Origin of the sequence: Marinomonas pontica (genome assembly GCF_026191375.1) — a bacterium.
GTDB classification, from domain to species: Bacteria; Pseudomonadota; Gammaproteobacteria; order Pseudomonadales; family Marinomonadaceae; genus Marinomonas; species Marinomonas pontica.
The window spans coordinates 230,687-288,357 of the sequence record NZ_JAODTL010000022.1 but is presented as its reverse complement, the minus strand read 5'-3'; the positions used below and the strand labels follow the sequence as shown (position 1 = coordinate 288,357).

The window sequence follows — 57,671 nt, the reverse complement described above, 5'->3', positions numbered from 1 at the left end:
CAGGCTGGAAATATTACCGCCAAAAAGGTTTTTTCTTATCTTTATCTTATGTTCTAGGGATGTCATTTTCTTATAGTTTGGCAGGCGTATTAGTAGGGATTTTTGGCGCTCAGCTTAATCTTCAAGCATTGTTTCAAGCACCCGGTGTCTTGATCGGGTTTAGTGCCTTATTTGTTCTCTTATCTTTGTCTATGTTTGGCTTCTACGAATTACAGCTCCCCATGTTTCTGCGCGACCGTTTGGATAAATTAAGCCAACGAAGTGTCGGTGGACCTTATTTGGGTGTCGGTATTATGGGGGCTGTTTCGGCATTGATAGTTTCGCCTTGCGTTTCCGCGCCATTGGCTGGTGCGTTAATTTATATTAGTACAACGGGTGATGCTGTTCTTGGCGGCAGTGTGTTGTTTGTCATGAGTTTGGGGATGGGGGTCCCACTGTTATTGGTTGGGTTAGGGGGCGGCAAGTTTCTTCCAAAAGCCGGTATGTGGATGATGCAGGTAAAAGCGGCATTTGGTGTGATTCTGCTGGGTGTGGCGGTAGTTCTTGTCTCTCGCATCGTGTCTGAAACTGTGAGTGTGTATTTATGGGCCTTGCTGATTATTGTCTACGCTATTCATTTGGCTCCTTTCGAATCTAGCAGTAATGGTTGGGGAAAAACCAGACAGGGGATCGCTTTTGCTCTATTACTTTATGGCGTAGCGGTTTTCAGCTCTGGATTAGCGGGTAAGCCTAGTCTAGAAAAGCCGTTAGGATATGTTTCTTCAGGATCGAATGCAGGTATGGTGACTGAAGAACAGCCTTTATTTGATCGAATCAAAGATGTTGAAACGCTTAAAAGTGCCATGCAGCAAGCAAAATTGAATGGCAAAGTCGTTGTTTTAGATATGTATGCTGATTGGTGTACCGCCTGTTTAGAAATGGAAAAAAACGTTTTCAGCAATCAAGATTTAAAAGCCTATACAAATAAGGTGTCATTTCTTCAATTGGATCTCACGGATAATACGTCGCAGCAACAAGAATTCTTATCTAAATATGGCGTATTTGGGCCTCCAACTCTGTTATTCTTTTCCTCAAATGGTGACTTGAAAGATGTTCGCCAAGGGGAAATGGATTTTATGCAATTTGATAGCATATTGAAATCCACCTTGGCAAACTTATGAAAGAAGGAATAGGTTTGCGAATATTGGTAGTAGAGGATGACCTTTCATTGGCAGATGGCCTTGTTACGGCCATGAAACGAGAAGGTTATACAGTGGATTTACTTCATGATGGAATTCATGCTCTTGAAGCGTTAGCAAATGAAGTATTTGACTTAGTAATATTGGACTTAGGTTTACCAAGACTTGATGGCTTAGCCGTTTTGAAACAGCTACGGGCGAATAGCAATAGTGTCCCAGTTTTGATTCTTACCGCACGAGATGCTTTAGAAGATAGAGTGTCGGGGTTAGATTTAGGGGCTGATGATTATTTGGTCAAACCGTTTGATGTAACTGAGTTAAAAGCCAGAGCCAGAGCGTTATTACGCCGTAGTTATGGTCGAGCAATAAGTGAGATACATTACAAGGGCTTAACATTGTTTCCAGCGAGCCAGAAGGTTACTTATCAAGGAAAAGATGTCAATTTGACTCGACGTGAATATTCTTTGCTTCATGAGTTGGTTAGTCAGCCGGGTCATGTATTTACTCGTGACGTGCTACAGCAACTAATGTATGGCTGGGGAGATGATGTCGAAAGCAATGCTTTGGAAGTACATATCCATCATTTGCGTAAAAAGTTGTTTCCAGAGCTCGTTCGAACGATTCGAGGGATTGGTTATGTGGTCGATCAAGAAGTGGGCTAACCAGAAATTATTAAGCTCTATTCGTCGCAGAACGCTGTTTTTTGTGATGTGTATTTTTACCATGACAAGTGTACTTATCATGGTGATCGGCTTGTTATTTGCCAATCATGAAGTTGAAGAGTTATTTGATGCTAGATTGGCTCAGCAGGCTCGTTTGCTACTTATCTTATCTGAAAGCATTGAGCGACTTGGTTCCAGTAATGATGCAATTTTGCCGTTATTAATCGATCAGGCAAATACTGACCCTAATGTTGGGCACAAATATGAAAGCAAGATTTTTTATCAAATTTGGCGCGATGATGAATTAAAAATAGCTTCAGATTCCATGTTATTAACTCTTCAGAAAGAAGATTCTCTTGGTTATGGTGATGCCATGGCCGACCATCATCATTGGCGTACATTTACTTTACATAAGACAACTGGAAATATTAAAGTCATTGTTGCAGAACGAGCTGATGTAAGAGGGGAAATTTCAGATCAAATTGTCTTTCAAACACTTTTTCCAGAAGTTCTAGCTTGGCCAATCTTGGCCGTCCTTGTATGGGCAGCCGTAGGGTTTGGTCTTGAGCCACTTCAACAGCTTGCTCAGCGTATTAAGAAGATTACCCCGACTAAGTTAGAACCAATTGAAATGGCTTATGTGCCAGAAGAATTGGCACCTGTAAAAACAGCTTTAAACGGTCTTCTAGTGGAAATAGATGTGCTCATGGAGAGGGAAAAACGCTGGATTGCTGATGCTGCTCATGAGTTAAGGACTCCACTTAGTATTTTAAGAGTGCATGCACAAAATGTCGCCAGTGCAGAAAATGACCTTGAACGAGAGCATTCGCTGAATCAGCTTGTTGTAGGGGTGGACCGTTCAACTCGAATTGTGTCTCAATTATTGGCTTTGGCCCGATTGGAGCATCAGAAGGAAGTCTCTAAAGAAACGGTGGATGTTTTATCTATTTCACGGGCAATGATTGCTGAAATTTTGCCTTTGGCATGGAAGAAAAACATCGAAATTTCGCTAGATGTTAATGATGCTTTAAACTGGTGTTGCTTAGTTGAGGCAAGTCATGTGGAAATTTTGCTGCAAAACTTAATAAGCAATGCGATTAAGTTTTCTCCAAATGGCTCAACAATACAGATTTATTGGAAACAAAATTTAGGTTGCATTGAGTTAACTGTGGTTGACTCTGGTAAAGGGGTAACCCAAGGGGACAAACAGAGGCTAAGTGAGCGCTTCTTTCGATCTGGTGAAGCGGAAGGGGCTGGGCTAGGATTGTCGATTGTTAAGAATATTATTGATAAGTACAAAGGTCATATGTCCTTTCAAGACTCTCGTCCACACGGGCTAACCGTAAACATTTCATTGCCGATTTCAATGAATACGTCGTCTGATCAACCTGTATAGTTTGCTTTTATTAGACGGTTAGTTATTCAGTATTTCCGCAGTCAGCGTATTTTATCTACTCTAGACTGATAACGTGAATGATGTGGAGAGAAAATGTGAAAGCATGGATAAATGTTTTGTATAAGGCCGCAAGATTGTCAGATAAGTACACTATTCAAGACAATAATGCTCACGAAGAATGGCATGGTTGGGACGCGTGGGTCACTATAGACAAACATTCTGAATAATAATCAGCATTTCATATAAAGCCAGTCAATCAGTGACTCCTATGCTAGAGGATTCACTGATTGACTGGTTTTTTTGCCTTTTAAGTGTGCGAATTTTCTTTTATGTCTGCTTGGGATTGGTGTGAAATTGATTACAGATCTAAATATTTCTTGATCATTATCTAAATATTCTTTAGGGTAAACAGACTTTTTTTGGCAATGATGGCCATTTTACTAACGAACATGAGGTTTATTATGAAAAAGATATTTGGAAAATTTATTATATCTCTAATGAGTTTTTCTGCTGCATTACTTACATTTTCTGTATCAGCAAACACCCTAGATAAAATTCAAAGCGAAGGCGCTGTGACGATTGGTGTGGCCAACGAAGTGCCTTATGGTTACACCACACCAGATGGAAAACCAGCAGGTGAAGCACCGAGCATTGCGGTCCATGTTCTAAATGACTTGGGTGTAGACAATGTAAATGTTGTTGTCACTGAGTTTGGGTCTTTAATTCCTGGTTTAAGAGCAGGGCGTTTTGATGTGATCGCCGCAGGTATGTACATTACGCCAAAACGTTGTAAGCAGATTCTATTTTCGAACCCTACATACAGTATTGGCGAAGGGTTTCTTGTTAAGAACGGCAATCCTCAAGCACTAAATGGTTACGATAGCATTGATGTTAACGATGTGAAGCTGGGCGTTATGTCTGGTTCAGTTGAGTACGGTTATGCACGAGATTTTGGTATTGCAATGAATAAAATCGTCACTTTACCAGATTACCCGTCTGGTGTGGCTGCGCTTAAATCTGGTCGTATCGATGCGCTTGCTGGAACAAGTCTAACCATGGCGTCATTGGCTCAGAAAGACGATCGTGTTGAACTGGCACAGCCTTTTACTCCTCTTATGATCAAAGGCGAATCTGTTAAAGGTTATGGTGGCTTTGGTTTCCGTCCTGCCGATACAGCGCTGCGCGATGCGTTCAACGAAAATTTAACGGTTTTCATCGATACCAAAGAGCATATCGCTATGGTTGAACCATACGGTTTTGGTAAACATACCTCTCCAGGCGGTATGACTGCTAAAGAATTGTGTCAATAACTCCGGAGAATTAGACTCATGGATTTTGGAGAAATTGTCTCCGTATTATTCCAGGGAGCCATTGTCACAGTAGAAATTGTGGCAATGGCGTTGCCTTTAGCCGTGTTGATGGCGTTTGGTTTTGGCTTAATTCGCTTATATGCTCCCGCTCCTTTCAAACAAATTGCGATTGTTTACATTGAATTTTTCGAGGCACTTCAGCCCTTATTCAATTGTATTGGATTTACTTCGTATTGCCCTTTTTTGGAATCACCATTGATGCTATGACGGCCGCTGTTGTCGCTCTGGGTTTAAATATCGGAGCCTATGGTACGGAAGTAGTACGAGGTGCCATTCAATCTGTTCCTAAGGGGCAATATGAAGCATCTATAGCGTTGAACTTCACCTCTTCCCAGCGTCTGTGGCGAATTATCATGCCACAAGCTTTGGTCAATATGATTCCTCCATTTGGGAATTTAGCCATCGAACTAGTCAAAGCTACGTCACTAGTGTCTTTGATCACAATTGGCGACTTAACTTTTCGGGCAAAATCATTAGCGGATACCACATTACAGGTGGGAGAAATATTCGGCGTAGTCTTGTTGTTTTATTTTGTTATTGCTCAATGCTTAGTGTTTGTTATCCGACGCTTAGAACGTCACCTTAGTACTGGATTAGGACGTGGAGGGATTGGTTAATGAATGGATTTGAATGGGACTGGGCGTTTACGTGGGAAGTGCTTCCTATGATACTGTCCGCCGCAAAAGTGACCTTATTAGCCACCTTATTGGGCAGTCTGTTTGCTATTTTTATGGGTCTGGTGTTTGCATTATTACGCCGCCACAAAAGTCGTACGCTACGAACGACCGTCTATTGGGTTGTGGAGTTTATAAGAAGCACGCCATTATTGGTACAGATATTCTTTTTGTACTACGTGATGCCGGAATTTGGTGTGAGTATGTCCCCACTGGCAACCGGTGTGTTTGCTTTGGGTCTTCACTATGGAGCGTACTTATCTGAGGTGTTTCGTAGCGGTATTGATGGTATAGAAAAAGGCCAATGGGAAGCTGCAAGAGCATTGAATCTGTCGTTAGCTGATACCTATAAAGACATTGTTTTGCCTCAGGCTATTCGACCTATGATACCTGCAACAGGCAATTACATTATTGCCATGTTTAAAGAAACTCCGCAATTGTCTGCTATTACATTGTTGGAGATGCTACAGATTGCAAAGATTATTGGTTCTGAGAATTTCCGGTATTTGGAGCCTTTTACATTAGTGGGGATTTTGTATCTCGTGTTTAGTATTGTCGCGGCCTACGGTATTCATCAGGTCGAACGACGCTTTCCAAAAGAAGGATTTAGTTTGAAATGAGTGCGCCCATTATTGAATTTAAAAATGTAAAAAAATGCTTCGGTGAGACGATTATTTTTAGTGACTTTAATTTCAAAGTAGAAGAAAACGAAATCGTCTCAATTATTGGACCAAGTGGCTCTGGAAAAAGTACTTTACTACGAATTTTGATGACATTAGAAAATATTGATGGTGGCTACATTAACGTGGCTGGTGAGTCCTTATGGCATATGCCTTGGCAAGGGCAATATGTTCCTGCAAATAATAAACATTTGCACAAGATGCGTAACCATCTTGGGATGGTATTTCAGCATTTCAATTTGTTCCCCCATATGACAGTAAAACGAAATATTACTGAGGCGCCCATGCGGGTAAAGGGCGTGCCGCGAGCCGAGGCTGAAGCTTTCGCAGAAAAGCTATTGCAATTGGTTGGTCTGGAAGACAAAGCAGACAGTTACCCTAACGATTTATCCGGTGGGCAAAAACAGCGGGTGGGCATAGCTCGAGCGTTGGCGATGAAGCCATCAATTCTATTGCTTGATGAAATTACTTCGGCGCTTGACCCAGAGCTAGTTGATGAAGTGTTGGATGTAATACGCAATCTTGTAAAAGAAGAAAGTTTTACTATGTTATTGGTAACCCATGAAATGTACTTTGCTCGCGAAATCAGTGATCGAGTGTGCTTTTTTGACAAAGGTGCAATAGTGGAAGAAGGGGAGCCAGAAGTGATTTTTACTCAACCAAAAGAAGAGCGGACAAAAGCGTTTCTGAATGCCTATTTAGGTCAGTGATCTCATTAGCTGTATCATAAAATTGGATTTTTAAGGCGCTAATAGGGCGCCTTTTTTATGTGAACTATGTTCGTGACAAGTTAATGCGTGGCATTAATAATGGGGAGATATCGACAAGAGAGCTAAATTATGACCCCTTTGTACAGTGTGATTTTACTTACGTTATTGGCCGGTTTGGCAATGCCAGTAGGAGCAATGATTGCCCATTATGAACGTATAAAGCCTATTTGGTTGGAAGCTGAATTGATGCATGGCATTACGGCATTTGGTGGCGGTGCCTTGTTATCGGCAATTGCATTGGTGCTTGTGCCTGAGGGTATTGAGTATTTTTCCGCAGGGGCGGCTGCCATTTTGTTCTTAACTGGCGGGTTTGCCTTTATGGTTTTGGATATTCAGTTATCAAAAAGCGACACCTCAATGAGTCAACTGGTGGCAATGCTGTCTGATTTTATTCCTGAATCGTTGGCTTTAGGGGCTGCATTTGCATTGGGTAATATTAATGGTGTGTTATTGGCCGCACTGATTGCTATGCAAAACGTGCCTGAAGGGTTTAATGCCTTTCGAGAATTAAAGGCATCCTCGCATTATCGTCCATGCATTATCATTCTATGGTTTGTATTACTGGCTCTAACAGGGCCCATTGCGGGCGTGCTTGCTCTTCTTTGGTTAGTAGAGTGGCCTTCTGTTATTTCGGGCATTATGTTGTTTGCTTCGGGTGGGATTTTGTATGCGGTATTTCAGGACATCGCGCCTCAGGTTGTATTGGAAAAGCACTGGGCTCCACCAATGGGAGCGGTAATGGGGTTTGCTTTTGGGTTGATGGGGTACATGCTGACGTGATGCTAAGAAAAAATGTATACAAAAATACACTAATTGAAATATAGTTAGCACTCTTTAAAAAGCTCTAGAAGGGAGTTGAGCCGTGCTACGAATTGTTAATGATGTGAGTTTGAGTGCAATTGTTGCTGGTTTTGTCGCTGTGCTCATCGGTTTTGCGAGTTCTGTTGCTATTGTTTTTCAAGCTGCCCAAGCGGCAGGGGCTGACTCCAATGTTATTGTGTCTTGGATAATGGCACTTGGTTTGGGTATGGGGGCAACCTGTTTCTTCCTGTCTTTATGGTATAGATCTCCAGTCATTACGGCGTGGTCAACACCTGGTGCGGCTTTGCTGGCAACCAGCTTAGGGACAATCAATTACTCTGAAGCCATTGGTGTGTTTGTTTTTGCTGGCGCATTGACCTTGTTGACGGGTGTATCCGGCTTGTTTGATAAAGTAATGCGTTTGGTTCCTTTGCCATTGGCTTGCGCTATGTTGGCGGGAGTGTTGTTTAAATTCGGATTGTCTATTTTTGACTCTATGATGAGCGATGTCTTCCTTGTTGGCATTATGCTAATCACTTATTTGATCAGTAAGCGATTTGTACCACGATATTCGGTCTTGTTTGTGTTGGTTTCTGGTGTTGCCTTCGTTTTAGCGAATTCTGGCAGTCAAATTATGTCAAACATTCCATTTGAATTAGGGGCTTTTGTGTGGGTATGGCCAGAATGGAATCTGGGGGCTTTGATTGGTATCGGAGTGCCTTTGTATATTGTCACCATGACATCTCAAAATATTCCGGGGGTGGCTGTAATGCGCAGCAGTGGTTATCAAACTCCGGTTTCTCCGTTGATTAGTTGGACTGGATTAACCTCAATTATGTTGGCTCCGTTGGGCGGTTTTGCTTTTAATCTTGCAGCCATTACTGCGGCTATTTGCTCCGGCGATGAATGTCATAAAGATCCAAAACGGCGTTACATTGCTGGTTTGTCTGCGGGTGTGTTTTATTGGTGCGCAGGCTTGGCTGGCACCTCTGTAGTGGCATTATTTTCCATTTTTCCTTCGACAATGATCGCGGCATTGGCTGGGATAGCGTTGCTAGGAACCATTGGTATGAATCTGAAAAATGCCATGGCCGAGGACAACAATAGAGAGGCGGCATTAGTAACATTTTTGGTGACTGTCTCTGGGGTGTCGTTTGGCGGAATCGCTTCGGCCTTTTGGGGGATTCTGTTTGGGGTGATTTGTCTGTTGATTTCGAACTTGAAGCGTAAGTGAGTAAGATGCGATGGAGATTGTTCAGAAAATCAAAGAAGATATTTTGACCAACCAGTTACCTCGTGGTATTCCTCTTCGTCAGGTAACTTTGTCATACCGATATGGAGTAAGCAGAATTCCAATTCGGGATGCGTTAGTTGCTTTAAAAGCGGAAGGCTGGTTGGTACCAAATGGTAAAGCAGGCGTTATGATTCCAGACCTAAACTGGAAGGAAGCTGAAGATCTTTCTTTAATGAGAGCGGAGCTAGAGAGCCTCTTATTCTCCATGGCATTTGATAGCATCTGTGAAGAAAACATCGAACAGGCAAGACTATTTTTGGCAGAGTTAGATCAAGAAAACATGTCCCTTGTAACCCGTGGAGAATTGAATTGGCAGTTTCATAGCGCGTTGTATTTCGCCGCTAATCGACCGACATTGCAACGAGTCGTCGAAGGGTTAAATGCTCAGGCGACGCGGTATTTAGGTTTTCAATATGGGCCTTTAGCGTATCGAGAAACGAGCCAAGATCAACACCAAGAGTTGCTTGCCTTAATCGAATCCAAAGAAAAAGACGCGGCATTGGCTTTATTAAGACGGCATATAGAGCAAGCTGGGTATCTATTAACGCAGTATTTAAAAACCGTGACCGCAGGATGATTACACGTTGTAAAGTAAATCTATATTACTTGGTTGCGGTAAAAATACGGTTAAACTGGCTCCGCCCAAGGCCAGAGAGGACTCTTTCTTTATGAACCCTGTTCTTTCGTTAATCACGTGTGCGTTGGCCGATAATTCGGCAAAATAAAGCCCTAAACCTGTATTGCCTTCTAGGAACTCATCGCCGTCCTCTTCTGTATTTTTAAACCCCTGACCATCGTCCTCTATTGCAATGATTAAGAATTCGTTTTCTTTTTTTGCGCTGATTGTAATTTTCGATTTAGCGAATCGAAATGCATTATACACTGCAGTACTTACGACAGCTGTCATGAGTCGTTCATCAAAAATGCCCGTCAAACTTGCATCACAGCTGTATTCCAATTGCAAATTTTTTGCTAATGCAGAAGGGTGTAAAGCAAATACCTGATCGTCGAGAAATTCGTCTAATAAAAAGGTGTCGACATGCAAGTCATAACCATCTGAGGCTAGGCGATAGAGATAAAGGTATTCGACCCATTCGTCATTTAACTTTTTCAATGACTCTTCAATTAATATGATTTTCTTTTGGTTAGCGTCCTTGCTGCCGATGACATCTTTCAGGCTTTGTAGTTGGTACAGTAGTGTTCCTACTTGGTTTTTACTTTCGTGGATTGCACTGGCCAAAATAGTACTGATGTCGAGTTTTTTCATTATTGAATACCGCCAAAAGCCGCTGCGTATGAGGCGCTTTGTTGTTTCGTTGGAGCGGTTGAACTGCCACTTTTAACTTCGCTCAACCATGCTTCAAAAATTTGTTTCGCCGTTAATGTATCTTTGTCGGCAAGGTAGACGTCTATCTCGCAGCTGTATGCCTTTGCCTTGTTGTCTGGGTTATCAAAGAACGACTCGTGTATTTTTTTGAGTGTGCTGTCAAAATTGTCTTTTTGTCTTGGCAAGAGTGGGCCATTATCGGAAATTCTAGCGAGAGACTCTAAATGATTAAGATAGACATCCGCTGTGTTGTAACAGGAGTATTTGGCGAGAAAAACCGCGCGACGATAAGACATTTCAGCGGTCATACTGTCATTAAGATCTAAACTGATCTTACCTAATTCCATTTGGCGCAAGATGTTCTTTGGGGATCGGCCGATGGCTTCAATTAATGTAGATTGCGCTTCTTCTAGCTTTCCTTCGACAACTTGAATTTTAGCCAGCCAATCGTACGCGCTGACAAAGAATCGATTATCCAACATCAGCTGGCGAAAGCTTTGTTCTGCTTTTTCGAGCTCGCCCATCAAAAAGTAAGATTTTCCTTTGCCAAAAAGAGCCCATGGCATTTTTCGACTTTTCAGTGTTTTGTTAAATAGCGAGAGTGCTTTTTTATATTCTTTTAACTCTAATAAGCTTTCGCCAATGATGCGTTCGCATTTGCCTATCAATGATGGATACTTCTTCATGACAATTTTTGCAGCGGCAATGGCGCTCTCAAAATCGCCTTTATCAAGGGCAATGTTGACGTTATACAACCTTTCTTTGGTTTCTAATAGTTTGCTTAGACGTCTTTGTAAAACGGCTTGTGAGAACGGTTTGGTAATATAGCCATCAGGCTGATATTCAATGGCACCCATCACCATTTCGATGGATGTTTCAGCGGTCACCATTAAATAGGTAGCGGTATTGGGTATCAGTTTGGAATGCCTAACTTCTTCAAGGAGCTGTTGACCGTCTTTACCATTGCCAAGATTGTAATCCGATAAAATCACATCAAACGTTTGGTTTTTTAGTAATTCAATAGCGGTTTCCGCTTTCATGGCAATGTCTATGGAAGTAAAGCCAAAGTCGGTCAGCATTTTTCTCTGCATTATCCGAGCTTCAGCCATATCTTCTATGAGTAGCGCTTTCTTTTTCGAAAAGTCTTGTTGAGCCATAAAAAATTACGTTCCAGGTCTAGCAATTATAAAAAAGATTTATTTGGATCAATGACGAGATCCGCTGAGAAAATTTCGTCTTCTTCAGAGGTTTGCTGAGGTATGGAGTAGGATTCACTTGCCCACGCACCCAAATCAATCAATTTACATCTTGCACTACAGAAAGGACGATCTATATTTTCTTTCGTCCAAGGCGTTTTTGTTTGGCAGGTAGGGCAGGCGACTAAGGCTGCCGAATTACTATTTAACATGGTAGCGACTCTAAAATTTTTTGGTGCAATTTGAAGACTTTAGCATTCATTTCGTCAAGATTGCCAGCGTTTTCCAAGATGAAATTTGCCTTCTCTAGACGTTCTTTATTGCTCAATTGTGTTGCTATGATTTTTTCCGCACTTTCTTGGTTTACCTTGTCTCGGCTCATTACACGTTGACGCTGTATTTCAAGAGGTACATCAATGGCTATTACCCAGTTGCAGAGTATGTCTTGCTTTGTTTCAAACAATAAGGGGTGAACTAGCAAGGCGTATTCAGAAGTTGTTGACTTCAGTTGAGTGAGTATTTCTGATCGGATAGCGGGGTGCGTTAAAGCTTCCAGCCAACGTCTTTCCGCTGGATCATTGAAAATGATATCGCGTAGCGCGCGTCGATTTAAGGCCCCGTCTTCTAATAGTATTTCGTCACCAAAGTGGTGTTGAATTTCAGAAAGACAATAGGAATTCGGTTCAACAACAAGTCTGGCGACGTCATCGGCATCGACACTTTGAATGCCCAGTTGATTAAAACAGCGTGCGATAGTGCTTTTTCCTGAGCCAATGCCGCCAGCTAGGCCAACAATAATCGGTGTGTGGTCTGTCATAGTGATATATAAAAAATCAATAAGGCTGAAAAAATCAAAAAGGGGCCAAATGTGATGTGTTCGGAGCCCTTTTTCTTGAAAACAACAGTGTATAGGATTCCACCCAGACTTGCACAAAGTAACAAGTTCGTCATATTCGAAAGCCCGAGCCATGCACCAAGTGCCGCAAGGAGTTTGGCATCACCTAAACCAATGGCTTCACATTGTCGAAAAGTTAAATATGCCCAATGCAACGAGTACACCAGAGCGTAGCCCATTAACATGCCTAAGACACTGTCGGACAATGCCGATGAGAAAAGGTGTAGGAGCAGTCCGCAGGTTAATATAATGGCGCTGCATTCATCGGGAATCAGCTTATTTTCCAAATCAACTGTACCAGCAGTGATTAATGCGCTTATCAAGATGGTCAGTAATAGCAATTCGGAAATGTTGCTATTGCTGCTTAAAAGCGGGAGGCATAAAGCTAAATGAGCGAGTTCGATAATGGAATAACGGTAAGAAATAGCGTTTTTACAATAACGACACCGACCTTTTAAAGCGATAAAGCTCAATACTGGGATAAGATCTTTCCAAGACAAGAGGTGGCGGCAATGAACACAGAAGGAACGCTTGCTCTGGGCATCTTCGGGATTTGAAGTACGAAAGGGAATTGAAAGGATGTGGTGAGCTTCCTTCTCCCAAAGGTAAGTTTGTCTTATTGGCCAGCGCCTTGTGTAAGCCGCAGAATAACTGCCAATAGATAAAACAAGTGATGCATAAATAAGATAGATAAAAATCACTTCATACATTTATGGCATCTCGATCAAAGGAGCATACAAAGATACCAGCGCCGAGGCCACCACGCTGCCGGCTAGCAAAAGACACACCGCAGGGATAAGTTTTTCAAGCAGTATGATGTTCTTGTTCCAGCGCTTCTCATGTTCTTTGGTGGCGAGAGCGAGCGCTCTTTCAATGTCACCATCCTGCTCGGCAGAATGTAAAGCAATAGCAGACTCGTTTGGAAACCATGATAAAGGAAAGCTGGTGGCGTAATTTTGCCCAAGACGAAGGGTGTAATAGACGCGATAAATGTCCTGTTTTATGGGACGATATTGGAAATATTCAGGCATGCTTTTGAGGGCTTGCTGTAACGTCATGCCCGTTTTGCGTGTTGTGCTTAATAATGAGAACAGTTTTGTTAAGCGAAAATTTGCGCTGTATTTTTCAAGCCAATAGCAGGCGTGGCCTAGGTGTAAGCTTCTTACACACACTATTTGAACCATGGAACACAGTGCATAAATGGATAGGCTTAGTGACAAATCAAACAGGCTGTTTTCTGCAGAAGACGGCCGAAGTGTTTGGTTAAAGATCAAAATGATCAGGGCAATTTGCATGATACAGAATGGGTAAATCAGCGATTTTAAAAGTCTTTGTGACCAATTCAGTAGGGAGTCGAGTTGCAATATTGAAACACTCAGGCTTTTTTCACAGTCTTCACGAGAGCCATGCGAATTGAGTAATTGACAATAAGGGGCGGCTGAATCTTGTGTCAGCCTTTGCAGCGCATCATTAAAAGCAACGCCGGATTCTAGCTCACTTAAAATAGCTTTGCTTGTGTTTGCCATCATGGGATTGGGTGATGATGTGGCGAAATGAGAAATGGCTTGGTTTAGCTGGAGGCCAGATTGCAATGCGCTTTGAATTTCTTCGAAAAAGTTTGCAGTGATTTGTAATTGTGCTTTTTGGGCTTCCAAAGAAAAATAGAAATCTTCCATTCCCCTCGGCTAACATATTGAAATAGAAGCCTGTTTTTAGATTGCTCATACTTATAATCAATGTTGCCGTCTAGGTGTTTAATCTTAAACCATGGCATGTGATGTCTCGTGCTGTTGATGTGAAAACGCTTTCCATAAAGACGGTGTAGCAATAAGCGAATCATAATCTTGTGGTAGAAAGTCACGCCACTGTGGCTGAAGCCCATTAAAAATAGGATGTTGGGACGATGATTTGTACTGCATCGATTGGTGAATTATGAGCTTTAAGGAGCTTGCCAATGAGAAAAAATCCACTTGCCAGCCATGGCAACGATGCATGGCATCTAGCGCAGAGTTTGTATGGAGTGTTGCTAGTACAAGGTGTCCTGTTAGCGCGGCGTTGACGGCAAGATTTGCGGTCACCGCGTCTCTGACTTCTCCCACCATAATAACGTCAGGGTCTTGTCTTAAGAAAGATTTTAGTAGAGCCGCTGAGTCCAAGCCTATGGCAGGATTGGGTTCGCATTGGAATAAACCTTGAATTTCATACTCAACAGGATCTTCAATGGTAAAAATGGTTTTTTGTCCAGTATTCAATTCGTCGAGGCAGGAATAAAGCGTCGTACTTTTTCCCGCACCTGTCGCACCGCAGACTAAAATTAACCCACTAGGCTGGCGTAAAGTGTTTGCTAGTGTGGTTTGTAATGATGGTTGTATTCCGATTTTGTCCAGAGCGAGCCGATTTTTTTCAGGCAGTAGCCTTAGTGCGACTTTCTCACCTTTAACGGTTGAAATAATACTGACTCGGATGAAGGTGTTTCTGTGCCTCTCTTGGAATAGAAACTGTCCTTCTTGAGTTCTCCTTGTCTCAGATAAATCTAAATTCGCTCGCATTTTTATGCGATTGATCAAGTTTGCTCCAGGTGGCAAGTCTAAAGTTTTATTTAGCAATCCATAACTGCGTTGATAAATTTGAATGCCTTGATTAGAGACCTCAAAATGTATGTCTGTGGCGTGGTGATTTACGGCGTTGGAAATGATTTCTTCTAAAGTCACTCTTCATCTCCGGCAGTGCTATTACATTGTAGCGGTAGCAGTTTTGCTTCCAAATCAGATGTGCAAGACCATTGCCTATTTTCATCTCTTGAATACTTTAGGTATTGGTTTTCTGTAATGCCGGTGCTGTTATTTAGCTTGATGACAATACTGCCTGTCGTTGCATCAGAGCTTTCTATCGTTATGGATTTGGCAATAGAGTCTGATAATAGGGGCTGCTTTATCTGAGTGAATTCAGCATCAGTTGGAAACGTGCCTTCTAATAAGATGAATTCTTCCACCAATGATTGATGTTGGGTGATCAGGTTTTGTGCTTCTATCAGCTTTGCTTTGGCGATTTGCCGTGTGAAAGTGGGTGCTGATAAGCTGGCTAGTATAGAAATAATGGCAATAACAACCATTAGCTCTAATAACGTAAAACCTTGACTGGTTTGACGGGAAAGTCGCATTCTTCACTCCTTGAAGAGGGCTTGTATTGGCGTCCTGCTAATACTGTGTATGTGTTTATAGCCTAAACGATCTGATCTAGAAAGTCTCCTGTTGGTGTTTTTTCTTGGTAAGAGTGTGTTTTATTGTCTTTTGGGGAAGCCTGAACAATGGGTTCTAGGTAATCTTCGATAAATTCTTCTTCTATGAGTGAATCATCTTCGTTTTGTTCTTCTCTGATCTCATCTGCAACTTTATGGTTGCGTTGAGACAATGCTTGCCCCTGTTCGGAAATAGTCACGATTAGATCGCTGGAGGCTTTGGCATTGCGTGCATTTAATGCGGTCATATTGGTATCTTCATCTGAGCGAACGTCAAATGTTGTGTATCCAGGCGTGATATTAGTACTTAGCGTGTGGCCTGAAAGAGCAATGGAATGGGGAAGGCTACCAGACATAAGGATCACCCGATAAATGAAGATGAGTAAAGAGTAATAGGCTAAGCGAATTCTGTCCACTATTGCATAAAAAAAGCCATGCTGAGGCGATAACCTATATCGTGGCTCCAGCATGGCTTTTGTCATAACGGACATTTTAGAAACACTTAGGAATTGTTAATTTGTCCTGCTTGAATGGCGGTTATCGCAATGGTGTACACAATGTCATCCACTAAGGCGCCGCGAGATAAATCGTTTACGGGCTTGCGGATGCCTTGTAGCATTGGGCCAATACTTACCACATCAGCACTTCGTTGAACGGCTTTATAGGTTGTATTGCCAGTATTTAAATCTGGGAAAATAAACACGGTTGCTTTGCCGGCTACCTTGCTATTAGGCGCTTTTTGCTTGGCCACTTTTTCCATGATCGCAGCGTCATACTGTAACGGGCCATCAATAAGTAAATCTGGGCGCAGGTTTTGCGCTAAGGCTGTGGCCTCACGAACTTTATCAACATCATTGCCTGTGCCAGAGCCCCCTGTGCTGTAGCTGATCATCGCCACTTTAGGGGTAATGCCAAATGCGGCAGCAGAGTCTGCGCTTTGAATGGCTATTTCAGCAAGCTGCTCTGCCGTTGGATCAGGGTTGATAGCACAATCACCATAAACCAATACTTGATCTGGTAAACACATAAAGAAAACAGAAGACACAAGACTGGCATTTGCGGATGTTTTAATCAATTGTAAAGCCGGACGGATGGTGTTTGCTGTCGTATGAACGGCGCCTGATACTAGGCCGTCTACATCGCCGACTTGTAACATCATGGTGCCTAAAACCACATTGTCTTCCAGTTGTTCGCGAGCAACAATATCAGTCAGCCCTCGACCTTTTCTTAGTTCCACCATCGGAGCAACGTAGCGTTCACGAATGCTGGCTGGATCAAGTATTTCGACACCATGGCTGAGTTCTATGCCATTATTTTGAGCAATTCGCAGAATCTCTGTTTCGTTACCCAATAAAGTGCAACGGGCAATACCGCGTTCAGCGCAAATAGAGGCGGCTTGAATGGTACGAATCTCTTCGCCTTCTGGCAAAATGATGCGCTTGTTTAACGAGCGAGCAAGCTCAATCAAGCGAAATCGAAATGCCGGAGGGGAGAGCTTTCTTTCTTCTTGGTTCAAGGCAAAAGAGTTGATCCAGTCATGGTCGATGCATCGAGCAATGTGTTCTTTTACCATCAAAACACGTTCTTTATCATCAAGAGGAATCTCTTGGTTAAAGGACTGCATATTGATAACGGTTTCCCAGCTATTAGATTCAACGGAAAGAACCGGAAGGCCTTTTGCCATGGCTTTTCCGCACAATTCCATCAATGCTTCGCTTGGTTGATAACCGCCAGTTACTACCAAGGCGGCAATTTTTATGTCATTCAATGCTGCAATGGCGGTCGCCATGATGATGTCTGTACGATCACCGGGTGTGAAAACTAAGACTCCAGGTCGCAACGCTTCCAACATGTTTTCTACACCACGTGCGCACAGCGTATAGGATTGCACGCGGCGAGATTCAATTTCGCCAGCATTAATAATCCGAGCGCCAAGAAAATCTGCAACGTCTTTTACCCGTGGGTAAGTTAATTCATCCGCTTTTGGGATTTGCCCTAGCAGGCTAAAATTGCGTTTAAATATGCCTCGTTGAGCGAATAAGTCTCCGTAAGATTTCACCCCTAAAGAGCCTGGCGTTGTCTTATTAAGAATACAACCAATCACATCGTTGGCTTTGATGCCACCATAGGACCCCGCTGCGATCTCTACATGATGTTCTAGCTCATTAACTCGCATGTTATTCGGTGCTGTGACGAGCACCAGTCCCGCATCAAGGGTTCTGGCAATGGCTTTGTTGAGTCTCGTTGCGTAAGGGTGTCCTGCTATTTGCGCAAGACCTTCAACAATGACGGTGGAATCCGGTTCTACACTCGCTTGGAAGCGACCAACGATTTCTTCCATTAGTTCGTCGATGTTGTCGTTGTATAAATAACGCTCTGCTTCATGAAGAGGAATGGGTTCTGCAGGGGTCAGTGTGGAACCTTGGGCAACCATCGCAGTGGATTTATCTGGCCCTTTGTCTCCAGGTTGTGGTTGCGCAATAGGTTTAAAAAAGCTGGCTTTTAAACCTTGCTGTTCAAGCGCGCGTACAAGGCCAACCGAAACGGATGTTAAACCGACTCCAGGGCCTGTCGGGACGGTCATGAGAACATTTATTGACATAGTTGATGAATCCTAAAGTAGTCCATTATTGGGGGTGTGGTTTCAATCAATGCTTAATTAAACTGATGGTATCAAGCGCGATCATAAGCTCTTCGTTAGTCGGAATAATCCACACATCTGTACCGCTGTTTTCTGAATGTATGTTCAGTGTTTCGCCTCGAGGAGCTTGCTCATTTTTATTTGAGTCTATACGGATATTGAGCGCTTTCAAATGATCGCAAATACTCTGGCGCAAATAGCCCGAGTTTTCACCAATGCCGCCAGTAAAAACAAGGTGGTCTATGCTGTCTAGCGTGGTGGCAACGCTCGCTAAATGTTTTGCTGTGCGAGCTGCGAACATATCTAAAGCCAGTTTGGCTCTTTGGTCGCCAGACATCATGGCGTCTTCAAGCGTTCTGCAATCGTTGGATATTTCGGACACGCCCAATAAGCCGCTTTTTTTGTTCAGAATATCGAGCGCAGCATCAGCCGAAATGTTTTCAGCTTGGCTAATAAAAGAAAGCAGACTAGGGTCTAGGCTGCCTGAACGAGTCCCCATCATCAAACCTTCTAACGGCGTAATTCCCATGCTGGTATCTGAAGATTGTCCTTTGTTGATAGCGCAAGTGCTGGCGCCATTTCCTAGGTGAGCGACAAGAACACCTTGCTGATCACTGCCAGGTACTATTTGCGCTAAACGTTGGCTTATGTATCGGTAACTGGTGCCATGGAAGCCATATTTACGGAAGTGATGTTCTCGGTAGAAGTGCATTGGGATCGGGTAAAGGTATTGCTCTGGCGCCAATGTTTGGTGAAAGGCAGTATCAAATACAGCAGCTTGTGGAAGTCCTGGGAATAATTCAAACGCGACCTCTATGCCTTTTGCGTGCGCTGGATTGTGAAGCGGGGCGAATTGCGCGCACTCTTTAATGCCGTCTAATACTTCTTGGTTTATTAATACGGACGTGCCAAAGGTTTCGCCACCATGAACAACCCTATGCCCAATACCAACAAGCGTTTGCTCGATAGATGGGCGCTCATTTAGCCACTCTTTGATGTGCGTAACGGCGTTTTTGTGGCTGCCATCTTCGAGTGTAAGCGTATTCTTCGTCCCTTCAAATTTGAACGTGATGTTGCTCTCATCGGTTCCTAAACGATCAGCGATGCCTTCGACAAGCGTCTCTTGACCTGCGTTAGCTAAGATGGCGAACTTTAACGAAGAACTTCCGCAGTTAATAACTAAAATACTATCGTTCATGTTTATTCCTGTATTACGCGTAAGGATAAGTCTATTGCTTGAACATGTTTTGTTAATGCTCCAATAGAGACAAAATCAACCCCTGTTTGGGCGACTCTTAATAGGCGTTCTTTATCCATATTGCCGGATGCTTCGAACTTTACTTGGCCTTTGAAGCTTGACACCGCAGTGCTCATGTCTTCATAGGAAAAGTTATCGAGCATTATTATGTCGGCTCCTGCGTGTACCGCCATCGTTACTTCTTCAAGGTTTTCTGTCTCAACTTCGATGATTTTACCTGGTGCGATTTTCTGTGCCATTGTCACCGCATTGGCAATAGATCCGGCTGCCATAATGTGATTCTCTTTTATAAGAAACGCATCAAACAAACCCATTCGATGATTTTTCCCACCCCCACGGTCACAGCGTATTTTTGCGCTTGGCGCATGCCTGGTAGAGTTTTTCGTGTATCCAAGATAGTCAGTTGGGTATTTTGAACAATGTCGCTGTATTCTTTCGTGACGGTGGCGGTATAGGACAGCGTTTGTAAAAAATTTAAAGCGGTACGTTCGCCGGTTAAAATTGTTCTGGCATGACCTTCAATGGTTAGGAATGGCTGATTTATCGTTAATTCATCGCCATCTTGGTTGTGCCATTTTAAGGACACCTTATTACCTAATTGAGCGAAAACCTCATTAACCCAAGCCTGACCACACAAAATGGCAGGCTCTCGGCTGATAACGGTGGCTTTAATTGTTTGCTCATCAGGAATCAACTGAGCGGTAATGTCGCCCGAGTCGATGTCTTCTTCTAAGGCAAAAGCAACTTGAGATTGGATATGTTTAGTTAATGGGGCGCTCAAAAGAGTCATGTACTATCCTAAGTTTGTCGCATGAAATTAAATCACTATTGTAGCGTTATATTGGTAATGCGTCAGTGTTGATTTATCGATATTGATTGATTTAAGAGGTCTTTTACTGAGGCGGATCAAAATGTTGCATTGAGCTGATTGAATGGTTTGTCCAAGCGATGCAATGATGACTGTCATGAGGCTGCTGTTCGATACCCTTAGTGAGGGCTGTTATAACTAAAAGGCCGTCTTTGAGCTATGTGTTGCCTGTTGTTTATTGTCTTAGGTATTGAAAATGCGCAAGATTCACACAATTTATACACTTCATGTTGCTGGTGAATTTTGGTCTCTAAGTGGGGAGTTTAGGGGTTTTGACAAGATTTCTATCTGTTTTTTGTCTGTTTTTTGTTCGAAAACCCGGGGGCAAGGGTGGTTGAATTATTCAATCTTGATGTGAGTGGCTAGGCGATCTCTTGATTAGGTGTTAATCTTACGCCCGAATTAGACACTTCTGAAATAGAAGAAAGCCTATCGAAAGGTAAGGTTTTGGTAAAAGATCTGAAGTGCAGACGCATTTAAAGAATGTTCTCTTACTTATCTAAGTAAAAAGTTTTGAATTTTTATGTGCACTTAGTAAGGCTATTTGCATGTAGAAACTTAATGTTGGGTTTGATGAACCAAACCCAAAATGGAAGCGATCCGACTAGGTACACTAGTGGTCGATACAATGGAAATAAAATTAAAACAATAATAATTGCCATTGGAACGGATACAAACGACGCTTTAGCGCAATCAAATAGGGTGTCGTTTTATCCGAAGTCGGCTGGAACTTATTTATGGCTATTCATATAAGTTCCGATGGTTCGTTTAAGTAGCCTCCAAGGCTTACATACATAGATTGTCCTTGGAAGGTTAAGTATCTGTTCTAATAGCGGGAGTTATTAACACGATGACTGAGCAGCATATTCTCGAAGACATCGATCCAATTGAAACGAAAGAGTGGGTCGATGCGCTTGAGTCTGTCCTTCGCGAAGAAGGTCCTGATCGCGCGCAATACATTTTAAATCGTTTGACGAATGAAGCTTCAAAAGCGGGAACGTCATTGCCATCGTCTATCACGACGGCATACCGGAATACAATTGCTCCTGAAGATGAGAAGCCATTGCCGGGTGATGTTTTTATGGAACGTCGTATTCGTTCTATAATTCGTTGGAATGCATTAGCTATGGTAATGAAGGCAAACCGTGTTGACTCAACACTTGGTGGGCACATTACTAGCTTCTCTTCTGCGGCTACGCTTTATGATATCGGCTTTAACCACTTTTTCCGTGGTAATGACGGTAAACAACAAGCCGATATGGTCTTTTTCCAAGGTCATATCTCTCCTGGTATTTACGCACGTTCATACATTGAAGGGCGTTTGACTGATGAGCAGCTTGACAATTTCCGTCGTGAAGTTGACGGTAAAGGCATTTCTTCTTATCCGCACCCTTGGTTGATGCCGGATTACTGGCAGTTTCCTACTGTGTCTATGGGTCTTGGGCCATTACAGGCTATCTACCAAGCACACGTAATGAAGTACCAGCATAGTCGTGGTCTTATTGATCAAGGCGACCGTAAAGTATGGGCTTTCCTTGGTGATGGTGAATGTGATGAGCCAGAATCTTTGGGTGCAATCGCACTTGCGGGGCGTGAAAACCTAGACAACCTTATTTTCGTGATCAACTGTAACCTGCAGCGCCTTGACGGTCCTGTTCGTGGTAACAGCAAAATTGTTCAGGAGCTTGAAGGTGTATTCCGTGGCGCTGGCTGGAATGTCATTAAGTGTCTATGGGGTCGTCATTGGGATCCTCTTTTCGCAAAAGACCACAACGGTTTGCTTGTTAAACGTATGAATGAGGTTTGCGATGGTGAGCTTCAGAATTACAAGGCAAACGGTGGTGCTTACACTCGTGAACATTTCTTCGGCAAGTATCCAGAATTGCTAGAAATGGTTAAAGACATGACTGACGATGAGATTATGAATCTTAATCGTGGTGGGCATGATCCTTATAAAGTTTACGCAGCGTATTCCGAAGCGACTTCACACAAAGGTCAGCCGACCGTTATCTTGGCGCAAACCGTTAAAGGTTACGGCATGTTTAAAGCGGCTGAAGCGCAGAACACGGCGCACCAAACGAAGAAGCTTGATGAAGAATCGCTTGCACAGTTCCGTGACAAATTTGGCATTCCTATTAGCGATGAAGAGCTAAAAGACTTGCCTTATTACAAGCCTGCTGAAGACAGCCCTGAAATGCAATACATGCGTTCTCGTCGCAAAGAATTGCATGGTGCTTTCCCTATTCGTAACCATGATTGTGAAGCGCTTGAAGTGCCTTCTTTGGAAGCATTTAAAGCTCAAATCGCGGGAACAAATGGACGTGAAATTTCGACTACTATGGCGTTTGTGCGTGCACTAAACGTTATGGTTAAAGACAAGAAAATTGGCGAACGTGTGGTTCCAATTGTAGCGGACGAAGCTCGTACATTTGGTATGGAAGGCATGTTCCGTCAGCTGGGTATTTACTCTTCTGAAGGTCAGCGTTATACGCCTCACGACCATACTCAGATTATGTACTACAAAGAGTCTGCTGACGGTCAAATTTTGCAAGAAGGTATCAATGAGCCAGGTGCATTCTCAGCTTGGTTGGCATTGGCTACATCTTATGCAAACAGCGCTCTACCAATGATTCCTGTTTACATCTATTACTCCATGTTTGGTTTCCAACGTATTGGGGACTTGGCTTGGGCGGCAGGTGATTCACAGGCTCGTGGTTTCTTGATTGGTGCTACAGCAGGTCGTACGACGCTTAACGGTGAAGGTTTGCAACACGAAGATGGTCATTCTCACATTCAGGCGGGACTTATTCCTAACTGTGTGTCTTATGATCCAACTTATTCATACGAAGTTGCCGTCATCATGCAAGATGGCTTGCGTCGCATGTATAAAGAGAAAGAAAGTGTTTTCTATTACCTAACCGTAATGAACGAAAACTATACACACGAAGATATGCCAGAAGGTGTTGAAGACGGCATTATTAAGGGTATGTATAAGCTGAAATCTCACGCTAAGAAAACCAATAAAAAGCAAGTTCAACTGCTTGGTTCTGGTGTCATTCTTCGTGAAGTGGAAGCGGCTGCTGAAATGCTGTTTAACGACTATGGTGTTAACTCGGATGTTTGGAGTGTCACTTCTTTCAACGAATTGCGTCGTGAAGGTCTAGATGCAAGTCGTTGGAACATGCTACACCCTGAACAAGAAGCTCGCTTGTCTTATGTTGAGTCTTGCTTGAATGGAAATGGTCCAGTTATTGCGTCAACTGACCATATCAAGTTATTTGCAGATCAAATCCGACCGTTCGTGAATAGCACCTACAATGTGCTAGGTACTGATGGTTTTGGTCGCAGTGACACTCGCGCTCAATTGCGTCATTTCTTCGAGGTTAACCGTTACTGGATAGTGGTTTCTGCCTTGAGCGCACTGGCAAAAGACGGTGTGGTTGATGCATCTGTAGTTAGTGGGGCGATTGCTAAGTTTGGTTTAGATCCTGAAAAACCAAATCCGGTAACTTGCTAATTACCTGAGAAGCTAGGTATCTGACTTACGGAGTGAAAGCTCTTTAAGTCAGATAAGTTTTTAAGTTTGATGCGTCTATAAGACAAAGGAGATTTCTGTGAGTACTGAAATCATTCGAGTACCGGATATTGGTGGTGCGGCTGATGTCGAAATTATCGAGATCAGTGTAAAGGTTGGTGACATTATTGAAGTGGACCAATCTATTATTGTTTTAGAAACAGATAAAGCGTCCATGGATGTTCCATCCTCTATGGCAGGCAAAGTAACAAGCATTACTGTTAAAGAAGGCGATAAAGTTTCTGAAGGCGATGAACTTCTTGTTATTGAAGTTGAAAGTGCAGAAGTGTCTGCTCCGGCTTCTGAGCCTGCGAAAGCGGCTGAACCTGCATCAGCTAAAACAGAAAATTCATCTTCATCTGCTTCCGTTGCGGCGGAAGAGAAAGTGATTGTTCCAGACATTGGTGGCGCCGCTGACGTTGAAGTAATTGAAGTGTGCGTTTCCGAAGGTGACATGGTTGAAGAGGGTGACTCTTTAATCGTACTGGAAACAGATAAGGCGTCTATGGATATACCGTCTCCTTTCAGTGGTAAGATTGGAAAAATCTCGATCAAAGTAGGTGATACGGTATCCGAGGGTGCAGACATTCTTGTGATGGTGACCGAGGCAGCTGATTCTGCTGCGTCTTCTGAGACAGAAAAATCAGCATCTACTCCAGCAGCAGAGCAGACTCCAGCCGCAGTTGTTTCTGGTGGTGTTGAATCTGTTAATGTGCCGGATATTGGTGGTGCCGAAGGCGTTGAAGTGATTGAGGTCGCTGTGGCTGCTGGCGACACTGTAAAAGAAGGCGATTCCATTATCGTACTTGAAACTGACAAGGCTTCCATGGAGATTCCTGCACCGAAGTCAGGTACTGTGAAGTCTGTGTCTATCAGTGTTGGTGATAAGGTTTCCGAAGGGCACCTTATTCTTGAGCTTGAAGTTGAGGGTGGTTCAGCACCTGTTGCTGCTCCGGCTCCAGCGGAAGAAAAAGTGGCGTCGGCCAGTGCTCCAAAAGCGGCTCCAGCGAAAGCATCGGCGCCAGCGGCTGACCAATCTGCTGTTTTGACTGAGCCTTCAAAGAAAGTTCATGCAGGCCCTGCGGTTCGTATGCTTGCTCGTGAATTGGGTGTGGATTTGTCACTTGTTCGTCCTACTGGTCCACGTGGTCGTATTACGAAAGAAGACTTGCATGCCTACGTAAAAGCCGCTGTACAAAAAGCGACATCGGCTCCTGCGGCAGGCGTTGCTGTCGGTTCAGGCTTGCCAACGGTTCCAGATCAAGACTTTAGCAAGTTCGGCGATGTTGACGTTGTTAAGATGAGTAAAATTCAGCGTCTTACTGCTCAGAACATGGTGCGTAATGCGCTTGTTGTGCCTCAAGTTACTCAGTTCGATAAAGCGGATATTTCTGATCTTGAAGCATTCCGTAAGGGCTTGAAAGGCGAGATGGAAAAGCAAGGTGTTAAATTGACGCCACTTCCGTTCCTGATTAAAGCCGTTGCACAAGCTATGGTAGCGAATCCAAGCTTCAATGTGTCGCTAATGGCCGATGGCGAAAGCTACGTTCAGAAGCATTATGTTCACATTGGTATTGCTGTGGATTCTCCTGCTGGCTTGGTGGTTCCTGTTTTGCGTGATGCAGATAAAAAATCTGTTATCCAGATCGCAAAAGAAGCGGGTGAGTTGATCAAGAAAGCACTGGACAAGCAGCTTAAGCCGGCTGATATGCAAGGTGGTTGTTTCACTATCTCTAGCCTTGGTGCAATCGGCGGTACTGGATTCACTCCAATCGTTAACTGTCCTGAAGTTGGCATATTGGGTGTTTCTAAAGCGGATGTTGAACCGCGTTGGAACGGCAAAGAGTTTGAGCCTCGTACAATGTTACCATTGTGCTTGTCTTATGATCACAGAGCCGTTAATGGCGGTGATGCGGGTCGCTTTATGACCTATTTGAACGCTTTGTTAAGTGATGTTAGACGCTTATCACTTTGATAAACATGTAACAGCATAGTGTTAATAAAAAGCCGCTTTTAAAGCGGCTTTTTTTGGTCTATTGGAAATGGGTATTCATACGGTTGGCAAGTTTTTAACAGCAAGGGCCAAGGCAGATTTTCGAGAATCGCAGAACGCATCATGAGGCAATCGATTTGCAACACCTAATTTCTCAAGCCGCTCACTTGTTTGTCCGTTAGGGCTAAAGATATAAACGGCACAATCTGCTTCTATTGCGTCTTTTATTGCGTTTTCTAATGCAAGGCCAATGGTCAAGTCCATCATTGGAACGGCGCTCAAATCAAGCACTACAGCCTTGTAGTTGTGTATGCGGTTGTGATGTTTTGCAATGGCTTTGCTGGCGCCAAAAATCATAGGTCCTGATAAATAGAAAAGTAATACTTTTCCGTCCGCCTGATCCAACAGTGCTTTTTCTTCTTCGGATAGCGGAATATCGTCGTCGGCATCACTTATTGCTTTTACATTGCCTGATTGCAATCGGCTAAGTTTTTCAATTGTCATGATGTTGGCGATAAAAACGCCAATACCTACCGCGACCATTAAATCAACAAATACTGTTAAAGTCATAACGCCATACATAATGATTGTTGGCGAAAGGGCGACTTTATGAGCGCGCTTCAAAAAGCTCCAATCTAGAATATTAATTCCCACATACAATGCGATACCAGCAAGAACAGCCATAGGAATAGGGCTTATCAATTCTGATGCTCCAAGCACAACCAACAACAGAATGAATGCTCTTGTTATGCCGGCCAGTGGTGATTTTCCACCAGACTGTATATTGACGACGGTTCCCATTGTGGCTCCGGCACCGGGTAAGCCGCCAAGTAGGCCAGAAAAAAGTTAGCAAGACCTTGGCCAATTAACTCTCTGTTTGAATCGTGTTCTTTGCGGGTGAGGCTGTCAGCAATAACGGCAGTGAGTAATGTGTCAATACAACCTAATGTACCTAATACTAATCCATTAATAATCATTTCAATAAACGCGCTTTGATTGAAATGGGGCCAATGAATGGAAGGTAAGCCAGAGGGGATAACGCCAATGCGTCTCACATCTGAATCGTTAAATAAAATGACAGACAGTAATGTAATGGCAACTAAGGCAACAAGTTGAGGTGGCACAAAGCGGCGCCACTCTTTAGGCAGGTAAAAAAGTACCGCTAAGGTTAGTAGGCCTAAAAATAATTCAGAAAACTTAAGATCAAGAATGAGACTGGGTAAGGCTGTCAGTGTCCCCATCACGCCGCCAGAAGGAGAGGTGTGCCCCAGGAAAGGGGCAATTTGCAAGATAATAAGGATGATACCAATGCCGGACATAAAGCCTGAAATGACACTGTATGGCATAAGCGTGATGTATTTTCCTAGCTTTAAATAACCCAATGTAATTTGAAATAAGCCAGCAATCATTACCACGGTAAACGCCATGGCTACGCCACCTTCAGGGTTGCTTGCCATCATGCTGGTGAGAACGGCTGTCATGATTACTGTCATCGGGCCAGTTGGTTCAGAGATAAGGCTGGTTGAACCGCCAAAAATTGCGGCGAATAAGCCAACTAAAATGGCTCCCCAGAGTCCCGCTTCAGCGCCCGCGCCAGATGCAACACCAAAAGCCAACGCTAAAGGCAACGAGACGATCGCCGTCGTCGCTCCACCAAATAAATCGCCGATAAGAGTCCAATCTTTAAAGCGCGTAAAATCAATGATCATGATTTGTTTCCTGTCCGTTATTTTACTTAGAGCAATAATTCTAAGTTATTCATAGTGCTTTGCTTGCAAAAGAGCCCGCATAGTGCGGGCTCTTTGTATGTCAATGAGGCTAGTGGCGCTTATTCCACGTTGGCTTCTGTTGACTCAGTACTGTGCTCTTCTGTGCGAGCAAGTCTTGGGTCATTTTTTACACGACCTGAAGAGGAGCGGCGACGAGATGTTGCTGCGTTGCGCTTTTCTTCTTGCTCAAGGCGAAGCTTTTCTTGCTGTGCCAAAATAGCGGCCGGTAGCTCAACAGGTGCTTTTGCCTCTGTTGCTGGTTTGGCAGCTGGTTTGCCGCGTCCACGTCGTGGAGTACGACCAGAGCGTGGAGTGGTTTCCTCAGGAATGGCGTCTGCCTTTTCTGTGGTTGGCGCACTTTGGGTTTCTACATCAGCATCAATATCAGTACTGTTGTCAGAGGCCGATTCAGTTTCCTTTGCTTCTTGTGACTTTTGCTCAACTGCGACCGGCTCGGTCGCTTTAGGAGGCTCAATAGTAGCTTCATCGACTTCTGCTATTACTTCAACCACAGCGTCTGCTTTTGTGTCCGCTTGACTTGTGTTTTGCTCCACTTCAGCTTTAGGTGCTTCTGTTGCGTTCGTTGCATCATCGGAGCTTGGGCTTTCCTGCTCAATTTTGCGCATTTGAGCCTTTACTGACATTTTAGGTTTCGCTGGTTTTGTGTCAGTGGTCTCTTCTTTTGGTGTCTTTTCCGTTGTCTCTTCTGATGAAGTCGTTAGTTTTTCAGCTTCAACAGCTTCAACAGCTTCAACAGCTTCAACAGCTTCAACAGCTTCGGCCGTTTCTATGGTCGCCGTAGTTTCTTTCTCTTCAGTGGTTTTATCAGCGTTTGGCTTATCAATTTCTGTCTGAGCTTGAACTACAGGTTCTTTCGTTTTTGCTTCGACATTATTGGCGGCTTCTTGCTGTGCCTCAGGGTTGTCAGATTCAGTACTATGTTGCGTGCCATTTTCATCTTTTTGAGGACGACGTGAGCGACGTGAGCGACGTGAACGGCGCTGTGGCTCATCATTACTGTTGTCGTTTTTCTCAGTAAGAGCTTGTTGAGCCGCTTCTACTTGAGCTGCATCTTCTTGCTCTTGTAATTTGGTTGCTTCTAGCGCTTCGTCCTTTAGTTTGCCGTTGCGACGACGATTGTCATTTCGCTCTCGCTTACGTTCTTTTACTTCAGGCACTTCTTTTTGCGGTTGGCGAGGAGTGGCTTTTACAGCCGCTTCTTGCTTTTCGCCTCTATTATCTTGGTTGTCTTGCTTGTTGTTGCGATTACGACGATTGTTATTTGGCTTAGAGCCAGCTTCCGCTTGTTCGCGTCGTGATTGACGAGTTGAGCGGTTCTTTTCGTTGCTGTTGCTGTCGTCGCGATCGGCATTTTGGTGCTCTCACATTGCGCTTATTTCTATTGGTGCGATTATTCGGTTTATTGGAAGAGTCACGGTCCGATTTTGTAGGCGTGCTAGGACTTGGTTTGCTCGCAGCTTTTGGTTTTGCTTGGTTTTGGGTTTCACCAAACAAAGCGGTGATAATGCGCTTGAATAAACTTGGTTTTTCCTGCGCTTTTTTCTCTGTCTTCGCGGCCGGAGCAGAATGCTCTGGAGCGGGCGCTTTTGGAGCGATACTGGTCACAGCAGCTTGAGCGCGAACATTTTCACTTGCTTTGCGTGGTTCGTAAGGAGGTTGCTCAGGTGTTTCTACTAACGTGTAGCTGTTTTCATTTTGAGTAACAACAGTGCTGTCATCACGAATACGTTCTACTTCAAAGTGTGGTGTTTCCATGTGCGGATTTGGCACAAGGATGATATGAACGTTATTTCGTTTCTCAATTTTAGCAATATTGGTGCGTTTCTCGTTTAGCAAGAAGGTCGCAACCGATACAGGTAAAACAGCACGGATTCTGAGCGGTACGTTCTTTAGAGCACTCTTCTTCAATAAGACGCAATACAGAAAGCGCTAGAGACTCCACGTCACGGATGAATCCTTGGCCATTACAGCGAGGGCAAACGATACCGCTGGTTTCGCCAAGAGAAGGGCGCAAACGCTGACGTGACATTTCTAATAAACCGAAACGAGATATGCGGCCTAATTGAACACGAGCACGATCCGCTTCTAAGGCGTTTTTCATGCGGTTTTCAACTTCTTTCTGGTTGCGCACTGGCGTCATATCGATGAAGTCGATTACGACCAAACCACCAATATCGCGTAGGCGTAATTGACGGGCAATTTCATCTGCTGCTTCTAAGTTGGTTTGCAATGCGGTTTCTTCAATATCACCGCCTTTCGTCGCGCGGGCAGAGTTGATATCGATAGACACTAAGGCTTCTGTCGGGTCGATAACGATAGAGCCACCAGAAGGTAGGCGAACTTCACGCTGAAAAGCTGTTTCTATCTGAGTTTCGATCTGGAAACGGTTAAACAGAGGTGTAGAATCCGTATACATTTTGATGCGTGACTTAAAGTGCGGCATCACTTGCATAACAAAGTTAATGGCGTCTTGGTAAGCGCTTTTCTCGTCAATCAACACTTCGCCAATGTCTTCACGAAGATAATCGCGAATCGCACGAATGACGATGTTGCTTTCTTGGTAAATTAAGAAAGGAGCGGGCTTCTCAGAAGCGGCTTTGGTGATTGAAGACCACAAAGTATCAAGGTAGTCCAAATCCCACTGCAGCTCTTCAGTTGAACGGCCAACACCCGCGGTACGAACAATAAGCCCGCCGTTTTCTGGAGTGTTTAAGCCTGACATAGCTTCTTTTAAGTGTGATCTGTCATCGCCGTCGATACGACGAGAAATGCCACCAGCACGTGGGTTGTTTGGCATTAAAACCAAATAACGACCGGCCAAGCTAACAAATGTGGTTAGCGCTGCGCCTTTGTTTCCGCGCTCTTCTTTGTCCACTTGAACAATCACTTCCTGACCTTCACTTAACACATCTTTGATGTTAATTCGGCCTTCGTGATTGGATTTTTTGGAAAAATAGGTTTTGGAAATTTCTTTTAGTGGTAGGAAACCGTGACGATCTGCGCCGAAATCAACAAACGCAGCTTCTAAACTCGGCTCAATGCGAGTGATGCGTCCTTTGTATATGTTTGATTTCTTCTGTTCGCGTGAACCGGACTCGATGTCAAGATCGTACAGACGCTGTCCGTCTACTAGGGCAACGCGCAACTCTTCTTGTTGAGTTGCATTGATAAGCATTCTAATCATTATATGTGTGAACTCTGTTAGCGCTGAAACGAAAGAGACACAACAGTGATAGGGTAACCATTAATAAATCTGACTCAGAATTAGAGCAAGTCATTCAGTCTTTTCTGGCGAGAAGAGTACGCGATTCGTTTACTAGTACTTAAACGTTTTTGTGCGGTCGCTGCCGTGATTAATACCAAATAGTCTCTTTAACCGGTCTCGTTTTTTTGCCTTTTATACGAAACAACGCGAACGCGCGGTCGAGCAATTTAATGAGAGTTCCTTCCACTGAAGCGGATTTTTCCGAATCATGCGGTTTATTATTTAAGATTAACTGTTACAGAGGTAAGATAGGGGGCCAAAGTGTCGCTTCGGCAATTGTCATTCAATTCTTGCATCTTATCTTCGAGGTGTTTTGTTGCCTCTTACCCTTTGCGAATGTGAATATAACAGTAAAAACTAAGTGCTTCAATTATAAAGGAAACCAATCTTAGCTTATGTCGGACTCAGAACTAAATTCAGCAGAGCGTCCAGCGGTTCGTTACGTCACTATTGACGAGAATAATACGGGTCAGCGAATTGATAATTTTTTGGTCACCTTTCTTAAAGGGGTTCCGAAAGGCAAGATTTACAACTTATTAAGAAAAGGGGAGATTCGTGTTAACAAGAAGCGAACCAAACCGGATTATCGTCTTCAAAATGAAGATGTTGTGCGTATTGCGCCTATTGTAATTGCGCCAGAATCGGATAAACCCGTGTTGTCAGATAGACTTAAGAGCGAGATAGAATCACGCATCGTCTATGAGGATAAAGGGTTAATCGTGGTTAATAAGCCTTCTGGGTTAGCGGTTCATGGCGGCAGCGGTCTAAGTTTTGGTTTGGTGGAAGTCATTCGCCAAATGCGACCGTTAGAGAAGTTCATTGAGCTTGTTCATCGATTGGATCGTGATACTTCTGGTCTGATTATGATAGCCAAGAAGCGTGCGGTTCTAAAAGAGTTGCATACCGCATTGCGTGAAAAAGAGGGTGTGCAAAAAACGTATCTTGCTTTGGTTTACGGCAGTTGGCCAAAGCGAAAGTTGCAGGTTAATGCTCCTTTGCTAAAAAACGAACTGCAATCCGGTGAGCGTATTGTCAGGGTTCACACGGATGGAAAGGAAAGTTTGACTCGGTTTAAGTTGGTGCGACAGTTTGAAGGCTATAGTTTGGTCGAATGTGAGCCGGTAACCGGTCGAACACATCAGATCCGTGTTCATACTCTGCATGCTGGCTATCCAATTGTAGGTGATGAGAAGTATTCGCCTGCAGAGTCATTAAAAGAGACCAAAGCGCTTGGCTTTAAACGTTTGTGTCTGCACGCAACCCGTCTTGATATCATGTTGAATGGTGAGCGAATGTTGTTCGAAGCGCCGTTAGATAAAGAGTGGCAATCCTTAATGAATGAGAAATTAACAGGCATTTTGGCTTGATTTATCATTAACCAATATCTGATGTTAAAGGCCTGCAAGTGCAGGTCTTTTTTTGCGGTTAATACCGTGGTTCGAATTCAAACTCTATAAGCTGAATTTCTACTGTGCTGTTATGTCTTGTCAGAGTAAGTGTTCTGAGCGCTTAGGAATGTAAAGATGTGATTAAAATGTGCAACGGCTCTTAGGGTGTTGTTCTTGTTTTTTCATCTTAATAATATGCAGTGATGGCTTTGTTGCATCGACATTGATTAAGAAGATAAGTATGAAGAAAGTTTTCTTTAAGAAGTTGCAGTCTCTTACCGCGATTCTTGTGCTAAATACTGTGCCTGTAGGTTTTACACAGGCCGGCGGAGTTAACTATGAAGCCGAAGTTCTTCAGGCTAGGGTGTTGTCTGACGATAGGAAAAGTACGCTTAAGAGCGCAGGCTCGCAAACAGACACACTAAAGCAGTTGTATTTTGATAATTCACTGACTTACATCCAAAAACATATCGAGCAGGCGTCCAGTTATCAGCATCAAGTTGCTTTGGCGTTGGTGGAGGAGGCGTACCAAGACGATTATGATGCGCTTTTAGATCAATATGAGCTCGAAATAGAAAGTGCCGTTGCTAATAGTGATCCAAAAAGTATCAAAATTGCCAAGCATGGAATAATAAGCCAGTTGCAAGATTTAAAGAGGATGCGACGAGCGAAAATAGCCGAGTTCAATCGAAAGTTTGGCGTAACATTTGACGCAATATAGAGATTACTACTGTTTAGAATCGAGTCCATTAGAGAGTTAGCATGTCTTTTAATCAAACCCCTATTAATTTTGTCATGATACGACGGCAATTTGATTTTCGTGGTATTGAAATGGGGCGATGGGTGACGACAGAGGAAAGAGATCGAGCGGCGGTGAATTTCTATCGTGCGTTAGAGGATCTCATGTCTGTGCTGCAAGGGCCTGAAGTATTAATTTCTTTGCGAGGTACTCTTGGGCTTCAATATGGAAAAGGCGGAAGACCCGGTGTTGCGGCTCATTACGTTCCGGCAACGAGACAATTGTCCTTAGCAAAAAATGCGGGAGCAGGCAGTCTTGCCCATGAGTGGTTTCACGCCTTCGACCATTATATGGGAGAAAAAATGTTCCTACATGTATCAACTGTTCATTTCGCTTCTGTATGTTGGTTAAAGAGCGCTCAATTACAATTGTCTCGTAACAAACAACCTCATCCACTTAGTTTATTATTAGCCGAATGCTTCAAAGCCATTATGCTCAACGAGCAAGGAGATGAGCCAAGTGATATGTTTCAAATATCCCGCCTTACCGATCAAAAGCTAAAAGTCATCTACTACGCTAAGCCAGAAGAAATGGCAGCGCGCGCCTTTGAGGCCTTCGTAGAGGACGCAAAACCGACCAGTTCCTTTTTAGTTAAAGGTACGCGTTATTCAGAAGAGGCAAAGGTTGGTCTTTACCCTCAAGGAGAACAGCGACTTCGTATTAATCAAGCCTTTCACAATTATTTCAGCTTGCTTGGAAGGGCGTTAAGTTAAGCCTTGTGTTTTCGCGGCCTTTATTTGAGATATCTTAAGTAAGCTGAGAATGGCAGTGTTTTTGATTTTAATCATAAATATTGAAAACAATGTTATGGAATTTATTATTGGCGCATCGTCCTCCTTAACTCTTTATCGCCGCCCAAGAAAAAGGGCGAATCATTTCTGATTCACCCTTGTCGTTCCTGATACTTTTAACAAATACTGAGGATGTTAGTCTTCGTAGCTGTCTATTGGTGGGCATTCGCAGAATAGGTTGCGGTCACCGTAGACGTTGTCGATACGGCCAACAGGAGGCCAGTATTTGCGGGCCTTGATCCAGTTTAAAGGATAAGCGCCTTCTTTACGTGAATAGGTGTGATTCCATTCGCTGTCTAAAAGACTGTCTGCTGTGTGTGGGGCATTCACAAGCGGGTTGTCTTCTAAAGGCCATTCACCAGCTTGCACCTTGCTGATTTCTTTGCGGATCTGAATCATGGAGTCGCAGAAACGGTCTAGTTCTTCAAGATTTTCAGACTCTGTTGGTTCGATCATCAAGGTACCGGCAACAGGGAAAGACATGGTTGGGGCATGGAAACCAAAGTCCATCAATCGCTTGGCAATGTCTTCTTCACTGATGCCTGACTCTGCTTTTAGTGGGCGAATATCAATAATGCATTCGTGTGCCACGGTGCCATTTTTACCAGTGTAAAGCACTGGGTAATGTTCGCCTAAACGTTTAGCGATGTAGTTGGCATTCAGAATGGCGTTAAAGGTCGCATCGCGTAAGCCTTTGTCCCCCATCATTTTGATGTACATCCAAGTAATAACAAGGATGCTTGCACTTCCGTATGGGGCAGCAGATACGGCGCCGTGTTGGTCAGCCATCCCCATTACTGGTGTTACTGCATGTCCCGGCAAGAAAGGCGCAAGGTGAGATTTGACACCAATAGGGCCCATGCCAGGGCCACCGCCACCGTGTGGAATGCAGAATGTTTTGTGTAGGTTAAGGTGAGAAACGTCACCACCAAATGTACCTGGAGGTGCAACGCCAACCAATGCGTTTAAGTTAGCGCCATCAATGTACACTTGACCACCAAATTTGTGAACAATGTCGCAAACTTCGCGAATGTGTTCTTCAAATACGCCGTGAGTAGACGGGTATGTTGCCATGATGCAGCTAAGTTGCGCAGCGTGCTTCTCTGCTTTTTCAGCAAGATCCACCAGATCAATGTTGCCGTTATCGTCACATTTGACAATCACTACTTTCATACCAGCTAGAGCGGCAGAAGCTGGGTTTGTTCCGTGAGCAGAGCTTGGAATCAAACAAACATCGCGGTCGTGATCGCCTCGAGACTTATGATATTTATCGATGGCAATAAGGCCAGCGTATTCACCTTGTGCTCCAGAGTTTGGTTGCAATGAAACCGTGTCATAGCCAGTCGCTTTGGACAGCATATCAATCAGTTCTTGTAGCAATGCTTCGTAGCCTGATACTTGATTGCTCGGTGCGAACGGGTGAATACGACCAAACTCAGCCCAAGTAACTGGAATCATTTCTGATGCTGCGTTTAGTTTCATGGTGCAAGAACCAAGAGGAATCATACTTTGATTTAGAGCGATGTCTTTCACTTCCAATTGATGCATGTAGCGCATCAGTTCGGTTTCGCTGTGGTGACTATTAAATACTGGGTGAGTCAGAATGGCATCTTGACGCAATAATGCAGCATCAAAACCATAAGCGCTTTCCGTGTTTTGGATGTCTTCTAACGATAGTTTTGCACCAAAACATTCCGCTAAATCGATAAGATCAGTTGGTGTAATGGTTTCATTAAGTGCGATAGACACTTGGCTGTCAGACGCTTTATAGAAGTTCATTAACTTCGCGGCGCCCTTCGCCATGATGATGTCGGTTTGCTCACCAGTATTAACGATAACGGTATCAAAGTAGCTTGCGTTCGTTGTGAAGCCTTGTTTTTGAATGGCGTTAGCAAAACAATGTGTTAATGCGGCAACGCGAGTGGCGATTTTCTTCAGCCCATCTGGACCATGGTAAACGGCATAGAAGCCAGCCATCATGGCAAGTAATGCTTGAGCGGTACAAATGTTTGATGTCGCTTTTTCGCGACGAATGTGCTGTTCACGAGTTTGCATCGCCATACGAAGTGCTGGTTTGCCATGGCTGTCCTTTGATACGCCGATAACGCGGCCAGGCATAGAACGCTTGAATGCGTCTTTGGTGGCTAGGAAGGCTGCGTGAGGTCCGCCGAAGCCCATCGGTACGCCGAAACGCTGAGCGGAACCGAAAACGATATCGGCCCCCATGTCGCCTGGTGATTTCAAAAGCACAAGAGACAATAGATCAACAGCAATACTAACAAGCGCACCTTGTTCGTGAGCTTGCGCAATGATAGGTGACAAATCAGATACTGTGCCGTCAATGCCTGGGTATTGGAATATGGCGCCAAACACATCATGTTGTGCGAAGTTAGCGATGTCATCAATGATGACTTCAATTTCTAGTAACTCGGCACGTGTTTTAACTACGTCAATGGTTTGTGGCAAGCAGTGGCTTGCAACAAAGAGTTTGTCGCTCTTCTTACGGTTAGAGCGCTTCATCAGCGTCATTGCTTCGGCTGCTGCTGTGGCTTCGTCCAATAAAGAGGCGTTGGATATTTCCATGCCAGTCAGGTCGATAATGACTTGTTGGAAGTTTAATAGAGCTTCCAAGCGACCTTGAGAAATTTCGGGTTGGTAAGGTGTGTACGCTGTGTACCAGCCTGGGTTTTCTAATAGATTACGCAGAATAGGTGATGGCACGTGTGTGTCATGGTAGCCCATGCCGATAAAAGAACGCGCCACTTTGTTTTGATTGGCGATGGCTTTTAGCTGCACAAGTGCTTCGCTTTCGCTAACAGGGTTGGCTGAAAGGTCTAGATTTGCTTGACGAATGGCTTCAGGGACTGTTTTTTCGATCAGTTCTGGAAGGCTGTTTATGCCGATTGTTGCTAGCATTTTGGCTTGCTCTGATTCATCAGGGCCAATATGGCGAGCAATAAATTCATCGTTGTTTAACAAATCGCGAATGCACGAGGTCATGGTTTAATCACCTATTAAGATTGGAACGGGGAGAGTAGGCTCTCGGTACTAGTTTAGGAGAGCCTATAGTGAGACTATTCGATAGTGGCTGAATAGCCTGCAGCATCAAGTAGTTTATCAAGATCGGCGGCGTCGCTAAGCTTGATTTTTGCAATCCATGCACCTTCAAAAGGCACTTCGTTGATTAATTCTGGGGCATCATTAAGAGCGTCATTAACGGCAATAACTTCACCATTAACAGGGGCATAAATGTCGGATGCCGCTTTTACAGATTCTACAAGAGAAAACTGTTCTGTCGCGGTAACTTCTGCACCTACTTCTGGAAGTTCAACGTAAACAACATCGCCTAGTAGATCTTGCGCATGATCGGTAATGCCAACAGTAACGGTGCCGTCGCCGTTGTCTAAAACCCACTCATGAGAGTCTGCGTATTTTAGGTTTTCTGGAATAGTGCTCATAGTATTTATGCCTCTTTAAAAAAATACCCAAGGAGTTTAGCGCCTTGGGTATGTGATTTTTAGCGGTAAAGTGGGAAGCGTTTGCAAAGCTCTTTTACTTCAGCAAGCACGCGTGCTTCTACTTCTGGATTGCCTTCAGGCATCTCAACTAAACCGTCAAGTACGTCACTGATTAGGTGGCCAACTTTTTCAAATTCTTCAACGCCAAAGCCGCGAGATGTGGCCGCTGGTGTACCGATACGGATACCAGAAGTGATCATTGGCTTTTCAGTATCGAAAGGAATGCCGTTTTTGTTACAGGTGATGCCAGCGCGCTCTAGCGCTTTATCAACCACGTTACCTTTTAAGCCTTTAGGGCGAAGATCAACCAGCATTAGGTGGTTGTCCGTTCCGCCGGTGACGATATCGCAACCACGTTCGATCATGACAGCAGCCAATGCTTTCGCGTTCGCAACCACTTGGTCGATGTACACTTTGAACTCAGGTTTCAGTGCTTCGCCAAATGCGACTGCTTTACCAGCAATAACGTGCATTAGTGGGCCGCCTTGGTAGCCAGGGAAAACAGCTGAATTGATTTTTTTACCAAGATCTAGATCGTTGGAAAGAATCATGCCGCCACGAGGGCCGCGTAGTGTTTTGTGGGTCGTGGTTGTTACAACGTGCGCATGTGGAAGTGGAGATGGGTGAGCGCCAGTCGCAACAAGACCTGCAATGTGTGCCATGTCAACGAATAGGTAAGCGCCAACCTTGTCAGCAATTTCACGGAAACGCTTGAAATCAATAACACGTGGAATAGCGGAGCCACCCGCGATGATCATTTTTGGCTTGCACTCTAGCGCTTGGGCTTCGATTGCATCGTAATCGATCAATAGTGTTTCTGGGTTTACTTGGTATTGAACCGCGTTAAACCATTTGCCAGATTGAGCTGGTGGCGCGCCGTGAGTCAAGTGACCGCCAGCATCCAAAGACATGCCTAAAATTGTGTCGCCTGGTTGTAGTAGGGCAAGCATCACTGCGCCATTTGCTTGGGCGCCAGAGTGAGGCTGTACGTTTGCGAATTCACAGTTGAACAATTGCTTCGCGCGATCGATAGCAAGTTGCTCGGTAACATCTACCGCTTCACAGCCACCGTAGTAACGACGATTCGGGTAACCTTCTGCATATTTGTTTGTTAGAACAGAACCTTGTGCTTCTAAAACGGCTTTTGAAGTGATGTTCTCTGAAGCAATCAATTCAATACCTGTTTCTTGGCGTTCTTGCTCTTCAACAATCGTTGCAAAAAGTTCTGGATCTCGCTCAGCTAAAGTTTGGCTGAAAAAGGCTTCGGTATTCGCCATGGGGAAATTCCTCTTAAATAAACATGTATGCCCAAAAGACAATGAGTCGTGCGTATAATAACACTAAGGCAGTCTAAGATGATGAAAAAAGATCATCTTTCTAAGAACGTCAGTCATTGTTCGGTTTACGTCATTTTTGCTTATCATAATCAAAAAGTTTCCAATTGGAAACAGTCATTCGATCAGAATTATTAAGTTTATATGTTTATAATCCTGACCGTTTGTTTAATTTTTTAGGTTGTATATATTGCGTTTGCTCTGATTTTGTTTTGAATTATTGTGGTTAAACGCTTGTCAAATCCTGCACCTTTTCGATACTCTGTTTCCAATCGGAAACAAACACATTCATTACTTTATTTAAGGTTCTCGTTATGAAACGTACTGCTTTGTATGATCAACATATTGCTTCTAGTGCCAGAATGGTTGAGTTCGCAGGTTATGAAATGCCAGTTCAGTACCCTTTAGGGGTGATGAAAGAGCATTTGTGGGCTCGTGAAAATGCGGGTCTGTTTGATGTGTCGCATATGGGGCAAGTGTTGTTAAGAGGGGAAGGCGTTAAAGAGGCGTTAGAAGCTATATTGCCTGTTGATGTGTTGGGTTTAGCCAAAGGAATGCAAAGATACGGCATGTTTACTACGGACAAAGGCGGCATTACGGACGATCTTATGTTTGCCAATTGGGGCGATGAAGTTTTTATGGTTGTTAATGCTGGTTGTAAAGAGCAAGACTTTGCCTACTTGGAGGCCTCTTTGGTGGGGTGTGAAGTTGAAGTAATTGAAGATCGTGCATTGTTAGCAATTCAAGGGCCTAAGGCTCGTGAAGTATTTTCCCGTATGGTGCCTGATGCGGCCACAATGACGTTTATGCAAAGTAGCAAGTTTGAATGGCAAGGTGTTGATTTGTGGGTAAGCTGTTCTGGTTACACTGGCGAAGATGGTTATGAGGTTTCTGTACCAAATGATCATGCTGAGGCATTTGCTAATGCGTTTTTGGCTTATGATGAAGTTGAATGGATTGGTCTTGGGGCGCGTGACTCATTGCGCCTTGAAGCAGGCTTGTGCTTGTATGGCCATGATATTGATACGACGACGACCCCAGTAGAGGCGTCTCTTAATTGGGCAATACAAAAAGTTCGTCGCTCAGGGGGTGATCGAGCTGGTGGCTTCCCGGGTGCCGATATTATATTGCCAGAATTTACGAATAAACCGGCCAAAAAACGGGTTGGTTTCTTGGTAGATGGGCGCGCTCCAGTTCGTGAGGGCGTTGAGGTCGTTGATGCTTCTGGTGAAGTGAAAGGTTCAGTAACCAGTGGTGGCTTTTCACCAAGTCTGGCCCAACCTATTGTTATGGCATATGTATCTACTGAAGCGTTGGATGCTGAAAGTGCTTTGTTTGCAAGCGTGAGAGGGAAGTCTATTCCGCTGAAGCAAGTTGCGATGCCTTTTGTGCCTTCACGATACTATCGTGGTTAAACGTTACTATCGCGGTTAAATAATACTGCTAACACAAATTTGCGGTTTTAATGGTTATTCAGGCGGTGTTTGTGGCTTGACGTATAAATGTGCGTTACGTGAGATTCTTTTCTTTGCGTAGCGCATTTTTGTTTCTTGTGTGATAATTCTTTACATTTGGAGTGTACGCTTGGCAAGTGCAACACAGCTTGTGGCGGCTTTTAATGCCTGTTTCCTTTCGAATTTTAATACCTGTCTTATTGGTGGGGCGCAAGAGCCTCTTTATGTTCCAGCGGAACCTAATGATAGTGCGAAAATTTTCTTTCGTCTTGATTATGCATCGAGCGCTCTTCATGAGGTCAGCCATTGGTGTATTGCGGGTGATAAAAGGCGATTATTAGAAGATTATGGTTATTGGTATGAGTCGGATACTCGCGACTTGCAGACACAAGCAAAGTTTGAGCAAGTTGAAGTGAGGCCACAGGCCGTTGAGTGCGTTTTGCATTGGGCGGCAGGGTTACCTTTTCGAGTAAGTGTCGATAATTTATCCATGCCTGACTATAACGCTGAGCATTTTGAAAGCGCGGTTATGACTCAGGTGGGTAAGTATGTTGTTTCAGGCTTGCCAGTTCGTGCGGAAACATTTTCTGCTTATTTATTGGCACAGCGCTTTCCTGATTTAGAGTTTAGTGAGTTTTTAAAGCAACGATATGAAGATTATTGCAGATGAAAACATGCCAAATGCCAAAGTTTTATTTTCGCATTTGGGTGATGTTGAGCTGGTTAATGGGCGAACCTTGACCAATGCACAAGTTAAAGACGCCGATGTGTTATTGGTTCGATCGGTGACTAAAGTAACGCAAGCCTTGCTCGAGGGGAGTCGTGTTCGCTTTGTTGGAAGTGCAACCATTGGTGTGGATCACATTGATTTGGCGTATTTAAACAAGGCGGGCATTGGGTTTAGTAGTGCGCCTGGTTGTAATGCGGAAGCGGTTGCCGATTACGTTTTTAGCGGATTAAGTCATTTATACATGACCAAAGGTTTTCGCTGGCTGGATAAAAAAATTGGTGTCATTGGCTATGGCAATGTCGGCAAGACAGTTTATGAACGTTTTTCAGCAATGGGTTGTCAGGTTTGTGTTTATGATCCATTTAAAGAGCAGACTGTAGATCAGGCTAATTTTGTGTCTCTGGAGGACGTATTAAGTTGCGGTGTGATATCGCTGCACGCGCCCTTGACTCGCTCTGGAGTGTTTCCTACTGAGGGGATGGTTGGCAGTGAAGAGCTATCTAAATTATCCTCTGGTGTCGCGATTGTCTCTGCTGGTCGAGGTGGGGTAATTGACGAATCGGCGTTGCTTGCACGCTATAAAGAGTTAGAGGGTGACCTGCATTTAGTGTTAGACGTGTGGGACGGCGAACCCGTTATTAATCAGGAACTCGTGAGTGTGGCGGATATTGCCACGCCTCATATCGCGGGTTACAGCAAGCAAGGACGTGAAAAAGGCACTTGGATGGTGTATCAATCCTTATGCAAGTTTTTAGGCATAAACACGCTCCATCTTACTGAAAGCGATGCGATTAGCTCTGGCTGGATTCCTGCCGTTACAACGCGTCTGGGATCGATTGCCGAAGAAATGCTGGCTCGAAACATTCAGGCAATCTATGATGTGGCAAGAGATGATGCTAGATTGCGTTATAAGTACCGAGAAAACAAAGAAAACAATGTCTTTGATTGGCTGCGAAAGCACTATGTAGAAAGAGACGAATTGAATACGTGTGTGGTTACTGTTGATGACTGCGCTTCGTCAAGTCGTATTAGTGCTGTTGGCTTCTCACATAATAAGTAAAGCTAAGGTAAGAGCATGGCTGGAGTAATGCAGGTCGATCTAGGAGATCTTGAAGTACCTATAGGGACGAATGTGCAGGTAGAGTTTATCTCTCCGCCTGGGCGTTATATGGTCAAGGTGTTAGGGAATATCCCTGGAAGATCGCTTATTTTGTCCACTCCCAAGTTGAATGGCAAAAGTATCCTTGTTCGTGATAGTCAAGTGGTGAATGTTCGCTTGATGCTAAGCACTCATGTGTGCGCTTTTTCGAGTAAGGTAGCAAAAAGTTATATGGAGCCTGCAGCCCATTTGCACATTGCATACCCTGAGTATGTTGAAACCTCAGAAGTGCGACAAGCTGTGCGAGTTGAGACGCGCTTAATATGTAATATAGAACCTAATGATTCGCCGGTATCCATTGCCTCTGCCTCATCGGCCGTGATTATTGATTTGAGCTTGGGTGGGGCTAAGCTGATTTCAAAAGAAGACTTTGGCTCTGTCAATCAAACGATGAAGCTTAATTGCAATGTCAAGGTGGGTCCCTATAATCATTTATTAAAGTTAGACTGTGAAATTCGTTCTCAAGAAATTCAGATGCTAGAGCAGGTTCAAGCGAGCCTAGTAGATAATGACTTTTTATCTAGGATGGGTGTGGAATATTTTTATGTGTACGGGATCCGTTTTGTTGACGTGGTGAAAGACGTAGGTATTCCCTTGATGGCGTTTATCTATGAGACACAAAGAAACAAAGCAAAGTAAATGAGTTTGAGGATTCGAAAAAATGCCAGCGACTTTGCTGGCATTTTTTTGGCTCTTCTAATGACCTAAGTCTTTTCGTTCTACAGAGCCTGAAGTGCTTTGATGCGCTCTTCAATAGGTGGGTGGCTCGAGAACAGTTCACCCATTGTTGGTGTTTTCCCGCGACGAATGCCGAAAGCAAGCATGGAGTCTGGCATGCGACTTTCTTCGTGTTCCTGTTGCAATCTTGCAAGTGCGGCAATCATAGCGCCTTTGCCTGCCAACCTTGCGCCGGCTTCATCGGCTCGGTATTCGCGAAAACGCGAGAACCACATAACAATCATTGACGCCAAAATACCAAATACAATTTCGAAAACAAATGTGGCGATGTAGTAACCCCAACCTACTGAGCCTTCGTTGTCGTCTTTGCGTAAGAGCTGATCAACAGCGTAGGCGGCTATCCGAGCAAAGAACATGACGAAGGTGTTTACCACGCCCTGAATGAGAGACAAAGTAATCATGTCACCATTCGCCACATGGCCTATCTCATGTCCTAATACTGCTTTGATTTCATCTGGTGAAAAACGATCTAGCATGCCGCTTGATACTGCGACGAGTGCATCGTTTTTATTCCAGCCTGTTGCGAACGCATTGGCTTCATGAGCTGGAAATATCGCAACTTCAGGCATTTTGATACCGGCTTTCTGCGAAAGTTCTTTCACTGTATCCAGTAGCCATACTTCCTTGTGATTACGAGGTTGTTCGATAACAACGGCGCCTGATCCACGTTTTGCCATCCATTTTGATAGAAGCAGTGAGATTAGGCTGCCAGTAAAGCCAAACACACCGCAGAAAATAAGCAGAGATGTGAAGTTTAGGCCATTGCTGGTCATGTAACCGTTAACACCTAAAAGGCTTAAAACAATACCCGCTACCACCATGACAGCTAGGTTTGTCAGTAAAAACAGAATAATACGCATGACTATGCTCCTTAAGAAACTGTTAAGGAGCATAGTAGGGCTTTCTTGAATTTATTCAAGAGAGAGCTTAGCGCTTTCTTAATCGACTTAAAAATGCAGCAAATCGATCCATGGCAGGAGAGAGTTCTTCGACATGAGGAAGGAAGACGAAGCGCACATGGTCGGGTGTGGGCCAATTAAAGCCGGTGCCTTGAACGATAAGTACTTTTTCTTCCCGTAGAAACTGCAACACAAGATCCATATCGTTTTGTATTTTGTACATCTTAGGGTCAAGGCGAGGGAATAGGTACAAGGCGCCCTCTGGTTTATGGCAATGAACACCAGGGATGCTATCAAGCGCTTCCCATGCGACCTTGCGTTGTTCGTATAAACGGCCGCCAGGAGTAATAAGCTCGTTAATGCTCTGATAGCCCCCCAACGCCGTTTGTACAGCATGTTGGGCAGGTACGTTAGCGCATAGTCTCATGGAGCTTAATATGTCCAGACCTTCTATGTAGTCGCTAATGCCACTCCTGTCACCTGTAATTGCCATCCAGCCTGATCGGAATCCTGCGGTGCGATATACTTTTGATAGTCCACCGAACGTAATGCAGGGTGCTCGCCCTTCTGTGAGTGTGGCTGTAGGAATGTGCTTTGCTTCGTCATAGAGGATTTTGTCGTAAATCTCATCCGAAAAAATCAGTAAGTTATGTTCTTCCGCAAGGTTGACGATTGATTCAAGAACGTCTTTTTCATAGACCGCCCCTGTTGGGTTGTTCGGGTTGATAATGACGATGGCTTTGGTTTTGTTAGAGATTTTGGAGCGAATGTCGTTGATGTCGGGTTGCCAACCAGAGCTTTCATCGCACAGGTAATGTTTGACATAGCCGCCAGCCAACGTGGCTGCCGCTGTCCAAAGTGGATAGTCCGGAGCCGGTATAAGGATTTCATCGCCGTCATTCAGTAAGCCTTGCATGGCCAAAACAATCAGTTCGCTGACACCGTTCCCCATCCAGACGTGGTTGACGTCAGCCGACTTTATTCCCATTGCTTGGTATTTTTGCATAACGGCTTTGCGTGCTGAAAAGAGGCCTTTGGAATCGCAATAACCTTGTGAAGTAGGCAGGTTACGAATTACATCAACCAATATTTCATCCGGCGCTTCAAAGCCAAATGGCGCAGGGTTGCCTATGTTCAGCTTTAGTATGCGTTGACCTTCTTCTTCCATGCGTACGGCTTCTTTAAGTACTGGGCCGCGTATTTCATAGCAGATGTTGGAGAGTTTGTTAGATTTGCGAATTTGCACCACGTTATCCTTACTGAAGCTGTGTGGGGAGAGGAGTCACTTTACACTTTACTTAATGCGGATCAAGGTGTGAAAAGAAAAATAGCTGCTTTATTGAGTAAGAAAGCAGCTATTTATTAGAAGGCTTACTGTTTCAATAATGCAATGACGTTGGGGTCGCCTAGTAAGCGGTTAACGGTTTGGCTGGCAAGTTCATTCATGTCGTCCTGAATTGCTTGTTGGTAGGGCATGGTTCCATACTCTCTGACTTTTTGAGAGCCGTAGTTGGCTTTATAAGTTTGGCCTTTTGCTGACAGCGTTGTTTTTAATTCAAATTCAAGAGTGGCAACGGTTTTTAATGTCTCCACTTTCGTGGTGTAGCTCATTTTTGTAATGTCTATCTGTAAATCAGCAGGTGGCATGACGCCTTGGTCTGGAGTGAAGCCTAATTCACGTAATCCTTTTAAGACGCTTTCCTTTACGCTTTGGTTAATGTCGTTTGTAGTAAATATGTCTGCTCGCTCGTTAATGCCTGTCTTTATAGATCCGATTGCATTGGTGAGTTTTGTGCTGGTGGATACGTCAATGACACGGTCATTTGTTAATCCAGAGTTTTTAACATCAACCTTTGGAGTAATGCTTATATAGTGTGTTGTAGAGCAGCCAGCCAATAAAAGAGTGGATAGGGATAGAGCAAGTAAAAGAGGTTTGCATTGCATAATGACTCCGATCAGATTGATTTCTAAAGCGACTTTTTGTCTAAGTGGCTTAAATTAATGAAAAAAACTGTTGATTTTAAGATTAGTAACAGTAATATACGCACCCGCTCACACAGCAAGATTGCAACGTTGTCCCATTCGTCTAGAGGCCTAGGACACCGCCCTTTCACGGCGGTAACAGGGGTTCGAACCCCCTATGGGACGCCATCTTTTCATAAGGATGTTTGTGTAGTCTACCTATTTTTAGATGTGTATGAGAAGTGTTTTGCGGGAATAGCTCAGTGGTAGAGCACAACCTTGCCAAGGTTGGGGTCGCGAGTTCGAGCCTCGTTTCCCGCTCCATCATTCTTGTTAGCGATAGCAGAGTGATCAGTTTACAGTTTTGTCAAAACTGAATTGTGTCCCATTCGTCTAGAGGCCTAGGACACCGCCCTTTCACGGCGGTAACAGGGGTTCGAACCCCCTATGGGACGCCACTATTTAGGATGCTCTATGTAAATAGAGGTCGTAAATCGCTTGAATAGAGTAGAGCGGTTAGTAATGCGGGAATAGCTCAGTGGTAGAGCACAACCTTGCCAAGGTTGGGGTCGCGAGTTCGAGCCTCGTTTCCCGCTCCATCATTCTTGTTAGCGATAGCAGAATGATCAGTTTACAGTTTTGTCAAAACTGACTTGTGTCCCATTCGTCTAGAGGCCTAGGACACCGCCCTTTCACGGCGGTAACAGGGGTTCGAACCCCCTATGGGACGCCACTATTTAGGATGCTCTATGTAAATAGAGGTCGTAAATCGCTTGAATAGAGTAGAGCGGTTAGTAATGCGGGAATAGCTCAGTGGTAGAGCACAACCTTGCCAAGGTTGGGGTCGCGAGTTCGAGCCTCGTTTCCCGCTCCATCATTCTTGTTAGCGATAGCAGAGTGATCAGTTTACAGTTTTGTCAAAACTGAATTGTGTCCCATTCGTCTAGAGGCCTAGGACACCGCCCTTTCACGGCGGTAACAGGGGTTCGAACCCCCTATGGGACGCCACTATTTAGGATGCTCTATGTAAATAGAGGTCGTAAATCGCTTGAATAGAGTAGAGCGGTTAGTAATGCGGGAATAGCTCAGTGGTAGAGCACAACCTTGCCAAGGTTGGGGTCGCGAGTTCGAGCCTCGTTTCCCGCTCCATCATTCTTGTTAGCGATAGCAGAGTGATCAGTTTACAGTTTTGTCAAAACTGAATTGTGTCCCATTCGTCTAGAGGCCTAGGACACCGCCCTTTCACGGCGGTAACAGGGGTTCGAACCCCCTATGGGACGCCACTTTTATTTACTGTGTAAATGATTGTGTCGTGATCTAGTGTGTTAAAATGTGTCCCATTCGTCTAGAGGCCTAGGACACCGCCCTTTCACGGCGGTAACAGGGGTTCGAACCCCCTATGGGACGCCACTCTTTAAAATGTTTACGCGGGAATAGCTCAGTGGTAGAGCACAACCTTGCCAAGGTTGGGGTCGCGAGTTCGAGCCTCGTTTCCCGCTCCAATTTCTTTCGTAAAGAAAGTATTTATATGTCCCATTCGTCTAGAGGCCTAGGACACCGCCCTTTCACGGCGGTAACAGGGGTTCGAACCCCCTATGGGACGCCATTCTTTTTTGCGTTATCATAGCTAACCTTCAATTTTGAGTTTTTAGCCATGACATGGTTCGTCGATTATAGATTGAACAGCTCTGTTTCTGTTGCCGACCGTGCGTTTTCATACGGTGATGGTGTCTTTGAAACCATTCGTGTTATTCCTCAATGTTTTTTCCAGCTCAATGACCATTTATCTCGTATGTACCGTGGTTTGACTAAGCTCGGCATGCCGCTGAGTTTTGAGCAAAAACAAAATCTTACCCGTTTTCTGCATGACACAGTTTTGCCGTTCATTGATCGTGAATCCGTAGTGAAAATTATCGTCAGTCGAGGGGAAGGAGGGCGAGGTTATTTACCGCCAAATGACAGCAATCATACTATTGTCATTGGCATCCTAACTGCGCCGGATTATCAGACCATCCGCAAAAGTGGCGTTTCTCTGTCTATTTCACCTGTTCCCGTCAATAAAAACCGTTTTTTAGCGGGTATCAAACATTTAAACCGTTTGGAAAATATTGTGGCCAAGCGTTTTTTATTGTCTCCAGACTTTGAAGCCATCATGTTAAGTTCCGATCAGCGTGTCATTGAATGTATTCAGAGTAATCTTTTTTGGTTTAAAAGTGGCATTTTGTATACCCCAGCGCTTAGCGAAGCAGGTGTTCAGGGGACTTTTCGACAAGCTATTTTGAAAGAGCAAACCGCTTATGTGGTTCAAATAGGCAATTTTGGTTTGTCTGAGGTCAAATCGGCAGACGAAGTCTTTATTTCGAATAGTTTAATGGGCATTGTTCCTGTTACTGCTGTGGGCGGATTGTCTCTCCCCATTGGCATTCATACTCGTAAATTACAAAAATTAATGCAAAGTAAGGATGTGCATGCCGTTCTTTAGGTGGTTTTATCGTATTGTCTTTTTAGTTATGACGCTGTCAGCGATCTTAGCGGGTTATCTGTATCACTCTATTACCGTGCCGATATCGCTTAGCTCTGAGGATACTTTTGAGGTTCGAGCTGGAGATTCTGCATACAGTTTAGGTAAAGAACTGAGTTCTAAAGGTTTAATCTCTCAGCCATTTTTAACCAGAGTGGTGGCAAAGCTTCACCCAGAGTGGGTGCCGAAAGTGGGTAAGTATGCCATTGACCCCACGATGAATTTATTGGATCTGATGTCGCTTTTTGATTCAGGGCAATCCATTTTTTATTCCATTACCTTGTTAGAAGGTAAAACGACCCAAGACTTCCTTCGTACGATGCAGGCCAAAGGCAATATCAGCATGACATTACTAGAGGCGACAAATGAAGAGATTGCTCAGCGCATCGGACTAGATGTAACGCACCCAGAAGGACAATTTTTTGCGAATACTTACCGATATCACGATGGGGATACGGATGTGAGTATTCTGAAACACGCACACGAGTTGATGAGTCAGACCTTATCCACGCTTTGGGATAACAAAGCGGCAAATTTGCCTTATAAATCCCCATATGACGCTTTGATTATGGCGTCTATTATAGAGAAAGAAACCGGTGTTCCAGAGGAGCGTCCTTTGATTGCAGGTGTATTTATTAGCCGACTATTAAAAGGCATGCGCTTGCAGACAGACCCAACGGTAATATATGGGTTAGGAGAAAGTTTTAAAGGAAATTTAACTCGGAAAGGTTTACAAGATTCTTCGCCTTATAATACATACCGATATTATGGTCTGCCGCCAACTCCCATAGCAAATGTGGGCCGTGACGCAATAGCCGCGGCGTTAAACCCTGACAAGACGAACGCGTTGTATTTTGTTGCAAAAGGCGATGGAACTCATGCGTTTTCAAATACACTGAAAGAACACAATCAAGCAGTCAGAAAGTATCAATATAAGCGTCGAGAAGACTACCGTTCAACGCCAGAAAGTTCGAAATAGAGAGGTTGTATAATGAGAGGCAAATTTATTTCGCTTGAAGGAGGAGAAGGCAGTGGCAAAACAACCGCGATTCAATTTATCCAACAATGGTTAGAGCAGCACAGCATTCCCTATATTATGACTCGTGAACCGGGTGGAACGCCGCTAGCTGAAGAAATACGCCAGCTTATCTTGAGTCCACGTGAAGAAAAAGTGAATGATGTAGCGGAACTGTTACTTGTTTTCGCTGCGAGAGCTCAGCATTTGGCTGAAAAAATACAGCCAGCTCTTGATGAGGGTATTTGGGTAATCAGTGATCGATTTCTTGATTCAAGTTATGTGTATCAGGGTAAAGCGCGCGGTGGAGATGTGGCTGTATTGGATCAGTTGAGCCGCTGGGTTGTTGGTGAGAATAAACCTGATGCAACTTTGCTGCTGGATGTGCCTGTTGAGTTGGGACAGGAACGGGTTGTTCAACGTCAACACCAAGACCGTTTAGACAAGGAATCGTTGTCGTTTCATCAAAAAGTACGTGACGGTTTTCTTGAGCGAGCAGATGTCGAACCTGATCGAGTCAAAGTTATTGATGCCAGTCAATCATTAGAGTCGGTCAAATACCAAATTGAAAAGCAGCTTGTTCAACTCAATAATGCTTGGTCTGGAATTAGCTAAATGACACATATCGCGGATTGGCTCTTACCCTGTTTACGCCAAGTACAAGTTTTAAAGCAAACTAATAGCCTTTCGCACGCGTTGTTGATAACCGGAGCGGACGGTGTGGGACAAGAAGAGCTGGCCCACGAAATGGTGAAAGACTTGATGTGCGAAAGTGACCAAGCATCAGCTTGTGGATACTGCCATTCTTGTCAATTGATGCGAGCGGATACGCACCCAGACTTTCGTGTTCTTGATGGTGAGGCGTCTACGATAAAAGTAGATCAAGTTCGCTTACTCGTTCGTCAAATTAGCCAAAAGCCCCAAGTGGGCCACAATAAAGTGGTGCTAATTACCCACGCACAAGCCATGAATATAAATGCTGCGAACGCCGTGCTTAAGGCGCTTGAAGAGCCAGCGGCACGAACTTATTTTGTGTTGACAAGCTCTCAATCGACCAGTTTATTGCCAACCATTCGAAGCCGTTGCCTTTTGGTTAACGTGCCAACACCGAGCCTTGATGCAGTTAAGACATGGCTAACCCAACAACCAGAAGGGGAGGTTTTGTCATCTTTATTTTGGCTAACGACTCAGCCATTTCGACTATTGTCGATTCAGCAGCAGGGAAAAACGCCAATATATCTGGAGTTACCCCAAAAACTGAGTGAAATGGTGCATGGCAGGATGCCTGTCAGTGATGTTATTAAGGGTATGGACAGTAACAATGTTGAAGATTACTGCAATGGATTGGCCGCCATTTTACATCAGTTTATTTGCCACTCTACAGGAGCGCCATTAGACGCTGCGTTGCAAGGTATTTTTAACGTACTTGTGTCTCGATTGGGTATTCAACAACTTATGTTGCGTTATCAATCCCTGCAAAATTTAAAGTCAGACCTTCAAAAAACAAACTTAAACCCCATAATGCAACTAACACACGAATTGAACCAGTGGTAAACAGACTATGTTAATTGATACCCATTGCCATCTAGATATGCTGGATTTGGCACCCTACAACAATGATGTTAACGGCGCATTAAACGCGGCTTATCAGCAAGGTGTTAGGCAATTACTGACCATATCGGTTGATTTGAATAAAATGGACACGGTATTAGGGTTTACTCGGAGGGAGGGTGTGTATGCCAGTTGTGGTGTTCATCCATTACAGAGTGAAGGATTGGTTCGTGATGATCTTTTGCTTGCTCGCTACGCTGCGGATCCAAAAGTAATTGCTATCGGTGAAACGGGCTTAGATTATTTTTATGAGGCGTCAGAGCAAGCTCATGAAGCACAAAAGGTGAGCTTTATGCATCACCTTCAGTTAGCTGGCAAACTGGAGTTGCCTGTCATTGTTCATACCCGTAACGCAAAAGCAGATACTATGGCTTTGATTAAGCAATATGGCAACCGCGACTCTGCCGGAGTATTGCATTGCTTTACCGAAGATTATGACATGGCAAAAGCCGCGTTGGATGAAAATTATCTGATTTCTATTTCGGGGATAGTGACGTTTAAGACGGCTGAGGATCTAAAAGAGACAGTGCGTAAGCTTCCTTTGGAATCGTTGATTGTTGAAACTGATGCTCCGTATCTTGCGCCGGTTCCTTATCGAGGAAAGAAAAACGAGCCCAAATACGTGTCCGAGGTCGCACAATATGTCGCTGATTTAAAAGGTATTCGATACGAAGCGTTGCTAGAAGCCACGGCACAAAACTTCCACCGAGTGTTTTCAAAAGCCAACCCAGAAAATTTGCTACAGCCTACTCATAACTGATAAACCTCTATTTTATTGAGCAAGTAGTCACTCTGATATTTGTTTTGTCATATAGGCGAAGTGGCATCAGAGTGTTAGTCTCAACATATTGTATTTACATAACATATTCGAAAGAGAAGTGTTTCTCTTTCACAGACCATTTTTTACGGTCTGTTCAACAAAAGGAAACCCATTGATGTCTAACATGGTTGCCTCTCTACCTTACCAAGCGCTTGCTGCAAAAGTACCGAATGATCACCTGACGTTTAAAACGCTTAATGACATAGAGCCACTCAGCGGTATTTTAGGGCAAGAACGTGCTGTGGAAGCGATTCAGTTCGGTGTCGCTATGCAACGTCCTGGTTACAATATTTTTGCCATGGGGGATTCTGGTACAGGGCGTTCATCCTATGTGTTGAGTTACTTGCGCAGTGAGGCAAAACGCCGACCAGCACCAAATGAATGGGCATACGTTAATAACTTTACTGAAAGTCATCGCCCGAAAGCGATCGAATTTTCTCCGGGCTTGGCCTCAGAGTTTGAAAAAGAGATTCGTGCCCTAATAGACGGCCTAATGGCGACGTTTCCTGCCGCATTTGAAAACCCGTCCTATCAGCAACAAAAGTCTGTTATTGATCGCGCATTTAATGATCAATATGAAGCCGCTATCAACAAAGTAGAACGTATTTCAGGGAAAATTGGCGTTGCGATGTTCCGCGATGCATCGTCAGTAAGTTTTGCACCAATGAAGGACGGAAAGGCTTTAGAAGAGAACGAGTTTGCCGCACTGACTGACGATGAACGCGATGCTTTCCAAGAGGGTGTATCAACATTGGAAGGGCTGCTCAATGAAGAATTGCTTGGACTGCCACAATGGAAACGTGCGACATACGAACAAATTCGTCAGCTGAACTTAGACACCGTAAAAGAAGCACTTGATCCGCTCATGTCTGGTTTGTTTGAAAAATACCAAGACAATGCCGATATTACGGCACATCTCAAAGCATTAAGGGACGATCTAGACAAGACCATTATTGACCAAATGGCAGACGAAAAAGCGTCTGAAAACCGTGATGAGATAGGTCGTCGTCAGTTTTACGAGGAGCTTTATCTACCTAATATTGCCATTACTCATGAAGCAAACAGCGGGCAGCCAGTTGTTTACGAGCCGCATCCAACTTACCGTAATTTGTTTGGGCAGGTGGAACACAGCAGCGATCAAGGTATGTTGGTGACCAATTACCGTTTGATACGCTCTGGCAGTTTGCATGCCGCGAACGGTGGTTATTTAATTTTGGATGCCGAAAAGCTACTAACGGACCATTATTTATGGGAAGCCCTAAAGCGAGCTCTTAAAAGTAAAACCATCAAAATTGAGCACCCATACGCTGATATGGGCTTAATGAATACAATGACGTTGTCGCCACAAGATTTGCCATTACAGGTGAAGGTTGTGTTGATTGGCGCTCGTGATATCTATTATTTGTTGCAAGATGCTGATCCTGATTTTCAAGAAATGTTTAGGGTGTTAGTGGATTTTGACGACACTTTGAAGCGCTCCAAAGAATCTGAATTGTCGTTTGCACGTCTCATGAAAGATCGTGTTGACAAAGAAGAGTACGCTAACGTCACTCGAGATGGTGTAGCGGCGCTCATTGAATACAGCAGTCGTTTGGCTGAACATCAGCGTGAAATGGCCGCAAAAATTGGTGACGTGTTTGAATTATTGGGCGAAGCGGATTTTGTGCGTCAAATGGCCAAAGACAGCGAAATCACCGCTGACCATATTGCCCGTGCATTAAAAGCCAAAAAACACCGCACAGGTCGAGTGAGCGAAAAAATCATTGAGGAAATCATTGAAGGCACTGTGCTATTGGAAAGTGATGGTCATGCTGTTGGTAAAATTAATGGTTTGACCGTGATGCAAATTGGCGACAGCAGTTTCGGTGCGCCTGCTCGAATTTCTACTACGGTCTATCCTGGCGGAAAAGGCATCATTGATATCGAGCGTGAATCCAATTTAGGCCAAAATATTCACTCTAAAGGGGTGCTTATTTTATCGGGTTACCTGGGCAATAAATACGCTCAACGTTTTCCTTTGGACATTTCAGCGTCTATTGCAATGGAGCAAAGCTATGGCTATATCGATGGCGACAGTGCATCAACGGCCGAATTGTGTTGCTTGCTTTCAGCGTTGATTCAAGTCCCATTGCGTCAGGATCTTGCGATTACAGGTTCCTTGAACCAATACGGTGAAATCCAAGCCATTGGAGGCGTTAATGAAAAAATTGAAGGATTCTTTAATGTCTGTAAGGCTCGGGAACTAACAGGGACTCAGGGCGTTATCATCCCAAAATCAAATGCGGTTAATTTGATGTTGAATGATGAAATTATAGCGGCTGTTAAAGCCGGTATGTTCCATGTTTATGCTGTCTCTACAGCCGATGAAGCCTTGCATTTATTGACTGGGCTTGAGCCTGGCGTTGCAAATGAAGAGGGTGAATACCCTGAAGGAACCTTATCTGCGAGAGTCATCGAGCGACTAGAAGAAATTTCGAAACTCGGTGAGGAGGAAGAGGAAGACGAAGAAGAGTCAGAAGATGACGAAACGACTTCTGATAAATCATCGGACAAAAAAAAGACAACAGAGAAAAGCAAAAAATCTGAAAAGTAGCCTTTCTCTAAAGTACAAGAACCAATGGTTAGCTAATGCTTTCCATTGGTTCTTTTTATTATCTCGGCTTTGCATTTATCGTTTATCAGTGAATACACCGTGTAATACAGGTCGCTTTCTTTCACATACACGTAACTGGCCACTTCTTTACGTTCACTGGGTAGGTGCTTTTTTAACACCTGAGCCCTTTTGAATGTTTTTCCGCTCATGTATTTTTGGGCTTCTTTGTCTGCTGATAATTTGGCATCAAAGTCACTGCATTCTGCGAATGTTATTTCACTCATCAGCAAACAGAGTAGAACGGAAAAAGTAAACTTCAAGCTGAAAATAATGAACTCCTCTCTTATTTAATGTCAAAGTGCTTACGATACACAGCAAGTGTACCATTCGCCAATAAATGAATTTGATAAGACATACAAAGTGACGTTCCTTTTACAATATTGTAGGTGTTATTTTTGGTGATCGTGTTATTTTAAATTTAGAGATTTATTGAATTAACGGTGTTTACACATTTTATGATTAAGGGTGTATTTATGAATAAAGGTCTTCTTACTGCGGCAATTGTCTCCATTTCTTGTTCATCAGCACTGTTTGCGGCTGAATCTTGTGATGATACTGCGCTGCACGGTTATATGGAGCACATTAAAGACGAAATGCGCTCAATGTCTTCCGATATAAAATCAGGAAACAGCGGATCCGCATCAAAACATGTAAACACACTAATCATGTACTTTGAGAAATCGCGTGCAGAGACTCCCTACAAATTTACAGCTGAACAGATGCAAGGCAGTGAATTAAAAAACAACAAGGCTGACTACGAGAAAGTCATTAATGAAACGATTTCCGTATTGAAAAATCTGGATGTTGCGTTGCAATCTGGCGATCAATCAGAAGTAAGAAAATGGCTTGGTGCTATGGGGAATCAGCGCAAACAAGGGCACAGTGCTTTTAAAGCAAATTGCTAGAAATTGCGAGTGCTGCTGGATGACCTAGCGTGAATTCACTGCTACAATGCGCGCGATAAAGAGAGGATAATATGGCTCGTGTTAAAAAATCGCGCAGTATGCGTGGAAAACTTGGTAAAACTGGATCAAAAGAGATGATGAAAGAGCAAAACAAAGCTCGTAAATCTTCATCAACTCGTCGTTTTGTGACTAAAAAAGCCAAAGAACGCAAAGAACAAGCGCACAAAAAACTTGAACGTTTAGGATTGCTACCAGAAAAAGAAGCAGGAGCCGCACCAGTGCGTCCGCGCCGCTTTGTTTTCGTTAAGCCTGTTGATGAAAAAGCAGAACAAGCGAAATCGGATTTGCTTGAAGCATCAACTGCGGATACAGACAGTGAAGATTTGTCATTGGACGAATTGTTATCTGCTTTTACTGAACAGAAGTAAACGAAAAGTTAGAAAAGCAAACTAAATAAATGAAAAAGGCTGCAGATGCAGCCTTTTTTTATGTTAAAAAAGCACCCTAAAATAAAAATATTAATTCTGATCATTTGTTAGATAAGGTGATAAGTGTGAAAGCGTCTGTTCCAATGTCGAGTGTTCGTTACCTATTAAAAGCGGTTGAAGATCAAGGATTAGACCGCCAAGCTGTGCTCGCCAGTCTGGAGATAACACAAGATGAGCTTGAGCAAAGTGACTCTTTTCCGGCTTATCGATACGGCATGTTGTACCAAAAAATCATGTGGCTAATGCAAGATGAGTCTTTTGGCATGCTGAGTGGAGGAAAGGTACCCAATGGTACCTTTAGGATGATGTGTTTGTGTATCATTCACGCAAAGAGTCTGGCGCATGCCCTATACCGTTGCAGTGACTTTTATGAAATTTGCAGAGGACCAACGGTAAAACCGGTACTGATTAAAAAAGGCCGCTTTGCCATGGTCACCTTTGCGGGGTTGGATTCCTCTGATGCGGACCTAGACACCTTGGTGGTTCCAGAATCGAAAGAGCAACTACGCACTACGCTTTCCATGTGGCACCATTTCATTTGTTGGCTAATAGGCCGCCGTTTAAATCTTAAAGCGGCGTATTTTACCAGCGAGCGCCCAGATGACGTGGAGTACTACAAAACACTTTTTCAATCAGAAGTGAAATTCAATCAGCACGCGAACGCTTTAGTCTTTCCAGCCAGCTATCTCGATATGCCAATCGTTCAAACAGAAGACAGCTTGAGAGGGTTCTTAAAAACCGCACCTTATCAATTGCTCGTAATGGTAGAAAACGACAACAGTTTGAAATCTCAAGTAATGGCAATGTTGGGTAAAGATTTTTCTCGCGAAATGCCCAGTGCCGATGAGGTGGCAAGCGCGCTCAATATGAGTGTTTCCACATTACGTCGTCGCTTGAACGATGAAAAAACGTCCTACCAAAGCATTAAAGACGATTGCCGCAAAGAAGCCGCCATTACCTACATGAATGCCCCTCAGTTGAGTATTAATGACATTGCGGCGTTAATGGGGTTTGATGAGCCTAGCGCCTTTTTCCGCTCCTTTAAAAAGTGGACGGGAATGACACCAGGCGAGTATCGAAAAAGTGAGGAATACCTTAAATTCGGCAAAGCGATGAAACGCCTATAAATTAAGCGCTACGAGAACATTAGGAATCGTTTTGAATGTATTTGTTAGAGATATAGGTCTGAATTGTTATTGAGGGATTTGCAATATTTTTCCATTCTATAGGTATAAATCCGCTCGGATAACTAACTCGGAGAATAAAAAATGAGCGAATACCTATACCCAATAAACGATATTTTATTCAGCTTACGCTCTGTTGCGAAAACGCAACGGTTAACACCCTACATTGAAGACGCGCTTGATGACGATTTGTTGGAGGCGATTTTGGGTGAGGCTGGTAAGTTGGCCGAACAAGTCATTGCCCCAATAAACGCAAGTGGCGACAAACAAGGGTCACGGGTTGAAAATGGCGAAGTAATTGAAGCGACGGGGTTCAAAGAAGCGTTTAAGGCGTACTCTGAAGGCGGCTGGATAGGGTTATCTGGTGATCCGGAGTATGGTGGACAAGGTTTGCCCTCCTGTGTCGCTACAGCGGTCAATGAAGGCGTTCAATCTGCAAACCTATCTTTTTCACTGTGTCCTTTGCTTAGCTTAGGTGCTATCGAAGCCATTAGCTTGCACGCAAGTGACGAGCTTAAACAACAATTCCTTCCTAAAATGCTGGCTGGCGAGTGGGCTGGCACTATGAATCTGACAGAGCCGACGGCAGGTTCTGATCTGGCTGCTATTGCCTGTAAAGCGCTTCCTGATGGCGATGTTTTCCGTATCAAAGGGCAAAAAATATTCATCACATGGGGCGATCATCAAATGAGTGACAATATTATTCATTTGGTTTTGGCGCGTTTGCCTGATGCTCCGGAAGGCGTTAAAGGTATTTCTTTGTTTATTGTGCCTAAATTCCTGTTAGACGATCAGGGTAAACCGTCAGAGCGTAATGATGTTCATGTTGTAT

At 43.9% G+C, this 57,671-nt stretch carries 49 protein-coding genes, 12 tRNA genes and 4 pseudogenes (2 of these 65 running past the window's edge); 43 read left to right on the top strand and 22 right to left on the bottom strand.

Features of this window, described 5'->3' with window-relative positions; all coding sequences use genetic code 11:
* From dsbD to N5P32_RS04490, 12 genes and pseudogenes are all read left to right on the top strand, one after another.
* Positions 1-1,160 (top strand): annotated as a pseudogene (dsbD, locus tag N5P32_RS04545) (protein-disulfide reductase DsbD); it begins 531 nt to the left of the window's first position.
* Positions 1,161-1,174: 14 nt separating this feature from the next.
* On the top strand, positions 1,175-1,840 hold the full coding sequence (locus N5P32_RS04540) for a response regulator (protein ID WP_265727999.1): 666 nt from the start codon (positions 1,175-1,177) through the stop codon (positions 1,838-1,840).
* Positions 1,815-3,236, top strand: coding sequence for an ATP-binding protein (locus N5P32_RS04535; protein ID WP_265727968.1), 1,422 nt, complete (start codon positions 1,815-1,817; stop codon positions 3,234-3,236). The genes N5P32_RS04540 and N5P32_RS04535 overlap by 26 nt, the downstream gene beginning before the upstream one ends.
* A gap of 95 nt (positions 3,237-3,331) precedes the next feature.
* Positions 3,332-3,463, top strand: a complete 132-nt coding sequence (locus N5P32_RS04530) for a hypothetical protein (RefSeq protein ID WP_265727967.1) — start codon at positions 3,332-3,334, stop codon at positions 3,461-3,463.
* A 234-nt stretch (positions 3,464-3,697) separates the two neighbouring features.
* Entirely contained in the window at positions 3,698-4,546 is an 849-nt protein-coding gene (gene ehuB, locus N5P32_RS04525; protein ID WP_265727966.1) for an ectoine/hydroxyectoine ABC transporter substrate-binding protein EhuB, read from the top strand.
* Between the two features lie 18 nt (positions 4,547-4,564).
* Positions 4,565-4,813, top strand: a complete 249-nt coding sequence (locus tag N5P32_RS04520) for a hypothetical protein (protein WP_265727965.1) — start codon at positions 4,565-4,567, stop codon at positions 4,811-4,813.
* The gene (locus tag N5P32_RS04515) at positions 4,780-5,223 is read left to right on the top strand and encodes an amino acid ABC transporter permease (protein ID WP_265727964.1); all 444 of its coding nucleotides are present in this window, start codon (positions 4,780-4,782) and stop codon (positions 5,221-5,223) included. Before N5P32_RS04520 ends, N5P32_RS04515 begins: the two co-directional genes overlap by 34 nt.
* On the top strand, positions 5,223-5,900 hold the full coding sequence (ehuD, locus tag N5P32_RS04510) for an ectoine/hydroxyectoine ABC transporter permease subunit EhuD (RefSeq protein WP_265727963.1): 678 nt from the start codon (positions 5,223-5,225) through the stop codon (positions 5,898-5,900). Before N5P32_RS04515 ends, ehuD begins: the two co-directional genes overlap by 1 nt.
* On the top strand, positions 5,897-6,670 hold the full coding sequence (gene ehuA, locus N5P32_RS04505; protein ID WP_322783824.1) for an ectoine/hydroxyectoine ABC transporter ATP-binding protein EhuA: 774 nt from the start codon (positions 5,897-5,899) through the stop codon (positions 6,668-6,670). Before ehuD ends, ehuA begins: the two co-directional genes overlap by 4 nt.
* 129 nt (positions 6,671-6,799) lie before the next feature.
* The gene (locus tag N5P32_RS04500; protein WP_265727962.1) at positions 6,800-7,510 is read left to right on the top strand and encodes a ZIP family metal transporter; all 711 of its coding nucleotides are present in this window, start codon (positions 6,800-6,802) and stop codon (positions 7,508-7,510) included.
* A gap of 82 nt (positions 7,511-7,592) precedes the next feature.
* Positions 7,593-8,765: a benzoate/H(+) symporter BenE family transporter gene (locus N5P32_RS04495; RefSeq protein ID WP_265727961.1), complete on the top strand. Its 1,173-nt coding sequence runs from the start codon at positions 7,593-7,595 to the stop codon at positions 8,763-8,765.
* 10 nt (positions 8,766-8,775) lie between these two features.
* A complete protein-coding gene (locus N5P32_RS04490; protein ID WP_265727960.1) occupies positions 8,776-9,402 on the top strand; it encodes a GntR family transcriptional regulator in 627 nt (208 codons plus the stop codon).
* Here N5P32_RS04490 and N5P32_RS04485 read toward each other — a convergent pair whose 3' ends face one another.
* From N5P32_RS04485 to nadC, 12 genes and pseudogenes are all read right to left on the bottom strand, one after another.
* Positions 9,403-10,092 carry a sensor histidine kinase gene (locus N5P32_RS04485; RefSeq protein WP_265727959.1) on the bottom strand — a complete coding sequence of 230 codons (690 nt, stop codon included), beginning with the start codon at positions 10,090-10,092 and terminating at the stop codon, positions 9,403-9,405.
* A complete protein-coding gene (locus N5P32_RS04480) occupies positions 10,092-11,309 on the bottom strand; it encodes a tetratricopeptide repeat-containing response regulator (RefSeq protein WP_265727958.1) in 1,218 nt (405 codons plus the stop codon). The genes N5P32_RS04485 and N5P32_RS04480 overlap by 1 nt, the downstream gene beginning before the upstream one ends.
* A gap of 26 nt (positions 11,310-11,335) precedes the next feature.
* Positions 11,336-11,560: a DNA gyrase inhibitor YacG gene (locus tag N5P32_RS04475; RefSeq protein WP_265727957.1), complete on the bottom strand. Its 225-nt coding sequence runs from the start codon at positions 11,558-11,560 to the stop codon at positions 11,336-11,338.
* A complete protein-coding gene (gene coaE / locus N5P32_RS04470; protein ID WP_265727956.1) occupies positions 11,554-12,165 on the bottom strand; it encodes a dephospho-CoA kinase in 612 nt (203 codons plus the stop codon). The genes N5P32_RS04475 and coaE overlap by 7 nt, the downstream gene beginning before the upstream one ends.
* Positions 12,162-12,953, bottom strand: coding sequence for a prepilin peptidase (locus tag N5P32_RS04465; RefSeq protein WP_265727955.1), 792 nt, complete (start codon positions 12,951-12,953; stop codon positions 12,162-12,164). The genes coaE and N5P32_RS04465 overlap by 4 nt, the downstream gene beginning before the upstream one ends.
* The gene (locus N5P32_RS04460; protein WP_265727954.1) at positions 12,954-13,919 is read right to left on the bottom strand and encodes a type II secretion system F family protein; all 966 of its coding nucleotides are present in this window, start codon (positions 13,917-13,919) and stop codon (positions 12,954-12,956) included.
* Positions 13,920-14,003: 84 nt separating this feature from the next.
* Entirely contained in the window at positions 14,004-14,954 is a 951-nt protein-coding gene (locus N5P32_RS04455) for a GspE/PulE family protein (protein WP_265727953.1), read from the bottom strand.
* Positions 14,951-15,403, bottom strand: a complete 453-nt coding sequence (locus N5P32_RS04450; RefSeq protein ID WP_265727952.1) for a pilin — start codon at positions 15,401-15,403, stop codon at positions 14,951-14,953. Before N5P32_RS04450 ends, N5P32_RS04455 begins: the two co-directional genes overlap by 4 nt.
* A gap of 62 nt (positions 15,404-15,465) precedes the next feature.
* A complete protein-coding gene (locus tag N5P32_RS04445) occupies positions 15,466-15,972 on the bottom strand; it encodes a hypothetical protein (RefSeq protein WP_265727951.1) in 507 nt (168 codons plus the stop codon).
* 11 nt (positions 15,973-15,983) lie between these two features.
* Entirely contained in the window at positions 15,984-18,083 is a 2,100-nt protein-coding gene (gene pta / locus N5P32_RS04440) for a phosphate acetyltransferase (RefSeq protein WP_265727950.1), read from the bottom strand.
* A 46-nt stretch (positions 18,084-18,129) separates the two neighbouring features.
* Positions 18,130-19,320 (bottom strand): acetate/propionate family kinase, encoded by a 1,191-nt coding sequence (locus tag N5P32_RS04435; RefSeq protein WP_265727949.1) that lies wholly within the window; start codon positions 19,318-19,320, stop codon positions 18,130-18,132.
* 2 nt (positions 19,321-19,322) lie between these two features.
* Positions 19,323-20,170: pseudogene (gene nadC / locus N5P32_RS04430) on the bottom strand (carboxylating nicotinate-nucleotide diphosphorylase).
* A 928-nt stretch (positions 20,171-21,098) separates the two neighbouring features.
* Here nadC and aceE point away from each other — a divergent pair.
* Positions 21,099-23,765 carry a pyruvate dehydrogenase (acetyl-transferring), homodimeric type gene (gene aceE / locus N5P32_RS04425; RefSeq protein ID WP_265727948.1) on the top strand — a complete coding sequence of 889 codons (2,667 nt, stop codon included), beginning with the start codon at positions 21,099-21,101 and terminating at the stop codon, positions 23,763-23,765.
* A 97-nt stretch (positions 23,766-23,862) separates the two neighbouring features.
* The gene (gene aceF / locus N5P32_RS04420) at positions 23,863-25,797 is read left to right on the top strand and encodes a dihydrolipoyllysine-residue acetyltransferase (protein WP_265727947.1); all 1,935 of its coding nucleotides are present in this window, start codon (positions 23,863-23,865) and stop codon (positions 25,795-25,797) included.
* Between the two features lie 75 nt (positions 25,798-25,872).
* Here aceF and N5P32_RS18335 read toward each other — a convergent pair whose 3' ends face one another.
* The 3 genes and pseudogenes from N5P32_RS18335 to rne all read right to left on the bottom strand — a co-directional run bounded on the left by N5P32_RS18335 (position 25,873) and on the right by rne (position 30,789).
* Positions 25,873-26,172 (bottom strand): sodium-independent anion transporter, encoded by a 300-nt coding sequence (locus N5P32_RS18335; RefSeq protein ID WP_265727997.1) that lies wholly within the window; start codon positions 26,170-26,172, stop codon positions 25,873-25,875.
* 279 nt (positions 26,173-26,451) lie between these two features.
* Positions 26,452-27,524: pseudogene (locus N5P32_RS18330) on the bottom strand (SulP family inorganic anion transporter); the annotation flags it as partial.
* Between the two features lie 119 nt (positions 27,525-27,643).
* Positions 27,644-30,789: pseudogene (gene rne, locus N5P32_RS18150) on the bottom strand (ribonuclease E).
* Between the two features lie 476 nt (positions 30,790-31,265).
* Here rne and rluC point away from each other — a divergent pair.
* From rluC to N5P32_RS04390, 3 genes are all read left to right on the top strand, one after another.
* Positions 31,266-32,237, top strand: a complete 972-nt coding sequence (rluC, locus tag N5P32_RS04400) for a 23S rRNA pseudouridine(955/2504/2580) synthase RluC (RefSeq protein WP_265727946.1) — start codon at positions 31,266-31,268, stop codon at positions 32,235-32,237.
* Positions 32,238-32,499: 262 nt separating this feature from the next.
* On the top strand, positions 32,500-32,979 hold the full coding sequence (locus N5P32_RS04395) for a hypothetical protein (protein WP_265727945.1): 480 nt from the start codon (positions 32,500-32,502) through the stop codon (positions 32,977-32,979).
* A 41-nt stretch (positions 32,980-33,020) separates the two neighbouring features.
* On the top strand, positions 33,021-33,770 hold the full coding sequence (locus tag N5P32_RS04390) for a CLCA_X family protein (protein ID WP_265727944.1): 750 nt from the start codon (positions 33,021-33,023) through the stop codon (positions 33,768-33,770).
* Positions 33,771-33,983: 213 nt separating this feature from the next.
* Here the strand turns inward: N5P32_RS04390 and gcvP are convergent, their stop codons facing one another.
* From gcvP to glyA, 3 genes are all read right to left on the bottom strand, one after another.
* A complete protein-coding gene (gcvP, locus tag N5P32_RS04385) occupies positions 33,984-36,848 on the bottom strand; it encodes an aminomethyl-transferring glycine dehydrogenase (RefSeq protein ID WP_265727943.1) in 2,865 nt (954 codons plus the stop codon).
* A gap of 74 nt (positions 36,849-36,922) precedes the next feature.
* Entirely contained in the window at positions 36,923-37,306 is a 384-nt protein-coding gene (gene gcvH, locus N5P32_RS04380; RefSeq protein ID WP_265727942.1) for a glycine cleavage system protein GcvH, read from the bottom strand.
* A gap of 59 nt (positions 37,307-37,365) precedes the next feature.
* The gene (glyA, locus tag N5P32_RS04375) at positions 37,366-38,643 is read right to left on the bottom strand and encodes a serine hydroxymethyltransferase (RefSeq protein WP_265727941.1); all 1,278 of its coding nucleotides are present in this window, start codon (positions 38,641-38,643) and stop codon (positions 37,366-37,368) included.
* A 371-nt stretch (positions 38,644-39,014) separates the two neighbouring features.
* Between glyA and gcvT the strand changes: the two genes are divergently transcribed.
* From gcvT to N5P32_RS04355, 4 genes are all read left to right on the top strand, one after another.
* Entirely contained in the window at positions 39,015-40,115 is a 1,101-nt protein-coding gene (gene gcvT, locus N5P32_RS04370; RefSeq protein WP_265727940.1) for a glycine cleavage system aminomethyltransferase GcvT, read from the top strand.
* Between the two features lie 169 nt (positions 40,116-40,284).
* Positions 40,285-40,824 (top strand): elongation factor P hydroxylase, encoded by a 540-nt coding sequence (locus N5P32_RS04365; RefSeq protein WP_265727939.1) that lies wholly within the window; start codon positions 40,285-40,287, stop codon positions 40,822-40,824.
* A complete protein-coding gene (locus N5P32_RS04360) occupies positions 40,805-41,944 on the top strand; it encodes a 4-phosphoerythronate dehydrogenase (RefSeq protein ID WP_265727938.1) in 1,140 nt (379 codons plus the stop codon). The genes N5P32_RS04365 and N5P32_RS04360 overlap by 20 nt, the downstream gene beginning before the upstream one ends.
* A gap of 15 nt (positions 41,945-41,959) precedes the next feature.
* Positions 41,960-42,682: a flagellar brake protein gene (locus N5P32_RS04355; RefSeq protein WP_265727937.1), complete on the top strand. Its 723-nt coding sequence runs from the start codon at positions 41,960-41,962 to the stop codon at positions 42,680-42,682.
* A gap of 80 nt (positions 42,683-42,762) precedes the next feature.
* Here the strand turns inward: N5P32_RS04355 and htpX are convergent, their stop codons facing one another.
* The 3 genes from htpX to N5P32_RS04340 all read right to left on the bottom strand — a co-directional run bounded on the left by htpX (position 42,763) and on the right by N5P32_RS04340 (position 45,624).
* On the bottom strand, positions 42,763-43,641 hold the full coding sequence (htpX, locus tag N5P32_RS04350; protein ID WP_265727936.1) for a protease HtpX: 879 nt from the start codon (positions 43,639-43,641) through the stop codon (positions 42,763-42,765).
* Positions 43,642-43,708: 67 nt separating this feature from the next.
* A complete protein-coding gene (locus N5P32_RS04345; RefSeq protein WP_322783820.1) occupies positions 43,709-44,926 on the bottom strand; it encodes a pyridoxal phosphate-dependent aminotransferase in 1,218 nt (405 codons plus the stop codon).
* Positions 44,927-45,051: 125 nt separating this feature from the next.
* The gene (locus tag N5P32_RS04340; protein WP_265727934.1) at positions 45,052-45,624 is read right to left on the bottom strand and encodes a YajG family lipoprotein; all 573 of its coding nucleotides are present in this window, start codon (positions 45,622-45,624) and stop codon (positions 45,052-45,054) included.
* 131 nt (positions 45,625-45,755) lie between these two features.
* Between N5P32_RS04340 and N5P32_RS04335 the strand changes: the two genes are divergently transcribed.
* The 18 genes from N5P32_RS04335 (at position 45,756) to N5P32_RS04250 (ending at position 54,202) form a co-directional block, all read left to right on the top strand.
* Positions 45,756-45,831, top strand: a tRNA-Glu gene (locus N5P32_RS04335).
* A gap of 60 nt (positions 45,832-45,891) precedes the next feature.
* Positions 45,892-45,966: transfer RNA gene (locus N5P32_RS04330), tRNA-Gly, on the top strand.
* Positions 45,967-46,024: 58 nt separating this feature from the next.
* A tRNA-Glu gene (locus N5P32_RS04325) sits at positions 46,025-46,100 on the top strand.
* Positions 46,101-46,166: 66 nt separating this feature from the next.
* A tRNA-Gly gene (locus N5P32_RS04320) sits at positions 46,167-46,241 on the top strand.
* Between the two features lie 58 nt (positions 46,242-46,299).
* Positions 46,300-46,375: transfer RNA gene (locus tag N5P32_RS04315), tRNA-Glu, on the top strand.
* A gap of 66 nt (positions 46,376-46,441) precedes the next feature.
* A tRNA-Gly gene (locus N5P32_RS04310) sits at positions 46,442-46,516 on the top strand.
* A 58-nt stretch (positions 46,517-46,574) separates the two neighbouring features.
* A tRNA-Glu gene (locus tag N5P32_RS04305) sits at positions 46,575-46,650 on the top strand.
* A gap of 66 nt (positions 46,651-46,716) precedes the next feature.
* Positions 46,717-46,791: transfer RNA gene (locus N5P32_RS04300), tRNA-Gly, on the top strand.
* A 58-nt stretch (positions 46,792-46,849) separates the two neighbouring features.
* A tRNA-Glu gene (locus N5P32_RS04295) sits at positions 46,850-46,925 on the top strand.
* 51 nt (positions 46,926-46,976) lie between these two features.
* A tRNA-Glu gene (locus N5P32_RS04290) sits at positions 46,977-47,052 on the top strand.
* A gap of 17 nt (positions 47,053-47,069) precedes the next feature.
* A tRNA-Gly gene (locus N5P32_RS04285) sits at positions 47,070-47,144 on the top strand.
* A 28-nt stretch (positions 47,145-47,172) separates the two neighbouring features.
* Positions 47,173-47,248: transfer RNA gene (locus N5P32_RS04280), tRNA-Glu, on the top strand.
* 48 nt (positions 47,249-47,296) lie between these two features.
* Positions 47,297-48,124, top strand: coding sequence for an aminodeoxychorismate lyase (pabC, locus tag N5P32_RS04275; RefSeq protein WP_265727933.1), 828 nt, complete (start codon positions 47,297-47,299; stop codon positions 48,122-48,124).
* Positions 48,111-49,142: an endolytic transglycosylase MltG gene (gene mltG, locus N5P32_RS04270; RefSeq protein WP_265727932.1), complete on the top strand. Its 1,032-nt coding sequence runs from the start codon at positions 48,111-48,113 to the stop codon at positions 49,140-49,142. The genes pabC and mltG overlap by 14 nt, the downstream gene beginning before the upstream one ends.
* 12 nt (positions 49,143-49,154) lie before the next feature.
* Entirely contained in the window at positions 49,155-49,793 is a 639-nt protein-coding gene (tmk, locus tag N5P32_RS04265; protein WP_265727931.1) for a dTMP kinase, read from the top strand.
* Complete coding sequence (holB, locus tag N5P32_RS04260; protein WP_265727930.1) at positions 49,794-50,732, top strand: DNA polymerase III subunit delta'; 939 nt, start codon at positions 49,794-49,796, stop codon at positions 50,730-50,732. It abuts the gene before it with no gap.
* Positions 50,733-50,739: 7 nt separating this feature from the next.
* Complete coding sequence (locus N5P32_RS04255) at positions 50,740-51,549, top strand: TatD family hydrolase (protein ID WP_265727929.1); 810 nt, start codon at positions 50,740-50,742, stop codon at positions 51,547-51,549.
* Positions 51,550-51,724: 175 nt separating this feature from the next.
* Complete coding sequence (locus N5P32_RS04250) at positions 51,725-54,202, top strand: Lon protease family protein (RefSeq protein ID WP_265727928.1); 2,478 nt, start codon at positions 51,725-51,727, stop codon at positions 54,200-54,202.
* A gap of 32 nt (positions 54,203-54,234) precedes the next feature.
* Here the strand turns inward: N5P32_RS04250 and N5P32_RS04245 are convergent, their stop codons facing one another.
* The gene (locus tag N5P32_RS04245) at positions 54,235-54,486 is read right to left on the bottom strand and encodes a hypothetical protein (RefSeq protein WP_265727927.1); all 252 of its coding nucleotides are present in this window, start codon (positions 54,484-54,486) and stop codon (positions 54,235-54,237) included.
* A 249-nt stretch (positions 54,487-54,735) separates the two neighbouring features.
* On the opposite strand from N5P32_RS04245, the gene N5P32_RS04240 reads away from it, so the two are divergent.
* The 4 genes from N5P32_RS04240 to N5P32_RS04225 form a co-directional block, all read left to right on the top strand.
* Positions 54,736-55,167 (top strand): cytochrome b562, encoded by a 432-nt coding sequence (locus N5P32_RS04240; RefSeq protein WP_265727926.1) that lies wholly within the window; start codon positions 54,736-54,738, stop codon positions 55,165-55,167.
* 71 nt (positions 55,168-55,238) lie between these two features.
* Positions 55,239-55,595, top strand: coding sequence for a hypothetical protein (locus N5P32_RS04235; protein WP_265727925.1), 357 nt, complete (start codon positions 55,239-55,241; stop codon positions 55,593-55,595).
* A 125-nt stretch (positions 55,596-55,720) separates the two neighbouring features.
* Positions 55,721-56,782, top strand: coding sequence for an AraC family transcriptional regulator (locus N5P32_RS04230; protein WP_265727924.1), 1,062 nt, complete (start codon positions 55,721-55,723; stop codon positions 56,780-56,782).
* 141 nt (positions 56,783-56,923) lie between these two features.
* Positions 56,924-57,671, top strand: partial view of an acyl-CoA dehydrogenase gene (locus N5P32_RS04225; RefSeq protein ID WP_265727923.1) — the 5' portion only. 1,022 nt of this gene lie beyond the right edge of the window; the window shows 748 of its 1,770 coding nt (coding positions 1-748); it begins with the start codon at positions 56,924-56,926; the stop codon falls past the right edge of the window.

Coding starts and splice junctions, on each gene's coding strand:
- N5P32_RS04255 (WP_265727929.1), top strand. CDS start 50,740: ATGTTAATTGATACCCATTGCCATCTAGATATGCTGGATTTGGCACCC.
- N5P32_RS04240 (WP_265727926.1), top strand. CDS start 54,736: ATGAATAAAGGTCTTCTTACTGCGGCAATTGTCTCCATTTCTTGTTCA.
- ehuB (WP_265727966.1), top strand. CDS start 3,698: ATGAAAAAGATATTTGGAAAATTTATTATATCTCTAATGAGTTTTTCT.
- N5P32_RS18335 (WP_265727997.1), bottom strand. CDS start 26,172: ATGATTTTTGGCGCCAGCAAAGCCATTGCAAAACATCACAACCGCATA.
- pabC (WP_265727933.1), top strand. CDS start 47,297: ATGACATGGTTCGTCGATTATAGATTGAACAGCTCTGTTTCTGTTGCC.
- pta (WP_265727950.1), bottom strand. CDS start 18,083: ATGTCAATAAATGTTCTCATGACCGTCCCGACAGGCCCTGGAGTCGGT.
- N5P32_RS04245 (WP_265727927.1), bottom strand. CDS start 54,486: ATGAGTGAAATAACATTCGCAGAATGCAGTGACTTTGATGCCAAATTA.
- N5P32_RS04390 (WP_265727944.1), top strand. CDS start 33,021: ATGTCTTTTAATCAAACCCCTATTAATTTTGTCATGATACGACGGCAA.
- tmk (WP_265727931.1), top strand. CDS start 49,155: ATGAGAGGCAAATTTATTTCGCTTGAAGGAGGAGAAGGCAGTGGCAAA.
- N5P32_RS04395 (WP_265727945.1), top strand. CDS start 32,500: ATGAAGAAAGTTTTCTTTAAGAAGTTGCAGTCTCTTACCGCGATTCTT.
- N5P32_RS04535 (WP_265727968.1), top strand. CDS start 1,815: ATGTGGTCGATCAAGAAGTGGGCTAACCAGAAATTATTAAGCTCTATT.
- N5P32_RS04450 (WP_265727952.1), bottom strand. CDS start 15,403: ATGCGACTTTCCCGTCAAACCAGTCAAGGTTTTACGTTATTAGAGCTA.
- N5P32_RS04340 (WP_265727934.1), bottom strand. CDS start 45,624: ATGCAATGCAAACCTCTTTTACTTGCTCTATCCCTATCCACTCTTTTA.
- gcvT (WP_265727940.1), top strand. CDS start 39,015: ATGAAACGTACTGCTTTGTATGATCAACATATTGCTTCTAGTGCCAGA.
- N5P32_RS04235 (WP_265727925.1), top strand. CDS start 55,239: ATGGCTCGTGTTAAAAAATCGCGCAGTATGCGTGGAAAACTTGGTAAA.
- N5P32_RS04480 (WP_265727958.1), bottom strand. CDS start 11,309: ATGGCTCAACAAGACTTTTCGAAAAAGAAAGCGCTACTCATAGAAGAT.
- N5P32_RS04465 (WP_265727955.1), bottom strand. CDS start 12,953: ATGTATGAAGTGATTTTTATCTATCTTATTTATGCATCACTTGTTTTA.
- ehuA (WP_322783824.1), top strand. CDS start 5,897: ATGAGTGCGCCCATTATTGAATTTAAAAATGTAAAAAAATGCTTCGGT.
- ehuD (WP_265727963.1), top strand. CDS start 5,223: ATGAATGGATTTGAATGGGACTGGGCGTTTACGTGGGAAGTGCTTCCT.
- N5P32_RS04460 (WP_265727954.1), bottom strand. CDS start 13,919: ATGGAAGATTTCTATTTTTCTTTGGAAGCCCAAAAAGCACAATTACAA.
- N5P32_RS04475 (WP_265727957.1), bottom strand. CDS start 11,560: ATGTTAAATAGTAATTCGGCAGCCTTAGTCGCCTGCCCTACCTGCCAA.
- aceE (WP_265727948.1), top strand. CDS start 21,099: ATGACTGAGCAGCATATTCTCGAAGACATCGATCCAATTGAAACGAAA.
- N5P32_RS04500 (WP_265727962.1), top strand. CDS start 6,800: ATGACCCCTTTGTACAGTGTGATTTTACTTACGTTATTGGCCGGTTTG.
- N5P32_RS04485 (WP_265727959.1), bottom strand. CDS start 10,092: ATGAAAAAACTCGACATCAGTACTATTTTGGCCAGTGCAATCCACGAA.
- N5P32_RS04360 (WP_265727938.1), top strand. CDS start 40,805: ATGAAGATTATTGCAGATGAAAACATGCCAAATGCCAAAGTTTTATTT.
- glyA (WP_265727941.1), bottom strand. CDS start 38,643: ATGGCGAATACCGAAGCCTTTTTCAGCCAAACTTTAGCTGAGCGAGAT.
- gcvH (WP_265727942.1), bottom strand. CDS start 37,306: ATGAGCACTATTCCAGAAAACCTAAAATACGCAGACTCTCATGAGTGG.
- gcvP (WP_265727943.1), bottom strand. CDS start 36,848: ATGACCTCGTGCATTCGCGATTTGTTAAACAACGATGAATTTATTGCT.
- rluC (WP_265727946.1), top strand. CDS start 31,266: ATGTCGGACTCAGAACTAAATTCAGCAGAGCGTCCAGCGGTTCGTTAC.
- N5P32_RS04445 (WP_265727951.1), bottom strand. CDS start 15,972: ATGTCCGTTATGACAAAAGCCATGCTGGAGCCACGATATAGGTTATCG.
- coaE (WP_265727956.1), bottom strand. CDS start 12,165: ATGACAGACCACACACCGATTATTGTTGGCCTAGCTGGCGGCATTGGC.
- mltG (WP_265727932.1), top strand. CDS start 48,111: ATGCCGTTCTTTAGGTGGTTTTATCGTATTGTCTTTTTAGTTATGACG.
- N5P32_RS04435 (WP_265727949.1), bottom strand. CDS start 19,320: ATGAACGATAGTATTTTAGTTATTAACTGCGGAAGTTCTTCGTTAAAG.
- holB (WP_265727930.1), top strand. CDS start 49,794: ATGACACATATCGCGGATTGGCTCTTACCCTGTTTACGCCAAGTACAA.
- htpX (WP_265727936.1), bottom strand. CDS start 43,641: ATGCGTATTATTCTGTTTTTACTGACAAACCTAGCTGTCATGGTGGTA.
- N5P32_RS04250 (WP_265727928.1), top strand. CDS start 51,725: ATGTCTAACATGGTTGCCTCTCTACCTTACCAAGCGCTTGCTGCAAAA.
- N5P32_RS04355 (WP_265727937.1), top strand. CDS start 41,960: ATGGCTGGAGTAATGCAGGTCGATCTAGGAGATCTTGAAGTACCTATA.
- N5P32_RS04490 (WP_265727960.1), top strand. CDS start 8,776: ATGGAGATTGTTCAGAAAATCAAAGAAGATATTTTGACCAACCAGTTA.
- N5P32_RS04520 (WP_265727965.1), top strand. CDS start 4,565: ATGGATTTTGGAGAAATTGTCTCCGTATTATTCCAGGGAGCCATTGTC.